Origin of the sequence: Bradyrhizobium sp. STM 3566 (assembly GCF_045571445.1) — a bacterium.
Taxonomy (GTDB): domain Bacteria; phylum Pseudomonadota; class Alphaproteobacteria; order Rhizobiales; family Xanthobacteraceae; genus Bradyrhizobium; species Bradyrhizobium vignae.
Genome location: NZ_CP120692.1, coordinates 1817101 through 1874771 on the forward strand (window position 1 = coordinate 1817101; position 57671 = coordinate 1874771).

The 57671-nt window shown below is 65.0% G+C and carries 43 protein-coding genes and 3 pseudogenes (2 of these 46 only partly in view); 20 read left to right on the top strand and 26 right to left on the bottom strand.

Features of this window, described 5'->3' with window-relative positions:
- Window positions 1-584 (top strand): annotated as a pseudogene (locus tag P6U27_RS08700) (SDR family NAD(P)-dependent oxidoreductase) (its annotated part extends 14 nt beyond the left edge of the window); the annotation flags it as partial.
- Window positions 585-597: 13 nt separating this feature from the next.
- Here the strand turns inward: P6U27_RS08700 and P6U27_RS08705 are convergent.
- From P6U27_RS08705 to P6U27_RS08715, 3 genes and pseudogenes are all read right to left on the bottom strand, one after another.
- Window positions 598-1392, bottom strand: coding sequence for an IclR family transcriptional regulator (locus tag P6U27_RS08705; protein WP_407193859.1), 795 nt, complete (start codon window positions 1390-1392; stop codon window positions 598-600).
- Window positions 1393-1412: 20 nt separating this feature from the next.
- Entirely contained in the window at window positions 1413-3146 is a 1734-nt protein-coding gene (locus tag P6U27_RS08710) for an FAD-dependent oxidoreductase (RefSeq protein ID WP_407193860.1), read from the bottom strand.
- Between the two features lie 8 nt (window positions 3147-3154).
- Window positions 3155-4373 (bottom strand): annotated as a pseudogene (locus P6U27_RS08715) (ABC transporter substrate-binding protein).
- A 525-nt stretch (window positions 4374-4898) separates the two neighbouring features.
- Between P6U27_RS08715 and P6U27_RS08720 the strand changes: the two are divergent.
- Entirely contained in the window at window positions 4899-6200 is a 1302-nt protein-coding gene (locus P6U27_RS08720) for an MFS transporter (RefSeq protein WP_407193861.1), read from the top strand.
- Here P6U27_RS08720 and P6U27_RS08725 read toward each other — a convergent pair.
- On the bottom strand, window positions 6189-7688 hold the full coding sequence (locus P6U27_RS08725; RefSeq protein WP_407193862.1) for a hypothetical protein: 1500 nt from the start codon (window positions 7686-7688) through the stop codon (window positions 6189-6191). The genes P6U27_RS08720 and P6U27_RS08725 overlap by 12 nt on opposite strands.
- A gap of 365 nt (window positions 7689-8053) precedes the next feature.
- Here P6U27_RS08725 and P6U27_RS08730 point away from each other — a divergent pair, with 365 nt between their 5' ends.
- From P6U27_RS08730 to P6U27_RS08745, 4 genes are all read left to right on the top strand, one after another.
- Complete coding sequence (locus P6U27_RS08730; protein WP_122401819.1) at window positions 8054-8515, top strand: Hsp20 family protein; 462 nt, start codon at window positions 8054-8056, stop codon at window positions 8513-8515.
- Between the two features lie 74 nt (window positions 8516-8589).
- Complete coding sequence (locus tag P6U27_RS08735; RefSeq protein ID WP_122401820.1) at window positions 8590-9081, top strand: Hsp20/alpha crystallin family protein; 492 nt, start codon at window positions 8590-8592, stop codon at window positions 9079-9081.
- Window positions 9082-9170: 89 nt separating this feature from the next.
- Window positions 9171-9512, top strand: a complete 342-nt coding sequence (locus tag P6U27_RS08740; protein ID WP_407193863.1) for a hypothetical protein — start codon at window positions 9171-9173, stop codon at window positions 9510-9512.
- Between the two features lie 161 nt (window positions 9513-9673).
- Window positions 9674-10783 (top strand): trypsin-like peptidase domain-containing protein, encoded by a 1110-nt coding sequence (locus tag P6U27_RS08745; RefSeq protein ID WP_407193864.1) that lies wholly within the window; start codon window positions 9674-9676, stop codon window positions 10781-10783.
- A gap of 80 nt (window positions 10784-10863) precedes the next feature.
- On the opposite strand, the gene P6U27_RS08750 is transcribed toward P6U27_RS08745, so the two are convergent.
- Window positions 10864-11040 carry a hypothetical protein gene (locus tag P6U27_RS08750; RefSeq protein WP_164936970.1) on the bottom strand — a complete coding sequence of 59 codons (177 nt, stop codon included), beginning with the start codon at window positions 11038-11040 and terminating at the stop codon, window positions 10864-10866.
- On the bottom strand, window positions 11037-11258 hold the full coding sequence (locus P6U27_RS08755) for a hypothetical protein (RefSeq protein ID WP_376707291.1): 222 nt from the start codon (window positions 11256-11258) through the stop codon (window positions 11037-11039). The genes P6U27_RS08750 and P6U27_RS08755 overlap by 4 nt, the downstream gene beginning before the upstream one ends.
- Before the next feature lie 196 nt (window positions 11259-11454).
- Between P6U27_RS08755 and P6U27_RS08760 the strand changes: the two genes are divergently transcribed.
- Together P6U27_RS08760 and P6U27_RS08765 are read left to right on the top strand one after the other, a co-directional pair.
- Window positions 11455-12252 (top strand): fumarylacetoacetate hydrolase family protein, encoded by a 798-nt coding sequence (locus P6U27_RS08760; protein ID WP_122401822.1) that lies wholly within the window; start codon window positions 11455-11457, stop codon window positions 12250-12252.
- A 146-nt stretch (window positions 12253-12398) separates the two neighbouring features.
- Complete coding sequence (locus tag P6U27_RS08765; protein ID WP_162500155.1) at window positions 12399-12782, top strand: hypothetical protein; 384 nt, start codon at window positions 12399-12401, stop codon at window positions 12780-12782.
- 48 nt (window positions 12783-12830) lie between these two features.
- Here the strand turns inward: P6U27_RS08765 and P6U27_RS08770 are convergent, their stop codons facing one another.
- Together P6U27_RS08770 and P6U27_RS08775 are read right to left on the bottom strand one after the other, a co-directional pair.
- Window positions 12831-13682 (bottom strand): CoA ester lyase, encoded by an 852-nt coding sequence (locus P6U27_RS08770; protein WP_164936971.1) that lies wholly within the window; start codon window positions 13680-13682, stop codon window positions 12831-12833.
- On the bottom strand, window positions 13682-14134 hold the full coding sequence (locus P6U27_RS08775; RefSeq protein WP_122406490.1) for a MaoC family dehydratase: 453 nt from the start codon (window positions 14132-14134) through the stop codon (window positions 13682-13684). The genes P6U27_RS08770 and P6U27_RS08775 overlap by 1 nt, the downstream gene beginning before the upstream one ends.
- Window positions 14135-14365: 231 nt before the next feature.
- Between P6U27_RS08775 and P6U27_RS08780 the strand changes: the two genes are divergently transcribed.
- Window positions 14366-15532 carry an acyl-CoA dehydrogenase family protein gene (locus P6U27_RS08780; RefSeq protein ID WP_092297474.1) on the top strand — a complete coding sequence of 389 codons (1167 nt, stop codon included), beginning with the start codon at window positions 14366-14368 and terminating at the stop codon, window positions 15530-15532.
- 31 nt (window positions 15533-15563) lie between these two features.
- Here the strand turns inward: P6U27_RS08780 and P6U27_RS08785 are convergent, their stop codons facing one another.
- The 4 genes from P6U27_RS08785 to P6U27_RS08800 all read right to left on the bottom strand — a co-directional run bounded on the left by P6U27_RS08785 (window position 15564) and on the right by P6U27_RS08800 (window position 18379).
- The gene (locus tag P6U27_RS08785; RefSeq protein ID WP_407193865.1) at window positions 15564-16943 is read right to left on the bottom strand and encodes an AMP-binding protein; all 1380 of its coding nucleotides are present in this window, start codon (window positions 16941-16943) and stop codon (window positions 15564-15566) included.
- 33 nt (window positions 16944-16976) lie between these two features.
- Window positions 16977-17612, bottom strand: coding sequence for a uracil phosphoribosyltransferase (gene upp, locus P6U27_RS08790; RefSeq protein ID WP_122401826.1), 636 nt, complete (start codon window positions 17610-17612; stop codon window positions 16977-16979).
- A gap of 166 nt (window positions 17613-17778) precedes the next feature.
- A complete protein-coding gene (locus P6U27_RS08795) occupies window positions 17779-17922 on the bottom strand; it encodes a hypothetical protein (RefSeq protein WP_407193866.1) in 144 nt (47 codons plus the stop codon).
- Window positions 17912-18379 carry a hypothetical protein gene (locus P6U27_RS08800; protein WP_407193867.1) on the bottom strand — a complete coding sequence of 156 codons (468 nt, stop codon included), beginning with the start codon at window positions 18377-18379 and terminating at the stop codon, window positions 17912-17914. Before P6U27_RS08800 ends, P6U27_RS08795 begins: the two co-directional genes overlap by 11 nt.
- Window positions 18380-18764: 385 nt before the next feature.
- Between P6U27_RS08800 and P6U27_RS08805 the strand changes: the two genes are divergently transcribed.
- The 6 genes from P6U27_RS08805 to P6U27_RS08830 all read left to right on the top strand — a co-directional run bounded on the left by P6U27_RS08805 (window position 18765) and on the right by P6U27_RS08830 (window position 26903).
- Window positions 18765-18854, top strand: coding sequence for a K(+)-transporting ATPase subunit F (locus tag P6U27_RS08805; RefSeq protein ID WP_091879689.1), 90 nt, complete (start codon window positions 18765-18767; stop codon window positions 18852-18854).
- A gap of 40 nt (window positions 18855-18894) precedes the next feature.
- A complete protein-coding gene (gene kdpA / locus P6U27_RS08810; protein WP_407193868.1) occupies window positions 18895-20598 on the top strand; it encodes a potassium-transporting ATPase subunit KdpA in 1704 nt (567 codons plus the stop codon).
- Window positions 20599-20622: 24 nt separating this feature from the next.
- Window positions 20623-22740 carry a potassium-transporting ATPase subunit KdpB gene (gene kdpB, locus P6U27_RS08815; protein WP_407193869.1) on the top strand — a complete coding sequence of 706 codons (2118 nt, stop codon included), beginning with the start codon at window positions 20623-20625 and terminating at the stop codon, window positions 22738-22740.
- Between the two features lie 107 nt (window positions 22741-22847).
- Window positions 22848-23453, top strand: a complete 606-nt coding sequence (locus P6U27_RS08820) for a K(+)-transporting ATPase subunit C (RefSeq protein WP_407120011.1) — start codon at window positions 22848-22850, stop codon at window positions 23451-23453.
- 40 nt (window positions 23454-23493) lie between these two features.
- Window positions 23494-26217 carry a DUF4118 domain-containing protein gene (locus tag P6U27_RS08825; protein ID WP_407193870.1) on the top strand — a complete coding sequence of 908 codons (2724 nt, stop codon included), beginning with the start codon at window positions 23494-23496 and terminating at the stop codon, window positions 26215-26217.
- Window positions 26214-26903 (top strand): response regulator, encoded by a 690-nt coding sequence (locus P6U27_RS08830; RefSeq protein WP_122401832.1) that lies wholly within the window; start codon window positions 26214-26216, stop codon window positions 26901-26903. Before P6U27_RS08825 ends, P6U27_RS08830 begins: the two co-directional genes overlap by 4 nt.
- Window positions 26904-27075: 172 nt before the next feature.
- Here P6U27_RS08830 and P6U27_RS08835 read toward each other — a convergent pair whose 3' ends face one another.
- Window positions 27076-27960 (bottom strand): Ku protein, encoded by an 885-nt coding sequence (locus P6U27_RS08835; RefSeq protein ID WP_407193871.1) that lies wholly within the window; start codon window positions 27958-27960, stop codon window positions 27076-27078.
- Between the two features lie 117 nt (window positions 27961-28077).
- Here P6U27_RS08835 and ligD point away from each other — a divergent pair, with 117 nt between their 5' ends.
- On the top strand, window positions 28078-30753 hold the full coding sequence (ligD, locus tag P6U27_RS08840; RefSeq protein ID WP_407194425.1) for a DNA ligase D: 2676 nt from the start codon (window positions 28078-28080) through the stop codon (window positions 30751-30753).
- 112 nt (window positions 30754-30865) lie between these two features.
- Here ligD and P6U27_RS08845 read toward each other — a convergent pair whose 3' ends face one another.
- Window positions 30866-31030, bottom strand: coding sequence for a DUF3309 family protein (locus P6U27_RS08845; protein WP_084298933.1), 165 nt, complete (start codon window positions 31028-31030; stop codon window positions 30866-30868).
- A gap of 181 nt (window positions 31031-31211) precedes the next feature.
- On the opposite strand from P6U27_RS08845, the gene P6U27_RS08850 reads away from it, so the two are divergent.
- Window positions 31212-31529: a polyhydroxyalkanoic acid system family protein gene (locus tag P6U27_RS08850; RefSeq protein ID WP_122401835.1), complete on the top strand. Its 318-nt coding sequence runs from the start codon at window positions 31212-31214 to the stop codon at window positions 31527-31529.
- Between the two features lie 2 nt (window positions 31530-31531).
- On the opposite strand, the gene treY is transcribed toward P6U27_RS08850, so the two are convergent.
- Genes treY through P6U27_RS08880 form a run of 6 tightly spaced genes read right to left on the bottom strand, consistent with a single transcriptional unit; the run spans window position 31532 to window position 45541 of the window.
- Complete coding sequence (treY, locus tag P6U27_RS08855) at window positions 31532-34318, bottom strand: malto-oligosyltrehalose synthase (RefSeq protein ID WP_407193872.1); 2787 nt, start codon at window positions 34316-34318, stop codon at window positions 31532-31534.
- Between the two features lies 1 nt (window position 34319).
- Window positions 34320-36071, bottom strand: coding sequence for a malto-oligosyltrehalose trehalohydrolase (gene treZ, locus P6U27_RS08860; protein WP_407193873.1), 1752 nt, complete (start codon window positions 36069-36071; stop codon window positions 34320-34322).
- The gene (glgX, locus tag P6U27_RS08865) at window positions 36068-38146 is read right to left on the bottom strand and encodes a glycogen debranching protein GlgX (protein WP_407193874.1); all 2079 of its coding nucleotides are present in this window, start codon (window positions 38144-38146) and stop codon (window positions 36068-36070) included. The genes treZ and glgX overlap by 4 nt, the downstream gene beginning before the upstream one ends.
- A gap of 3 nt (window positions 38147-38149) precedes the next feature.
- Window positions 38150-40297 carry a 1,4-alpha-glucan branching protein GlgB gene (glgB, locus tag P6U27_RS08870; protein WP_407193875.1) on the bottom strand — a complete coding sequence of 716 codons (2148 nt, stop codon included), beginning with the start codon at window positions 40295-40297 and terminating at the stop codon, window positions 38150-38152.
- The gene (gene treS, locus P6U27_RS08875; protein ID WP_209295303.1) at window positions 40290-43583 is read right to left on the bottom strand and encodes a maltose alpha-D-glucosyltransferase; all 3294 of its coding nucleotides are present in this window, start codon (window positions 43581-43583) and stop codon (window positions 40290-40292) included. Before treS ends, glgB begins: the two co-directional genes overlap by 8 nt.
- Window positions 43584-43594: 11 nt before the next feature.
- Complete coding sequence (locus tag P6U27_RS08880) at window positions 43595-45541, bottom strand: maltotransferase domain-containing protein (RefSeq protein WP_407193876.1); 1947 nt, start codon at window positions 45539-45541, stop codon at window positions 43595-43597.
- 203 nt (window positions 45542-45744) lie between these two features.
- On the opposite strand from P6U27_RS08880, the gene malQ reads away from it, so the two are divergent.
- Window positions 45745-47706, top strand: a complete 1962-nt coding sequence (malQ, locus tag P6U27_RS08885; RefSeq protein WP_407193877.1) for a 4-alpha-glucanotransferase — start codon at window positions 45745-45747, stop codon at window positions 47704-47706.
- Window positions 47707-47734: 28 nt separating this feature from the next.
- On the top strand, window positions 47735-49537 hold the full coding sequence (locus tag P6U27_RS08890; protein WP_407193878.1) for a glycoside hydrolase family 15 protein: 1803 nt from the start codon (window positions 47735-47737) through the stop codon (window positions 49535-49537).
- Between the two features lie 9 nt (window positions 49538-49546).
- On the opposite strand, the gene P6U27_RS08895 is transcribed toward P6U27_RS08890, so the two are convergent.
- The 6 genes from P6U27_RS08895 to P6U27_RS08920 are packed head-to-tail and all read right to left on the bottom strand — an operon-like array spanning window position 49547 to window position 57058.
- Entirely contained in the window at window positions 49547-50359 is an 813-nt protein-coding gene (locus tag P6U27_RS08895) for an HAD family hydrolase (RefSeq protein WP_209295299.1), read from the bottom strand.
- A 19-nt stretch (window positions 50360-50378) separates the two neighbouring features.
- Window positions 50379-50924, bottom strand: a complete 546-nt coding sequence (locus P6U27_RS08900; protein ID WP_122401845.1) for a gluconokinase — start codon at window positions 50922-50924, stop codon at window positions 50379-50381.
- Window positions 50911-51660, bottom strand: a complete 750-nt coding sequence (pgl, locus tag P6U27_RS08905; RefSeq protein ID WP_407193879.1) for a 6-phosphogluconolactonase — start codon at window positions 51658-51660, stop codon at window positions 50911-50913. The genes P6U27_RS08900 and pgl overlap by 14 nt, the downstream gene beginning before the upstream one ends.
- The gene (zwf, locus tag P6U27_RS08910; protein WP_122401847.1) at window positions 51657-53168 is read right to left on the bottom strand and encodes a glucose-6-phosphate dehydrogenase; all 1512 of its coding nucleotides are present in this window, start codon (window positions 53166-53168) and stop codon (window positions 51657-51659) included. The genes pgl and zwf overlap by 4 nt, the downstream gene beginning before the upstream one ends.
- A gap of 28 nt (window positions 53169-53196) precedes the next feature.
- On the bottom strand, window positions 53197-54195 hold the full coding sequence (gene gnd, locus P6U27_RS08915; protein ID WP_407194426.1) for a phosphogluconate dehydrogenase (NAD(+)-dependent, decarboxylating): 999 nt from the start codon (window positions 54193-54195) through the stop codon (window positions 53197-53199).
- 13 nt (window positions 54196-54208) lie between these two features.
- On the bottom strand, window positions 54209-57058 hold the full coding sequence (locus tag P6U27_RS08920) for a bifunctional transaldolase/phosoglucose isomerase (RefSeq protein ID WP_407193880.1): 2850 nt from the start codon (window positions 57056-57058) through the stop codon (window positions 54209-54211).
- A 202-nt stretch (window positions 57059-57260) separates the two neighbouring features.
- Here P6U27_RS08920 and P6U27_RS08925 point away from each other — a divergent pair.
- Window positions 57261-57671 (top strand): annotated as a pseudogene (locus P6U27_RS08925) (hypothetical protein) (it continues 254 nt past the right edge of the window).

Genomic DNA, 57671 nt, shown 5'->3' on the forward strand with positions numbered 1-57671 from the left:
GGACGTCGATCGCGCGGTCGCCACCGCGGTCCGGGAGTTCGGCCGGCTCGACATCATGGTCAACAACGCCGGCGTCGCCCGCAATCAGGACATTCTCGATATCACCGAGCAGGATTTCGACGAGATCATCGGCATCAATTTGAAAGGCGCGTTCTTCGGCGTGCAGGCCGCGGCGAAGCAGATGATTGCGCAAGGTGGCGGCGGGGTCATCATCAACATGTCCTCGGTGAATGCGCTGCTGGCGAACCCGACGCTTGCGACCTATGCCATCTCCAAGGGCGCCATGAAGCAGCTCACCTCCGTCGCGGCCGTCGCACTGGCCCCGCACAACATCCGCGTCATCGCGGTCGGGCCGGGCACGATCCTGACCGACATGGTGGCGTCGTCCATCTACACTTCCGAGGAGGCCCGCAAGACCGTGATGTCGCGTACGCCGGCGGGCCCGTGGCGGCGAGCCGAGCGAGGTGGCTTCCGCGGTGGCGTTCCTTGCCAGCGACGATGCGTCCTACATCACCGGACAGACGATCTATCCGGATGGCGGCCGGCTGGTTTTGAACTACACGGTGCCTGTGAAGGAGAAGTAGGGCTCACTGCCTCTCACTCCGCCGCGACCGTCATGCCGTGGCCGAGCCGCCTCGAGATGCCGCCGGCGCAATCGCGCAGCGCATTTGCGATCGGGCTGTCCCAGCGCGCGTCGAACGTTCCTTCCGGCCCCATCGCGGTGATGACCAGCGCGACGTGGCCGGAATGGTCGAACACCGGCGCCGAGAATGCGTTGACGCCGGGCAGGGGATCGCCGAGCGCGCGGGCGAGCCCGTGCGTGCGGACCTCAGCGAGCATCTCGGCAACCTTCGCGCCTTTCACGGCGCGCTTGGGATTGTAGCCGACGCCGTGACGGTCGAGACCGCTTTCGAGCGCGGCATTGATCGTCTTCTCCGGCAGGAACGCCGCGAAGGCGCGGCCGGTCGCAGTCTCCAGCAGCGCCATCACGGAGCCGACGCGCATCACGATGTGCACCGGCTGGGCCGGCTCCTCGAGCTGAACCACGGTCGGGCCGTGCGTGCCCCAGACCGCGAGCGAGACTGCGTGGCCGATCTGGCTCGCGAGGCCCGCGATCTTGGGACGTGCGATGCGGACGCCGGAGAGCCGGCGCAGGCTGATCAGGCCGAGCTCCAGCGCCAGCGCGCCGATCTCGTAGCGGCCGGTGGTCTCGTCCTGCTCGATCAGGCCGATACGCGAAAAACTGGCGAGATAGGGATGCGCCTTGGCCGGCGTCATGCCGGCCTCGCGCGCGAGATCGCGCAGCATCATCGGCTCGCCGCTTCTTGCGAGCGCGCGAAGCAATTCTCCGCCGACCTCGATCGACTGGATGCCGCGGCTCTCTCTGTTCATGTGCCTCCCGGCGTTTTCGCTCACGCCGCGTTGCGCTTGGCGGCGCTGTCGGCAAGATGACGGCCGGCAATGTAGCCGAAGGTCAGCGCCGGCCCAAGGGTGATGCCGGCCCCGGGATAATTGCCGCCCATGATGCTTGCCATGTCGTTGCCGGCGGCATAGAGGCCGGGAATGACGCGGCCTTCGGCATCCAACGCCCGCGCGTTCTCGTCGGTGACGATGCCGGCATAGGTGCCGAGATCGCCGATCACCATCTTGATGGCGTAGAACGGGCCGTTCTCGATCGGCGCGACGCAAGGGTTGGGCCCGTGCAGCGCGTCGCCCTGGTAACGGTTATAGGCTTTCGAGCCCTTGCCGAAGGCGGTGTCGTGTCCCAGCGGCGCCGTCGTATTGAACTGCCTGACGGTTTCGACGAACGCCTTCGCATCGATGCCGGCTTTCGCCGCGAGCGCCTCCAGCGTATCGGCGCGCATGAGGTAGCCGGTATTCAAATGATGACCCAGCGGCATCGGGAAAGGCGGCACGCAGCCGAGGCCATACTTCCGCAGCGTCTTGTGATCGCAGACCAGGAAGGCGGCGATCTCCTCGCCGGGTTTGGCCGCCTTGACCATGGCCTGGACGAAGTCGTGATAGGAATTGCCTTCATTGGCAAAACGCTTGCCGTCGCGCATCACCGCGATCACGCCGGGCTTGGCGCGGTCGATGAAATGCGGCATCACGCCCTTCGAGCCATCCTTGCGCGTAGTCAGCGAGACCGGCACCCAGGCTGCCGCGTTCGGCAGGCGATCCTCGATGCGCCCACCGGCGCTTTCCGCAAGGCGCAGGCCATCGCCGGTATTGCCCGCGGGCCCGGGCGAATAGTGCTCATTGCCGGTCGGCGCGTGCGGAAACATTTTTCTGCGGCGTGCCACGTCGTGCGGGAAACCGCCGCAGGCGAGCACGACGCCTTGCCTTGCACGAACGCGCACCTCGCGTCCCTCGCGCGAAACGATCGCGCCAGTCACGGCGCCGTTCTCGACCGTCAGCTCGCGCACCGGTGAGGACAGCCACACCGGAATCTTCAGATCGAGCGCGGATTTCGCGAGGCGGCCTGCGAGCGCATTGCCATTGGTCAGCGTCATGCCGCGGCCGTGGCGCAGCACGTCCATGAAATGCCGCGACAGCCGCTTGGCGACATAAACGGCCGAGGTCAGCGACTTCGTCACGCGCATGAAGTGGATGATCTCCTTGCCGGAGCCCAGCATCATGCCGAACACGGTGAGCTCGGGCAGCGGCGTGCCGAGGGTCTTGATGAGGTCGCCGAGCTCGCGGCCGTCGAATGGACGCGTCACCATGGAGCGGCCGCCCTGCGCGCCGCCGGGCGCTTCGGCGTGATAATCGGGAAACACCAGCGGCATATCGAAACGCAGCGCCGTCTTGGTGGTGAAGAACTCGACCGCCTCGGGGCCGGCCGATAAAAATGCATCGACGCGTGCCGCATCGTAATTGTTGCCGGCCTCGTGGCGTAAGTATGTGCGGGCCTGCTCCGGCGTCTCCTCGATGCCATAGGCCTTCGCCAGCGAGGTGCCGGGAATCCAGAGCCAGCCACCGGAACGCGCGGTGGTGCCGCCGAAGCGCGGCTCCTTCTCGACGATCAGCACATCGAGCCCACGATAGCGCGCGGTGATCGCGGCCGACATGCCGGAGCAACCCGATCCGGCCACGAGCACGTCGCACTCGTAAGTCTCAATGGCGCTATGCTCGTTGCCGGTCATCGCTCACCTCACTTCTTCAGGAGCGGACATTTGGATTCGGAGACCGGGCGGAAGGCGTCTTCGCCCTTCACGGTCTTGACGATGTCCAGATAATCCCACGGCTCCTTGGACTGCTCGGGCTTTTTTACCTTGGCGAGATACATGTCGCGGATGACGCGGCCGTCCTCGCGCAATTTGCCGCCGTGAACGAAGATATCCTCGATCGGCAGTTCGCGCATCTTGGCCATCACCTTGGCCGGATCATCGGTGCCTGCGGCCTTGATGCCTTTCAGGTAATGCAGCACCGAGCCGTAGACTCCGGTCTGGATCATGGTCGGCATCACTCACCTTGGTGCGCTCGTAGAACTTCTTCGACCAGGCGCGGGTGGCCTCGTCCATGTTCCAATACGATGCCGTTGTCATGTAGGTGCCCTGCGCGGCCTTCAGCCCGATCGCGTGCACGTCGGTGTCGAACATCAAGAGGCCGACGAGCTTCTGGCCGCCCTGGACCAGGCCGAACTCGCCGGACTGCTTGATGGCGTTGTCGGTGTCCTGGCCGGCATTGGCGAAAGCGACCACGTCGGATTTCGAGCTCTGCGCCTGCAGCGCGAAGGAGGAGAAGTCCGCCGTGTTGGTTGGGTGCTTGACGCCACCGAGCACTTTGCCGCCCATCTCGTTGATGAAGCGCGTGGCATCCTTCTCGAGCTGCTGGCCGAAGGCATAGTCTGCCGTGATGAAGTACCAGGACTTGCCGCCTTCCTTGATGACGGCCGAAGCCGTCACCTTCGACAGCGCATAGGTGTCGTAGGTGAAATGCACTGTGTTGGGACTGCACAGCTCGTCTGTCAGCGAGCTCGCGCCGGGACCGGAGAGCAGGGCGATCTTATTGCGCTCGCGCACCATGTTGTGCACGGCGATGGCGATGCCGGAATTGGGGATGTCGACGACGGCGTCGACCTTGCCGTTGTCGAACCAGCCGCGCACGATCTGGACGCCGACGTCGGTCTTCATCTGATGGTCGGCACTGATGATCTCGATCGGCTTGCCGAGCACGGTTGGCCCGAATTCCTCCACGGCCATCTTGGCCGCCTCGACCGAGCCCGGCCCGCTATTGTCGCGGCCCCAGCTCGACAGATCCGTCAGCACGCCGATCCGCACCGCGTCGTCGGAGACTTGCGCGATCGCAACATTGGTCATGGCAGTCGAAGTCATGGCCGCGAGCACAGCACAGGCCAAAAACCCTCTCATCGTCGTTTCCTCGCTCTTTCGGGCCGCTTGGCGCGGCTGGTCGTTCTGGTGGTTAATTAGATATAGGCGAATGAATTTGTCAATGACGAATAAAAAGTGGCAGTTCCGCACTGGCGAACGCCACGACGACGATCGTGAGGCAGGGGATGCACACTTGCCTCACCACCGTCATTGCGAGCGCAGCGAAGCATCCAGAGTCTTCCGTTGAGGGATTCTGGATTTGCTTCGTCGCAAGGGCTCCTTGCAATGACGGCTGGACGAGCAGTTGCTCCGAACGCTCTCGTGTCCCGGACGCGCCGCGGCGCTCTTGCGCTGCTGCGCAGAGCCCGGACCCATGCCGCGCGGGGCTGCTTGAGGAAGCGCAGGCCCCGGCTCTACAGCGCATCACCATAGTGCGTCGAAGACGCGCGTCATCGCGCCTTCAGTGCTGCGCAGCGTCTGGGCGAGCGCAGTCAAATGCGCGGGCAGGTTGCAACCCTACCTACGATTGGCCATTATGCCGTGTGGAACCTTTTGGGGCAGGCCATGACGACGGCAACGGGGGTCTCCGCGGCGGCGGAGAGATCGACGACGGCGCATGTGGTCTGGGCGAGCGCGCTCGGCACCGCCATCGAATGGTACGATTTCCTGATCTACGGCACGGCGGCCGCGCTGGTCTTCAACAAGCTCTTCTTCCCGAGCTTCAATCCCTTCGTCGGCACGCTGGCGGCGTTCTCGACCTACGCGGTCGGCTTCGTCGCGCGGCCGATCGGCGGCGCGATCATCGGGCATTACGGCGACCGGCTCGGCCGCAAGACCATGTTGGTTGCGACCATGATCGCGATGGGACTCGGCACCTTCCTGATCGGCTGCCTGCCGACCTACGGTCAGATCGGGGTCTGGGCGCCGATCCTGCTCGTGATCCTTCGTTTCGTTCAGGGCATCGGGCTCGGGGGCGAGTGGAGCGGCGCGGTCGTGATGGTGATCGAGCACGCCGGCAATCGCCGCGGCTTCTACGGCAGCCTGGTGCAGGTCGGCTTTCCCGTCGGCGTCGCTGCCTCCACCGGCATCTTCGCCTTGATGACGAAGCTGCCCGAGGCGGACTTCCTCGGCTGGGGCTGGCGCGTGCCGTTCCTGATCAGCATTTTGCTCGTCGGCGTCGGCTTCATCGTGCGGCTCAAGCTCGCGGAGACGCCTCACTTCAAGGAGATCGTCGAGCGCAAAGAGGTGCTGGCGCAACCGGCCCTCGAAGTGCTGCGCCGCGACTGGCGCAGCTTTCTGCTCGCCATCGGCATCACGGTGTCGGAGGTCGGGCTCGCTTATCTCCTCACCGTGTTCACGGTGGTCTACGCGACGACCAAGCTCGGTCTGCCACGGCAGGTGATCCTGGATGCCGTGGTCTATGCCGCGATCGTCGAGTTCGCGACCTTGCCGCTCGCGGGTTGGCTGTCCGACATCTTCGGACGCAAGGCGCTGTATCTCGCCGGCGGCGTCTTCTCGGTCGCGCTGGCCTTTCCGCTGTTCTGGTTCCTCGACAGCAAGGAGCCGGCGCTGATCACGCTCGCGCTCGTCGTCACGATGACTCTCACCCATGCGCTGCTGTTCGGGCCGAAGGCCGCGTTCATGCCGGAGCTGTTCCGCACCCAGGTGCGCTACAGCGGGGCCTCGCTCGGCGCCAACGTCGCGGCGGCGCTGAGCGGCGGCTTCTCGCCGCTGATCGCGGCTGCGCTGTTGGCGTGGGCCGGCTCGTACTGGGCGGTATCGGTCTACATCGTCGCGCTGTCGATCGTCACGATCATCGCGACGCTGATGGCGCCGGAGACGGCGCGGGATTCGCTAAGATCCTGAGCGCCCGGACGAGCAAGCGGGATTTGCAGCGTTCGGAAACACCAGGAAGGTGATGGTCGCCGGCGCAAACTTGACTGCTCCCGGCGGCGTTGCGCGTGCCTCGAGCCGGGGCAGCTGGCCATCCGTCGTCAGCGCGAGCCTCTTGCCGTTCAACTGCACAGCCGTGCCCTGCAACCGCGCCGCATGCAGCGTGTACCGTTCGGCGGAATCCGAAAGCGTCAGCGCGTGTGACATGCGACGCGAGGTGTTGATTGCGAGCAGCGACACCGCACCTGCCACGGCCGGGTGGCACTGCGCATAGAGATGGAGACCGCGCGGAGCAGCCTTTCCTGCGTCGAGCACAATCGTTCCCATCAGCCGGCGCCAGAGCAGCGCGGCCCAGTAGCTCGGCCGCGGCCGGAACGTCGTTTCGTCGAGCAGGCCGTAATCGCTGGCGGCCAGCGTGTTGTGCATCACCACCTGGACGCCGGCCCTCGCCAGGCGTCCGAGCTGGTCGACATAGCGGAAGGTGTCGAGAAAGGTCCGATCCCATCGGTTGCCGCCGCAGGCCGCATCGGCCGTCTCGGTCAGCCAGATCGGCTTGCCCGGCTCGAATGCGTCGCGCAGGGCCTGATAAGTGCCGAGCGTCGCATCCGTGCGCGCCAGCCAGTCCTCCGAGAGGGCCTGCGCCGGATCATCGTGCCCGCCGCAGCGCGGCGAGATCGTGTTGTAATGGTGATAGGAGAAACGATCGACGCCGGAACCGGATGCGGCAAGCAGGTCGTGTGTGGTGATGCCCGACCCGGATGGCGACGGTGCATCGCCGACCGAGCCGGGGCCGAGGATCAGCGTCTCAGGCGTGGCGCGCCGCATCCAGTCGCGGAAGATCTTGAAGTCGCGGCCATAGGCGGTCGCGTCATAGCCCGCCGGTGCGCCGCCCGTCGCTGCGAGCGTCGGCTCGTTCATGAATTCGGCCGCGGCGATGCGGCCACCCTGCGCGCGCGTGGTGTCGATCAGCTGCTGCGCCTGGTCCGGCTTCCATACGCCATTGGCATCGCGGCTGCCGGGACTGATCGCAAAGGACGTGACGATCTCCGCATCGACAGCGCGCGCGAACTCCACGACGCCGCGCCACTGCGCGCGGCTGAGCACCGAGCCATATCCCGGCGGCGGCTTTCCCGGCGCCTCGGCAAAGAACGTTGCATTGGCCCAAGTGCCGCTCACGCGCAGATAAGCCGGCGACAACGCCGCGGCGAGCAGGCGCAGTCGCGCATTGGCGAGATCGATCGGCGGTCGCCCGCTGTAATGATCCCGCCCATCGAAAGCACGTCCCATTGGCGGATAAGGCCGCCAGAACCGTCCGCCGGTCACCTCCACCATCTCGATGTTGTAGGATTGAAAGCGCTCGTCGATCGTTCCGATCGCATTCAGATTGGAGGGCGAGATGGCAACGCCGCCGGCGTGCGCCGCGCACATCGTTACGGTCGCGAGCAGCGCGATCGTCGTCATGCGCCGGTCCAGATGCATGAGAGGCAACCCTGGCCTTTATCCAGATCGACAATTTACCTGTATTTTACTTATCTGAATTTTACCGCATCATCGACGCCGAGTGCCCGCGGCCGGCGCCTCGGGAGCCGGCCGCCGCGGCGGAAAGGGATGGCCCCCGGCGCCATTGACCAGGGTGGGCACAAAAAAATCTTCCGGCCCCCTCTTGAAACCGATGTCCGGTTTTCTAAGTCGTTTTTCGCCGCGAGAGCGGTGTGCCGGATGCCAAAATCGGGTCCGGCACGGGCGCCGGGCTGGTCTTTTCGGACCCGTCTGAATCCCCGCCTTGCGCTCCTTCGTATCCATCTTGCTCTTTGGAGGACTTGGTTATGAGGACCAGTTTCGACTTCGCGCCCCTGTGGCGCTCCACCATCGGCTTCGATCACCTGGCCGACCTCGTCGACAGCACGCTGCGCCAGGCGACCGAGGACAACTATCCCCCCTACAACATCGAGCGCTCCGGCGAAGACCACTACCGGATCAGCCTTGCGGTGGCAGGTTTCGGCGCCAGCGATATCACCGTGACGGCCGAGCAGAACGCGCTCACCATCGAGGGCAAGAAGCCCGAGACCGCTGCGCGCGAATACCTGTACCAGGGCATCGCCGCGCGTCCGTTCCGGCGTGTGTTCAATCTCGCCGATTACGTCCAGGTCAAGCAGGCCTCGTTCCAGGACGGGCTCCTGATCATCGACCTCGTCCGCGAGGTTCCGGAAGCGATGAAGCCGCGCCGGATTCCGATCGCGGGCGGCGCTCCTGCGGCATCGCAGATCGAGCAGAAGAAAGCAGCCTGAGCGCTCGATCGGTCCACGGCGGACGCGGCGCGCGGCTGCGCGGGCCGCGCTCCCGATGCATGAAGGAGAGAACCATGGCTTTTCGTGATCTCATTCCCTGGTCGAGAAACCAGGAGCTCGCGCCGGCGCGCGACAATTTCGATCCGTTCCTGACGCTTCACCGCGAGATGAACCGTCTGTTCGACGACGTCTTCCGTGGCTTCGGCGGGACCGGCCTGTCGCCGCTGATGGAAGGTCGCTTCGGCTGGCCGAAGCTCGAGCTCAGCGAGACCGACAAGACGATGACGATCTCGGCCGAGCTTCCCGGCCTGACTGAGAAGGACGTCCAGGTCGAGATCGCCAATGGCGTCCTGACAGTCCGCGGCGAGAGGAAGGCGGAGCGCAACGGCGAAGGCAGGTACTTCACCGAGCGCTATTACGGCGCCTTCGAGCGGCAGATCCCGCTGGAGGGCGTCGAGGAGGACAAGGCCGAGGCGTCGTTCAAGGACGGCGTCCTGACCGTGTCGCTGCCGAAATCGGAGAAGGCGCGCGAAGGCGTCAAGCGCATCGCGATCAATACGCATTAGTGTCAAGCGGGGCGGCGGCGATTGGCCCCGCCGTCCCGCAGTCAACAACCCCGTCCCCTATGGAAAGGAGTTTGAGGGAGGCACCGCCAATGACCAACGTGAATACCAATATCGGCACTCTCAATCCGCTGTTTCACCCTGCGGCCCATTACAGCTCGCCTGCCGAAGTCCTGAATGCCGAGGAGCTCTCCACGCCTGAGAAGCGCATCATCCTGTCGTCCTGGGCATCCGACATGTACGCGGTCGAATCCTGTCCGGCCTTGCGCGAGATTCCCGGCATGAGCCACACGGTCCGGCTCGCCGACATTCTGGCCGCCCTGCGCAAGCTCGACGGTGACGGTGACAACGACAACGACGACCCACCGCGCGGCGGCGGCGTGCCGATGCGGCTGCGGCGGCCATGGGCCGCCGCGGAGAGGCAGGCCGCATGATGTTTACGCCCGCCGTTCTCGGACTCGTGCTGCTCGGCCAATCCTCGGCAGCCTGGGTCGTTCCGCTTCTGGCTCTGCAGGGCTGGATCGTCGCGCCACGCGACGAAGGCTGAAGCCACCAAGGTCTCGAATATCCACACAATACCAAGCGGCAGGTGAAGATGATGAATGCTGTGCGTCTGCTTTTCCTGGCCTTGCTGGTGCTGACGCTCACAGCGTCGCAGCCTGCCGCCGGCCAGATTCCGGATCTGAAGACCGGCGGCTCGGTGCCGACCCTGGCTCCGCTGGTGCGTCAGGTCACGCCCGCCGTGGTCAACATTTCCGTGCACGGGCGCGTGCGCGAGGACAACCCGCTCTATCGCGATCCGCTCTTCCGCGAGTTCTTCGACGTTCCCCGGCAAATCGAGAAGGAGGTCAATGCGACCGGCTCCGGCGTGATCGTCGATGCCCAGCGCGGCTATGTGCTGACCAACAATCACGTGGTCGAAGGCACCTCCGCGGTTCAGATCACGACCAAGGACGGCCGGCAGTTTTCCGCCAAGGTCATCGGCCGTGATCCGCCCACGGATGTCGCGGTGCTCCAGGTCCAGAGTCCGGCCGGGCTCAAGGCGCTTCCCTTCGGGGATAGCGACGGGCTCGAGGTCGGTGATTTCGTCCTTGCGATCGGCAATCCCTTCGGCCTCGGCCAGACCGTGACATCGGGGCTCGTCAGCGCGCTGGGGCGCACCGGCCTCGGCAAGCAGGGCTATGAGGATTTCATCCAGACCGATGCAGCTATCAATCCCGGCAATTCCGGCGGAGCGCTGGTCAGCTTGCGCGGCGAACTCGTAGGCATCAACTCGGCGATCATCTCACCCGCGGGCGGCAATGTCGGCATCGGCTTTGCCATTCCGGTCAACATGGCGCGCAAGGTGATGGAGCAGATCATCGCCAAGGGGCGGGTCGAGCGCGGCCGCATCGGCGTTTCGCTGAAGGACCTGCATCCGTCACTCAACAAGGGACTGAATCAAGGCGCCGTCGTCGCCGAGATCGCCGCGGATTCGCCGGCAGAGAGGGCCGGCTTGCGCAAGGGAGATATCGTCACCGGCGCCGACGACCGCCCGATACGCACCGCCGCCCAGCTCCGCAACACGATCGGCCTTGCGCGCGTCGGCGAGGATGTGAAGCTCACTCTGCTGCGCGACGGTACGCCGCTCACCGCCACGGTGAGGGTGGCGCCAGCGGCCGAACCGAGCAGTGCGCTCGCGGGCCCCAACCGCCTCGTTCGCTGAACCGGATGCAGCGGCAATCCGCGAACGGAAGCGCGGTTTGCTTGTCCCCTGCAATGGTCGCAGACGTATGATCTCCCAGCTCAGGCCGCGCGGTGATCCAGCCCGTCTTGCAGGTCCCGGATAAGCCGCCGCTCGCGTTCGATGCGCTGGCGATAGAGCTCGCGCTCATGCTCGCTCTTCGCGCTGGCAAGAAGCAGCTCGTAATGGCCAATGACCTTCTCGCTGCCTCGAATGAGCAGGTCTCGCTGACTGTTCATTGCGCCATCCCCGTCGCATTGGCCGGCGCTCCCGGGGCGCGGAAGCTGACAGGAAAGATCGCTGCGGTCAGGGCATCGAGCGCCGATTGCTCTTCTGCGAGGCGCCTCTCGATGAAATGGCGCTCCAGCTCCGACAGCCTGGTCTTCAGCAGGCGCCGGTAGCGGTGGATGTTGTTGCGGTGCGCACGAATGCGGGCCAGATTCTCATCGAGCATCATCGTCTCTCCAGACGGTCGCGTTAAGTCCTTTGATTTCGAGGGTGAGAAACTTCTCGGCGAAAAAATATGCGGCGGGTGAACGGTGTCAAGATGCTCGAAGCCCGTGCCAGTCCTTGTTGCTGGCAGGCTGAAGATCGACTATCAGCCGGATCGGAGCGCTTGACGCTGCCCAAGGACAAGGAAGGAAGCACCTGACATGAGAAGGATCTCACCGACGCGACGCGACCTGATTGCAACCGCGGCGGCGGCCACCGCAGCTTCGCTGGCCGAGATCGCACCGGCCGCGGCGCAGGCCGGACCGAAGCCGATCTTCCCGGTGCCGATGGTCACGATCCCGATCGTCGGCGAGAGCCAGGTGTTTCAGGTCCGCCGCATCTACTGCATCGGGCGCAACTATGCGGCACATGCGATCGAGCGCGGCTCGGATCCGAACCGCGAGCCGCCGTTCTTCTTCCAGAAGCCGACGGACGCGATCCAGAACGTCGCGATCGGTGAGGTCGCCGAACATCCCTATCCGTCGCTGACCAAGAATTATCATCACGAGGTCGAGCTGGTCGCCGCGCTGAAGTCCGGCGGCACCAATATCCCGGTCGATAAGGCGCTCGACCACGTCTATGGTTATGCCCTGGGCCTCGACATGACCCGGCGCGATCTCCAGAACGGCATGGCCGCGGAGAAGAAGCCTTGGGAAATCGGCAAGAGCTTTGACCACGCCGCGGTGCTTGGTCCGATTCACCCGGCGAGCAAGACCGGTCATTTCGAGAAGGGCGCGATCTCGCTGGCCGTCAATGGTACGGTGCGGCAGAACTCGGATCTCAGCAAGATGATCTGGAGCGTGGCCGAGCAGATCGCGAAGCTGTCGGAAGCGTTCGAGCTGAAGGCCGGCGACATCATCTATTCCGGCACGCCCGAGAATGTCGGCCCCGTCGTGAAGGGCGACGTGCTGCTCTGCAAGCTCGAGGGCCTGCCCGACATGTCGATCAAGATCGTGTAGTTGCCATGCCGCCGCAACCACCAGTTGGCGGCGGAAGGCTCAGGAATCGCTGAGTTCCGCGGGTCGATTGCCTTTTGTTGGCCGGCAAGTGAACCTCGTGCGGCCATATTTGAGAACGAGTGAATTCCCGTGAGGGAGGCGCTCCGATGAACAAAGCTCTGATCACTGCTATCGCGATGCTGGCCTGCGTGCCCGCGAGCGCGGTTGCGCAGGAGCGTGCGGGCGATGCGGCGCTGGGCGCGGTATCGGGCGCGGTCGTGCTGGGCCCGGTCGGTGCGGTCGCCGGAGCCTTGATCGGCTACACGGCCGGACCTTCGATCGCCCGCTCCTGGGGCACGAGAGGTTCGCACTCGGCAAGGCACCGGCAGCCGCCGCGCCGCGCCGCCGCGACCGGGGGTCCGTCGCGCACGCGCGAGGCGATGGCAGCCAACGGCCAGATGCGCGCTGCCGGCAATCCGGCCCCGCCGGTTCAAGCCGCACCTGCCGTCCCGGCGCAGACCTCGACGCCGCCCGTTCAGGGATTCGATTGAGGCCGGCAGCTTCAAGCCCTCGCCTGTCTGGCGAGGCTTCGTCCCGATCTAGGACTGGCCGAGGATCTTCTTGGCGGCGCGAAGGTGCGGCTTGTCGATCATCTGGCCGTCGAGCCGCAGCGTGCCGGAATCGGGATTGCTCGCGAACGCCGCGATGACCTTCTCCGCCCATGTGCGTTCGGCGTCCGTCGGCTCGAAGGCCGCGTTGACGATGTCGACATGCTTAGGGTGAATCAGCGCCTTTGCCGAAAAACCATCGCGCCGCGCGGCGCGCGTTTCCTGCTCGAGGCCAGTGAGGTTGTCGATATCGGTGTAGACCGTGTCGATGGCCGCGACCTCGGCCGCGGCCGCGGCCATCAGGCAGAGATCGCGCGCGAGGCGATAGGGGCTGTGGAACACGCCGCCGCTCGCTTTCTCGGTGGCACCAAGCGAGGCGGAGAGATCCTCAGCGCCCCACATCAGCCCGGCAAGGCGAGGGGAGCAGCCCTTGTAGCTGCCGAGCCCGAAGATGGAACTGGCCGTTTCCGTCGCCACGCAAACGATGCGGGTCGCGCCGACCTCGATGCCGGCTGCCGCCTCGAGCGCTTCGAGCCAGGTCGCGACCTGCCGCACGTCGTCGCCGCCTTGCGATTTCGGCAGCACGATGCCATCGGGTCTGCCCGGCATCACCGCCGCGAGGTCGGCCAGCGTCATGCCGGTATCCAGCGCATTGACGCGGACGTAGAGCTGGTGTGGGCCGGGACGGCTCTTCAGCATCGCAACTGTCAACTCGCGCGCCTCCGCCTTTTTCTCTGTGACGACGGAGTCCTCGAGATCGATGATCAACGCGTCGGCCTTGCCTTCGCTCGCCTTCTCGAACTTGCGCGGGGAATCGCCCGGCACGAACAGCATCGAACGCATCAGACCGGCCTCTTGTGCATCATCGCCATGCGGCGGCATTTTCCGACGATCTCGTCGTTCTGGTTCAGGGCGTGGTGCTCGAACTCGACGATCCCGGCCGTGGGCCGCGATTTGGATTCTCGCACCGAGAGCACCTTCGTCGTCGCCCGCAAGGTGTCGCCATGGAAGACCGGCTTTGGAAAGGTGACGTCGGTCATGCCGAGATTGGCGACGGTGGTCCCGAGGGTCGTATCATAGACCGTCATGCCGATCATGATGCCGAGGGTGTAAAGGCTGTTGAAAATGCGCTGGCCGAACTCGGTCTTCTCGGCGAAATGGGCGTCGATGTGCAGCGGTTGCGGATTGAGCGTCAGCAGACTGAACATGGTGTTGTCCATCTCCGTAACGGTCCGGGTCAGCGGGTGCCTGAACTCCTGGCCTACGGAAAAGTCTTCGAAATAAAGTCCGGCCATCGCGGTTTCCTCCCTGCGAAATAACGGCGCGCTCGCACCGTCGCGCCGCATGACCCTATGCATGGTACACACAGTCTACGGATAAATTCACGTATCTGTGCCCAGTTTTTCGAGCTAAGAACGCGAGCAAAGGCGCGACCGAGGCACAGCAATCGGTCGTGGCCTTGGTGTGGGGAACGCGAAGGCAAGGGAGATGGCGGGGTCGCGGCTCCCAGGGAGGAGATCAAGAACATGGATTTCGCGCTCACCGATCAGCAGGAAGCCATTCGCGACGCGATCGCCAAGATCTGCGAGGGCTTTCCCGATGCCTACTGGCTGAAGAAGGATCACGACGGCGGCTTCCCGCACGACTTCCACAAGGCGCTGGCGGACGCCGGCTGGCTCGGCATCTGCGTGCCGGAGGAATACGGCGGCTCCGGGCTCGGCATCACGGAAGCCGCGATCATGATGCGTACCATCGCGGAGTCCGGCGCCGGCATGTCCGGTGCCTCGGCCGTGCATATCAACGTATTCGGGCTCAATCCGGTGGTCGTGTTCGGCACCGAGGAGCAGCGCAGGCGCATGCTGCCGCCGATGGTCGAAGGCCGCGAGAAGGCGTGCTTCGCCGTCACCGAGCCCAACACGGGACTCAACACCACGCAGCTCAAGACCCGCGCGGTCGCCAAGAACGACCGCTACATCGTCAACGGCCAGAAAGTGTGGATCTCGACCGCACAGGTCGCGCACAAGATACTGCTGCTGGCGCGCACCACCCCGCTGGAGGAGGTGCGCTCGCCCACCCACGGCCTCAGCCTGTTCTATACTGATTTCGACCGCAACAGGATCAAGGTCCACGAAATCGAGAAGATGGGCCGCAAGATCGTCGATTCCAACGAGCTGTTCTTCGAGGACTTTGAAATCCCGATGGAGGATCGGATCGGCGAGGAAGGCAAAGGCTTCCAGTACATTCTCGAAGGGATGAACCCCGAGCGCATCCTGATTGCGGCCGAAGCCGTGGGTCTCGGTAAGCTCGCGCTGTCGCGCGCGACGGAGTACGCCAAGACGCGCACCGTGTTCAACCGCCCGATCGGCAAGAACCAGGGTATCCAGCATCCGCTCGCGGTGAACTGGGTCGAGCTCGAAGCGGCCTGGCTGATGGTGATGTCGGCGGCGTGGCAATACGACAAGGGCATGCCGTGCGGCGCTGCGGCCAATGCCGCGAAATATCTGGCGGGCGAGGCGGGCTTCTCGGCCTGTGAGCAGGCGGTGATGACCCATGGCGGCTTCGGTTATGCCAAGGAATTCCATGTCGAACGCTATTTGCGCGAGGTGCTGATCCCGCGCATTGCGCCAGTCAGCCCGCAGCTCGCACTCAGCTTCATCGCGGAAAAGGTGCTGGGGCTCGCGAAGTCCTACTGAACGAGTCTCGCGGCGCAACAAACAGGCCGGCTTATTCGGCGGCGATGCGTTCCATCGCCATGGCACGAAGCCTGGCGCGTTGGATCTTGACGCCGTTGGCGCTGTCGGTGACGGGGAAGGCGTCCACGACATAGATCCGCGCCGGCACCTTGTAGCCGGCGAGCCGTTCGCGCAGATGAGCGGTCAGCGCCTCCTGTCGCGGTGGATCTCCAGCCGGGATCACGAAGGCGACGCAACGTGCCTGACCCCTGAGATCGACCGCGACGACCTGGGCGTCGGCGACGCCGGTGCAGGATTTGAGCTCGTCCTCGATTTCGCCGGGCGCGACCAGGAAGCCGCCGAGCCGCATCGCATCGCCGGCGCGCGTCTCGTAGACAAAGGAGCCGTCGCCGCGCAGCCGGCCGATGTCCCCGGTGCGGAAGAACCCGTCGGCGGTGATCGCTTCATGCGTTGCCGCGGGATTGTTGAAGTAGCCGAGGAAGCGTGACGGCGCGCTGATCTCGATCTCGCCGGACACGCCTTGGGGTGCAAGCTCGCCGGTCTCGACATCGCGTACGCGGACTTGCGCGTCAGGCGACATCGGCCAGCCGCCGCCCTCGATGCGGTCGGCGAAGGCATCACCGGTGCGGCCGATCGAGAACAGCGCCTGCACCTCGCTCGAGCCGTAGAGGCCGAACAGCTTCATGCCGCGCGCCTCTGCTTCGACTGCCAGCTCGCGCCAGCCGGGCTGGAACGCGGCGAAGCCAATGCCGAACGTGCCGCAGAACGGCAGCATCGCCAGCAGCGAATGACGCCGGTGATCGAGTTGGAGCGCGCGGGCGACGGAGGCGGCGTGCGTCGCCAACGTCCGCTGCGAATGCGCGACCAGCTTCGGGCCCTTGGTGGTGCCTGACGTCGTGTAGAGCAGCACGGGCAGGTCGGCGTCGTCCTGGGCCGGTGGATAGGATTTCTCAAACGCGTCGAACCGCACGCAGGGCCAGTGTGCCGGGATCGCATCCGCGCCAACCACCGCGAGCCTTTGCAGCGCCGGCACCTCGTCTTTGGTGATGCCTGCGAGGATGGCGGCAAAATCGATCGAGCGGAATGCGGCCTCGACCACCATGAGCTTCGCACCGGACACGCGAAGCAGATGCGCGACTTCCGCGCTGCGGTAGCGCGTGTTGACGGCGGCGACGACCGCGCCGAGCCGTGCGGCGGCGAACAGCAGTGCGAGCCATTCGACCCGGTTGACCAGCCAGACCGCGACGACGTCGCCCTTGCCGATGCCCTGCGCGGCGAGCCAGGCGGCGGTCTGCTCGACCTTTGCTGAGAATTCCACGCGGGAGAAGAGTGTGCCGTCGAATACGAAGGCAGGATCGGCGGCGGTCTCGATCCGGATCAGCGATTGCAGCGAAAAAGCGTCGGCGCTCATGCCGACTGGAGTAACGCGCCCGCGCAAACCTGTCTACTTGGTGCCGAACATCCGGTCGCCGGCATCGCCCAGACCCGGCACGATGTAGCCGTGGTCGTTGAGCCGCTCGTCGATTGCGGCGGTCCAGATCGGCACGTCGGGATGCTCGCTCTGGAACTGGGCGATGCCCTCGGGCGCGGCCAGAAGGCAGACGAAGCGGATGTCGCGGGCGCCGCGGGCCTTGAGCAGTGAGGCGCCGGCGCAGGCCGAATTGCCGGTCGCCAGCATCGGGTCCATCAGGATCACGGTGCGGTCGGACAGGTCCTGCGGCGCCTTGAAGTAATATTCCACGGCCTGCAACGTCTCGGGGTCGCGGTAGAGCCCGATATGGGCGATGCGCGCCGAAGGCATCAAGGCGAGCATGCCGTCGAGGAAGCCGACGCCGGCGCGCAGGATCGGCGCCAGCGTGAGCTTCTTGCCGGCGATCTTCGGCGCCTGCATTGGCGCGATCGGCGTCTCTATCTCGACCAGCTCCAGCGGCAGGTCACGCGTCACCTCGTAGCAGAGCAGCATCCCGATCTCGTTCAGGATCTCGCGAAAGCTCTTGGTCGAGCGATCCTTCTCCCGCATCAGGGAGAGCTTGTGCTGGACCAGGGGGTGGGCGACGACGTTGACGCTGCTTGTGCTCATGAAACCGATCTACACGGTTCCGTGAAATTGCGCCAGATCGGGCAGGCCTTTTCCGCGGGACAGCTTGCCTCAACCCGGCATTGCGACTGCGCTGCGCGCGCGGTTGCTCGCTTCAAAGGCAGCCATGGTCAGCTCGCGTGCCGTTGCCGCGCGCGGCGGCGCGACCCTAAACGCCCAGGCCGCGTGCTGCCAGCGCGATCACGAGCGTCAGCACGGCGCCCCAGATCATGCTCAGCGTCATCGTCAAGACGATAACGGTGACCACCCGCTCCAGATTTCGCGTGCCGGTCTGCACGCGTTTAACCGACATTGTCGCAGCCGATCGGCTCGTAGAGCGGATCGCGGGCCGGACGAACAGAGGGAACGCTCGGCCGGGCTGCCTCCGCGGTCAGCACCTGCACCTCGGCAAAGGCCGACATCAGAGAGAGCGCAAGGTCGGCATGGCGGCCCTCGACCGCGGAGTCCAGCCAGTCCGGCAGTTCGCGTTGGCGCGACAGGGCGCAATGCCACTCCCCATCGTCATAGGCGATACGGCGGACCTGCCAAAGCGGCAGCTCGAGCTCCATCAATGCGAGCGCGGCATCGGCCCAAGCCTCGACGTCGATCAGGCTCATGACGCGCGCGGTGCCTGCGCTTTGCCTGAGCCAGGGGAAGCGTCGGCACGCCCTATCGATGATCTCGATCATCAACGGCCGAGTCGCTGCGCTCGCGGCGCGAATGCGTTCACCCAGCAAGAGCAGATCACGGCGTTCGAGAGCGGCGGTCACTTGGGCCTCGTGGACATCTGCGTCGGTCAGTCGGCCGGCGTGTCCAAGATGGCTGGAACGGCATTTGAAAACGAGGTGAGAAAGGGGCGGAAGATATAAGGATTTCATAAAGGCGCGGATGCACTTGCCCGACCGACCACGGCAAGCCGGCTCGCCGGCCTTTATGAGATTCCTATAACTTCGCCGCGGCCTCCGTCTCGAAAACCTATGTCCGCGGTGGCACGTCAGCGTCGTGCCGCCGGTAGGCCGAGAATAATTGCCGGACATAGGGACAGACGAGGATCATCTCCATGATGGACATTCTGATGCTGGCGCTGGGCTTTGTCTTCTTCGCGCTCGCGGTCGGCTATACCTACGCCTGCGAACGGCTTTGAGGGAGCGGACCATGATCTTCGATTATGCGCTCGCCGGCGCCGTCTCGTTCGGCCTCCTGATGTATCTCACCTACGCGCTGCTGCGGCCCGAACGGTTCTGAGCGGGCGCCGCTCTAACGCGATTCCACAAAGGCTCTCTCCATGACCGTGATCGGTTGGCTCCAGATCATTCTCTATTGTGCCATCATCGTCGCGCTGACCAAGCCGCTCGGCTGGTACATGACGCGCGTCTTCAGCGGCGAGCGGACGTTCCTGTCGCCGGTGCTGCGCCCGATCGAGGCCGGCATCTACCGGATCTCCGGCGTCGACGAGAAGCGCGAGCAGCACTGGCTGACCTACACGGTCGCCATGCTGCTGTTCCATGTCGGCGGCTTCCTCATCATCTACGGCCTCATGCGGCTCCAGGCCGTGCTGCCGTTCAATCCGGCCGGGCAGTCCGCGGTTGCCGAGGATCTGTCCTTCAACACCGCGATCTCCTTCATCACCAACACCAACTGGCAGAACTACGCCGGCGAGAGCACGCTCTCCTATCTGACCCAGATGGTCGGCCTCACGCACCAGAATTTCCTGTCGGCGGCGACCGGCATCGTGCTCGCGGTGGCGCTGATCCGCGGCTTTGCCCGCGCATCCATGCGCACCGTCGGCAATTTCTGGGTCGATGTGACCCGCTGCACGCTCTACATACTGCTGCCGATCTGCGTCGTGTTCGCGCTGTTCCTGGTCTGGCAGGGCATGCCGCAGACGCTGGGCAACTACGTCGAAGCGACCACGCTCGAAGGCACCAAGCAGACCATTGCGGTCGGTCCGGTCGCCTCGCAGGTCGCGATCAAGATGCTGGGGACCAATGGCGGCGGCTTCTTCAACGCCAATGCCGCGCACCCGTTCGAAAATCCGACCGCGCTGTCGAATTTCGTGCAGATGCTGTCGACCTTCGTGCTCGGTGCGGCGCTGACCAACGCGTTCGGCCGCATGGTCGGCAACCAGCGCCAGGGCTGGGCGATCCTCGCCGTAATGGGCGTGCTTTTCGTCGCGGGCGTCGCCGTCGCCTACTGGGCGGAGGCTCAGGGCACCTCGACGCTCCAGGCGCTGGGCCTGACCGGGGGCAACATGGAGGGCAAGGAAGTCCGCTTCGGCATCGTTGCGTCCGCGCTGTTCGCGGTCATCACCACCGCCGCTTCGTGCGGCGCGGTGAACGCCATGCACGACAGTTTCACCGCGCTCGGCGGCATGATCCCGCTGATCAACATGGAGCTCGGCGAAATCATCGTCGGCGGCGTCGGCGCCGGTATGTACGGCATGCTGCTGTTCGTCATCCTCGCGATCTTCGTCGCAGGCCTGATGGTCGGCCGCACGCCGGAATATGTCGGCAAGAAGATCGAGGCGCGTGAGGTCAAGATGGCGATGCTCGCCATTCTCGTTCTGCCCCTGATGATTCTCGGCTGGACCGCCGTCGCCGTGGTGCTGCCGCCGGCCGTGGCGTCGATGGCCAATGGCGGCCCACACGGTTTCGCCGAAGTGCTCTATGCCTATACCTCCCAGACCGCCAATAACGGCTCCGCCTTTGCGGGCCTCACCGGTAATACGCCGTTCTACAATCTGACCGGTGGCGTTGCCATGTTCGTCGGCCGCTTCTTCATGATCGTGCCGGCGATGGCGATCGCGGGATCGCTGGCGGAGAAGAAATCCATTCCGCCGTCGATGGGGACCTTTCCGACCACCGGCGGCCTGTTCGTCGGCCTCGTCGTCGGCGTCATCCTGATCATGGGCGGCCTGACCTTCTTCCCGGCGCTCGCGCTCGGCCCCATTGTCGAGCACCTCGCGATGAACGCCGGCAACGTCTTCTGATCCAGCTCTTTCGGAGTGACCTCCATGGAACCCGTCCATAAGCCCAACAAGCGCATGCCGGTCTCGGCGATGCTGGATTCCAAGATCGTGATGCCCGCCATCGGTGCAGCCTTCACCAAGCTCGATCCGCGGTCCATGATCAAGAACCCCGTGATGTTCGTGGTCGAGATCGTGGCCGCGCTCACCACCGTGATCTTCGTCCGCGACCTCGTCATCGGCGGGGAAAATCTCGCCTTCACCTTCCAGATCATCCTCTGGCTGTGGTTCACCGTGCTGTTCGCAAACCTTGCCGAAGCAGTGGCCGAGGGCCGGGGCAAGGCGCAGGCCGAGACGCTGCGCAAGACCCGCACCGAGAGCCAGGCCAAGCTCCTGAGCGGCGCGGGCCGCGACTACAAGCTCGTATCAGGCACGAGCCTGAAGGTCGGCGATCTCGTGCTGGTCGAGGCGGGCGACACGATCCCATCGGACGGTGAAGTGATCGAGGGCGTCGCCTCCGTCAACGAGGCCGCCATCACCGGCGAGTCCGCGCCCGTGATCCGCGAATCCGGCGGCGACCGCTCGGCCGTGACCGGCGGCACGCAGGTGCTGTCGGACTGGATCCGCGTCCGCATCACCGCCGCGCAGGGCTCGACCTTCATCGACCGCATGATCAAGCTGGTCGAGGGCGCCGAGCGGCAGAAGACGCCGAACGAGATCGCGCTCAACATCCTGCTCGCCGGCCTCACCATCATCTTCGTGTTCGCCACCGTGACCATTCCGAGCTACGCGGCCTATGCCGGCGGCTCGATCTCCGTGATCGTGCTGGTCGCGCTGTTCGTGACGCTGATCCCGACCACGATCGGCGCGCTGTTGTCGGCGATCGGCATCGCCGGCATGGACCGCCTGGTGCGCTTCAACGTGCTCGCCATGTCCGGCCGCGCGGTCGAAGCTGCCGGTGATGTCGACACGCTGCTGCTCGACAAGACCGGCACCATCACGCTCGGCAATCGGCAGGCGACCGCCTTTCGTCCCGTGCGCGGTGTCACCGAGCAGGAGTTGGCCGATGCCGCCCAGCTCGCCTCGCTCGCGGACGAGACGCCAGAAGGCCGCTCCATCGTCGTGCTCGCCAAGGAGAAGTACGGGATCCGTGGCCGCGACATGGCCGAGCTGGGAGCGACCTTCGTTCCGTTCACGGCGCAGACCCGCATGAGCGGCGTCAACGCCGGCGGCTCGTCGGTGCGCAAGGATGCGGTCGATGCCATCCTCAACCATATCGGCGGCGGCGCGCCGATCGCGATCGCCTCGGGCAACGCGGCACGGGCCTTGCAGCCCGCGGCTTTGTCCGAGGCCGGCCGCGAGATCAGCGCCATTGCCGACGAAGTCGCCAAATCGGGCGGCACGCCGCTGGCTGTCGCCAAGGACGGCAAGCTGCTCGGAATCGTCCAGCTCAAGGATATCGTCAAGGGTGGCATTCGCGAGCGCTTCGCCGAACTGCGCCGCATGGGCATCCGCACCATCATGATCACCGGCGACAATCCGATGACGGCCGCTGCCATCGCCGCAGAAGCCGGCGTCGACGATTTCCTGGCGCAGGCAACGCCCGAGGACAAGCTCAAGCTGATCCGCGACGAGCAGGCCAAGGGCAAGCTGGTGGCGATGTGCGGCGACGGCACCAACGACGCCCCGGCGCTCGCCCAGGCCGATGTCGGTGTCGCCATGAACACCGGCACCCAGGCCGCGCGCGAAGCCGGCAACATGGTCGATCTCGACTCCAACCCGACCAAGCTGATCGAGGTGGTCGAGATCGGCAAGCAGCTCTTGATGACGCGCGGCGCGCTGACAACGTTCTCGATCGCCAACGACGTCGCAAAATATTTTGCGATCATCCCGGCGATGTTCCTGGCGTTCTATCCCCAGCTTGGCGTGATCAACGTCATGAACCTGTCGAGCCCGCAGAGCGCCATCCTGTCGGCGATCATCTTCAATGCGCTCGTCATCATTGCGCTGATCCCGCTGGCGCTGAAAGGCGTTGCCTATCGCGCGGTCGGTGCCGGTGCGCTGCTCCGGCGTAACCTCTTGATCTACGGGCTTGGCGGCATCGTCGTGCCCTTCATCGGTATCAAGGCGATCGACCTTGTCGTCGTCGCCTTGCATTTGGCCTAACGCGTCATTGCGAGGAGCGAAGCGACGAAACTATCCAGACTGCCTCAGTGGAAGGACGCTGGATTGCTTCGCTTCGCTCGCAATGACGAAAGAAATAGGAGAAGCACATGCTCAGAGAAATCCGCCCGGCCATCGTGCTCTTGCTGGTGCTCACCGCCATCACGGGCCTCGCCTATCCGCTCGCGATGACGGCCATCGCCGGTGCGCTCTTCCCGGCGCAGGCGCAAGGCAGCCTGATCGAGAAGGACGGCAAGGTGATCGGGTCCGCCCTGATCGGGCAGGAGTTCAAGGACGACAAGTACTTCCACGGCCGCCCTTCGGCAACGCTGGCGCCGGACCCGAATGATTCGACCAAGACGGTTGCGGCGCCCTACAACGCCGCCAATTCGGGCGGCTCCAACCTCGGCCCGACCAGCAAGGCGCTGGCCGACCGGCTGAAGGAGGATGTGGACAAGCTCAAGACCGAGAATCCGAATGCGCAGGTGCCGGTCGACCTGGTCACCACCTCCGCCAGCGGTCTCGACCCTGACATCTCGCCGGAAGCAGCGGAATTCCAGGTGCCGCGCGTTGCCAAGGCCCGGAATATGCCGCAGGACGCTGTGAAGCAGATCGTGGCGGCCAACGTTCAGGGCCGCTTGCTAGGCCTGATGGGCGAACCTCGCGTTAACGTACTGGCGCTGAACCTCGCGCTGGATCGCGCTGCAGCCAAGTAGCGGTCTAGGCTCGCGGTGCGCAGATGATTATATTGATAGCATGGTCCGAGAGCGCCGCGATCCCGAACAACGTCCCTCTCCCGAGGCGCTGCTGGAAGCTGCGCGTCGGGAGGAGAGCGCGAGCGGCAGGCTGAAGATCTTCGTCGGCGCTGCGCCCGGCGTCGGCAAGACCTATGAGATGCTGCAAAGCGCCCATGCCAAGCGCAAGGCCGGCATCGACGTGGTGGTCGGCTTCGTCGAGACCCATGGCCGCGCCGAGACCGAGGCGCTGGTGCGCGATCTCGAAGTGGTCCCGCGCAAGAGGCTGGACTACCGAGGCCAGGTTGTCGAGGAGATGGATCTCGATGCGGTGATCGCGCGTCGGCCGCAGATTGCGCTGGTCGACGAGCTCGCCCACACCAACGCGGCCGGCAGCCGCCATCCCAAGCGCTATCTCGACGTCGAGGAGCTGCTCTCGCACGGCATCGACGTCTACACCGCCGTCAACATCCAGCATATCGAGAGCCTGAACGACGTCGTTGCGCAGATCACCCATGTCAGGGTGCGCGAGACCGTGCCGGATTCGGTGTTCGACCGCGCCGACGCGATCGAGCTGATCGACCTCACGCCCGACGATCTGATCCAGCGGCTGAAGGAGGGCAAGGTCTATGTGCCCAAGCAGGCCGAGCGGGCACTGGAGCATTATTTCTCGCCGGGCAATCTCACGGCGCTCCGCGAACTCGCACTGCGGCGCACCGCCGAGCGGGTCGACGAGCAGCTCCTCAACCACATGCAGGCGAACGCGATTCCCGGTCCCTGGGCCGCGGGTGAGCGCATTCTCGTCTGCGTCAGCGAGGATCCGCGCGCGGCCGGCCTCGTGCGCTACACCAAGCGGCTGGCCGATCGGCTGCATGCGCCGTTCACCGCGATCTCGATCGAGACGCGGCGATCCCTGCAATTGTCCGACGAGGAGCGGGATCGGCTGGCCGATACGTTGCGGCTTGCGGAATCGCTCGGCGGAGAGGCGCTGACCATTCCCGCCGTCGGCCGCCGCATCGCCGACGACGTCGTCAATTTCGCGCAAGGCAACAACGTCACCCAGATCGTGATCGGCAAATCGACGCGCTCGCGCTGGTTCGAGATGACGCGCGGCTCCGTCGTGCACGACCTGGTGCGCCGCGCCGGCAACATCACCGTCCACGTCATCGCCGGTGACGAGCTGCCCGGCGAGGTCGCGCCCAAGACCGCGGTGCAGACCGCTGCGCGCTCGGAGCCGTTCGATCCGCTGCCCTATCTGAAGGCGCTCGGGATCGTGCTGATCGGCCTCGGCGCCGCCGAGCTGATCCAGCCCCGGTTCGGGCTCGAGAACGTCGACCTCGTGCTGCTGACCTCGGTCGTCGCGGTTGCCGTGCGCTATGGCTTATGGCCGTCGCTGCTGGCGACGGTGGCGGCTTCACTGTGCTACAATTTCTTCTTCATTCCGCCGATCTACACGTTCACGATCACGGATCCGACCAACGTCGCCGCCTTCGTGCTGTTCATGGTGGTGGCGATGCTCGTCTCCAATGTCGCAGCGCGCGTGCGTACGCAGGCCGATGCGGCGATTGGCCGGATCAGGATGACCGAGCAGCTGTATGCCTTCAGCCGCAAGCTCGCCGGCACCGCCACGCTCGACGACGTCTTGTGGGCGACCGCCTACCAGATCGCGCTGATGCTGAAGGTGCGCGTCGTTCTGCTGTTGCCCGACGAGGGTCTGCTCACGGTGAAATCGGGCTATCCGCCGGAGGATGAGCTCGATCAGGCCGACCTCGCTGCGGCCAACTGGGCCTGGAGCAACGATCGCGCCGCCGGCCGCGGCTCGGACACCTTGCCGGGCGCAAAACGACTGTTTCTGCCGATGCGCACCGGCCGGCGTCCGATCGGTGTGATCGGCATCGACAACGACCGCACCGGCCCGCTGCTGACGCCGGACCAGCGCCGGCTGCTCGATGCGCTGGTCGACCAGGGCGCGCTCGCGATCGAGCGCGTGCTGCTGGTCGAGGACATGGACCGCGTCAAGCGCACTGTCGAATCCGAGCGCCTGCGGTCGGCGCTGTTGACCTCGATCTCGCATGATCTGAAAACGCCGCTCGCCTCCGTGCTCGGCGCAGCCTCGACCATGCGCGATCTTGCCGGCGCTCTCTCCGACACCGAAAAGCGCGACCTGCTCGCGACCGTCATCGACGAATCCGAGCGGCTCAACCGCTTCATTGCCAATCTGCTCGACATGACCAAGCTCGAATCCGGCGCCATCGTGCCCAACACGGCGCTGCACGATCTCGACGAAATCGTGGGCAGCGCGCTCCGGCGCGCCAGCAAGATCCTTGGCGGCCACAAGGTCGAGCTGGTGCTGGCCGCGGATCTGCCGATGCTCCAGCTCGATGCCGTGCTGTTCGAGCAGGTGCTATTCAATCTGCTCGACAATGCCGCCAAATACGCGCCACCCGGAACCACGATCTCGATCCGGGGCCGGCGCGACAGCAGTCACGTCGTGCTCGAGATCGCCGATGAGGGCGCCGGCATTCCCCCTGACGAGCTGGAGAGCGTGTTCGACAAGTTCTATCGCGTGCAGAAGGGCGATCACGTCCGCCCGGGGACCGGGCTCGGGCTCGCCATCTCCCGGGGCTTCGTCGAGGCGATGCGCGGCACGATCTCCGCTGCCAATCGCAGCGAGCGCAGCGGCGCGGTCCTCACCATCCGCCTGCCCGTTCCGGCAGAGAGTCACGCATTGGATACCGCCGCATGAGCGCTGCTCCGATCAAGGTCCTGGTCATCGACGACGAGCCGCCGATCCGCAAATTGCTGCGGATGGGGCTGACGACGCAAGGCTACGAAATCCTGGAAGCGTCGAACGGCAAGACCGCGCTGGAAAAGCTCGGCGAAGAGCCGGCGCTGATCATTCTCGATCTGGGCCTGCCCGACGTTCAGGGGCACGAGCTGCTCCGCACCATCCGCACCCGCAACGAAGGCGTGCCGATCGTGGTGCTGTCCAGCCGCGGTGACGAAGCCGGCAAGGTCCAGGCGCTCGATCTCGGTGCCGACGATTATCTGACCAAGCCGTTCGGCATGGAGGAGCTCCTGGCGCGCCTGCGCGCCGCGTTGCGCCACCAGCTTCAGATCAAGGGCGAGCGCCCTTTGTTCCGCACCGGCGATCTCTCCGTCGATCTCGTCCGCCGCATCGTCAAGGTCGGGGACCGTGACGTGAAGCTCTCGCCGAAGGAATATGACCTGTTGCGCGTGCTGGTGCAGCATGCCGGCAAGGTGCTCACCCACCGCTTCCTGCTGAGGGAGCTCTGGGACGAATTGACCGACGCGCAGTACTTGCGCGTCTATGTCCGCCAGCTCCGCCAGAAGATCGAAGCCGATCCCGAACGGCCGCAATATGTGCTCACGGAAACGGGCATCGGGTACCGGCTGAAGGCGGGGGATTGAGCGTTCGACTTGGCGGCATGGTGTGCTGGCTTGAGGCACAGTCGTCATGGCCGGGCTTGACCCGGCCATCCACGTCTATCGGCGTGTGAGGACAGGCGTGGATGCCCGGGTCGAGCCGGGCATGACGACAGAGGTTGTGGCGCAAGCCTGTTTCCGCAATGACGGTGCAAGGTCAACCCGCCTTCCTGTGCCTCGCAGCTGTCCGGTGCGTCTTCTTCGCGGCTCGGTGCCGTCCCGTCGCACGCCGCGCATGTGACTTCGCCGCCGTCTTCTTGCCGCCGCGCCCCTTCAGGCTCTGCTTCAGCGCGTCCATCAGGCTGATGACGTTGCTCGGTCGCTCCTCGGGCTCCGGCAGTTCGATCTTCTTGCCGCTGGCCTTGCGCTTCACCAGTGCCTTCAGCGCGTCCTCGTATTCGTCCTTGAATTTGCTGGGATCGAAATGTGCCGCCTTGGTCTGCAGGATGTGGCCGGCGAGCTCGACCATGTCCTTGGTGATCTTCGGGCTCTTGATGTCGTCGAAGAACTGGTCCTCGTCGCGCAGCTCGTAAGGGAATCGCAGCGTGGTGCCGAGCAGGCCCTTACCGAGCGGCTCGATCGCCATGACGTGCTCGCGATTGGTGAGAACGATCTTGGCCAGCGCCACGCGCTCCTCATCCTTCATGGCGTCGCGGATCACCGCGAAGGCGTCGACGGCGGCCTTGCCGTCGGGCGCGATGTAATAGGGATGGTTGAGATAGCGCTTGTCGATTTCCTCGCGCGGCACGAAGCTTTCGATGTCGATGGTGTGGTTGCTTTCGATCTGGACTGCCTCGAGCTCCTCCGGCTCGATCTCGACATATCTGCCCTTTCTCAGCTCGTAACCGCGCCCCTTCTGATCGCTCTCGACGACGTCGCCGGTCTCGGAATCGATCATCTGCTGCTTGAGCCGGTTCCCGGTCTCGCGGTTGATGAGATGAAACCGCGTCTTCTCCGCGGCGGTTGCCGCCGGATAGAGCACCACCGGGCAGCTCACCAGCGAGAGCTTCAACGTTCCCTTCCAATAGGCGCGCGGGGCCATTCCATTCTCCAGCGTTTTCAAGGCGTTTTGGAACCCCAACCGTCGCACAGGGTTTTGGTTCCGGACGGGACTTTGACCGTGATAGGCTTGAACGCCGAAAGAGAAGCGGGACCGGTCGTGCTGCAAAAACTCTCCACTTACCGACAGAAGCGTGACTTCGAGAAGACGCCCGAACCATCGGGCAGGACCGCAGTGGCCCCCTCGAAACAGCGGCGGTTCGTGATCCAGAAGCACGATGCAACGCGCCTGCATTACGATCTCCGGCTCGAACTCGACGGCGTGTTCAAGTCCTGGGCGGTGACGAAAGGGCCCTCGCTCGATCCGCACGACAAGCGCCTCGCGGTCGAGGTCGAGGACCACCCGCTCGACTATGGCGATTTCGAAGGCACGATTCCCGAAGGCCAATATGGCGGCGGCACCGTGATGCTGTGGGATCGAGGCTATTGGGAATCGGAAGATCCGGAAGCCGGCTTCAAGAAGGGTGATCTCAAGTTCACGCTCCACGGCGACAAGCTGCATGGCAGCTGGGTCCTGGTGCGCATGCGCAAGCGCGGCGGCGAGAAGCGGACCAACTGGCTGCTGATCAAGCATCGTGACGAATATGTCCGCGAAGGCGCGGACAACGACATTCTGGAGCAGGACAAGTCCGTCGCCTCCGGCCGCGCGATGGAGCAGATCGCCGAAGGCAAGGGCCGCGCGCCGAAGCCGTTCATGCTGGCCAAGGGTCCCAAGGGCAAGGCCGATGCAGTCTGGCAGTCCAACCGTGCCGAGGAGACGAAAGGGCGTACGGTGAAGCCGGCGCCGCGAACGGCGTTGAAAGCCGGCAAAGCAGGGAAGAAGAGCGCCACGACCGCGACGAACGCCAAGAAGGTCTCGGAGATGCCGGACTTCGTTGCGCCGCAGCTCTGTACGCTGGTCGAGCGGCCGCCGCCCGGCGAGGGCTGGTGCCATGAGATCAAGTTCGACGGCTACCGGGTGCAGCTCCGGGTCGAGGACGGCGAGGCGACGCTGAAGACGCGCAAGGGTCTCGACTGGACCGGCAAGTTCGCCTCGATTGCCAAGGAAGCGGCAGCGCTGCCGGACGTGATGATCGACGGAGAGATCGTCGCACTCGACCATACCGGTGCGCCGAACTTCTCCTCGCTGCAAGCTGCGCTGTCCGATGGCAAGACCGACGAGCTGATCTTCTTTGCCTTCGACCTGCTTTTCGCGGAGCACGAGGATTACCGTCGTCTGCCGCTCGGCGAACGCAAGGCCCGGCTGAAGGAGCTGCTGGGCCAGCGCAAGCGGAAATCGAGCCAGATCCGCTATGTCGAGCATTTCGAGAGCGGCGGTGATGCCGTGCTCAGATCGGCCTGCAAGCTCGAGCTCGAAGGCGTGGTGTCGAAGAAGCTGGATGCCCCGTATCGGTCCGGCCGCACCGAGAGCTGGGTCAAGTCGAAATGCCGGGCCGGCCACGAGGTGGTGATCGGCGGCTACAAGACCACCAGCGGTAAATTCCGCTCGCTGATGGCCGGCGTGCAGCGTGGCGATCATCTCGCCTTCGTCGGCATGGTCGGCACCGGCTTTGGCGCGGACAAGCTCAAGCGCATCATGCCTCTTCTGACGGCCATGGAGACCAAGCAAAACCCCTTCGGCGGCAAGAACGCACCGAAGAAGACCCGCGACGTGCACTGGCTGAAGCCGGAGCTCGTCGCCGAGATCGAGTTTGCCGGCTTCACCGCCGACGGCAATGTTCGCCAGGCGGCATTCAAGGGATTGCGGCAGGACAAGCCGGCCGAGGAGGTCGAGGCCGAGGCGCCCGTCGATACCGAGCTCGCCGAACCCTCGGCCAGGAAGCCGGCGCGCACGAAGACGGGCGGACAATCGAAGCAGGCCGCTCAAAATGCCGAGGTCATGGGTGTCGTCATCTCCAAACCGGACAAGGAGCTCTGGCCTGATGACGGCAATGGTGAGCCCGTCACCAAGCTGGATCTTGCCCGCTATCTCGAAGCCGTCGGCGAATGGATGATCGTGCACCTCAAGGGCCGGCCTTGTTCGCTGATCCGCGCCCCCGACGGTATCAAGGACGAATGCTTCTTCCAGCGCCACGCCATGCAGGGGCAGTCGAACCTTCTGGAGCTCGCGCGGGTCTCCGGCGACCGCAAGCCCTATCTCGAGATCGATCGGGTCGAGGGGCTTGCCGCCGTGGCGCAGATCGGCGGCGTCGAGTTGCATCCCTGGAACTGCGCGCCTTATGCCTACGACACGCCGGGCCGGCTGGTGTTCGATCTCGATCCCGCGCCCGACGTGGACTTCGCCGAGGTCGTCGAAGCGGCCAAGGAGATGCGGCAGCGGCTGGGTGATGTCGGCATGGACAGCTTCTGCAAGACCACGGGCGGCAAGGGCCTCCACGTGGTGGTGCCGCTGCTCCACGGCGCGCGCGAGAAGGTGAGCTGGAAGGAAGCCAAGGCATTTGCACAAGGCGTCTGCCAGTGGATGGCCAATGACGATCCCGAACGCTATCTGCTCAACATGTCGAAGAAGCTGCGCAAGCGAAAGATCTTCCTGGATTATCTCCGCAACGACCGCATGTCGACCGCGGTTGCCCCGCTGTCGCCGCGGGCGCGCGTCGGCGCCACGGTATCGATGCCGCTGACTTGGGCGCAGGTGAAGAGCGATCTCGATCCGAAGAAGTATACGCTGCGCACCGTGCCGGGCCTGTTGCCGAGATCGAAAGCATGGGAGGGTTATGACGATGCCGCCGCGTCGATCAAAGCGGCGATGAAGAAGCTGGCGGCGAAGGCGAGGTAGGTGCTTTCCAAACGTGATTCCGGGCTGCGCGAAGCGCAGACCCGGAATCCAGAGATTTGTGGCGCGAGGTTCCGGGTTCGTGCGTGCGCGCGCCCCGGAATGACCGCCCTAACTAGATCCGCCCCATTAGCAGTAGGATCAGCAGGATGATGATGACGAGCCCAAGGCCGCCGCCGCCATAATAGCCGGTGCCGTAGAACGGCCCGCCGCCGATGCCGCTGAAGCCGCCCAGCAGGGCGATGACCAGAATGATCAGAATGATCGTGCCGATTGACATACGAATCTCCTCACCCCTTTGATGAAAGGGTCGTTTGCACCTGTCCCGTCGTGTGGGAGCAACTTGCCGTATGTTTTAAAGTTCCGGCTCCGCAACGTGGGCGCCGGCCCCAGCTCGCATGGAACCTTTGCCCTTCCGTCGGCCATGTCTAGGTGGGGATCAGTCAGAAGGGGTCAGGACCATGTCAGCGCCGCTTGTCGTCTCAATTCCGCATCGTCTCGGCCGCGAGGAGGCGGTGCGCCGGCTCAAGGCAGGGCTTGGCCGCGCCGCAGCAAGCATTCCCGTGATGCAGGTGGAGGAGGAACGCTGGAGCGGAGACAGCATGAACTTCCGCATCCGTGCGCTGGGGCAGGTCGCGACCGGTCAGATCGACGTGGCCGACGATCAGGTCCGGGTCGAGGTGGTGCTGCCCTGGCTGTTGCAGCGCTTTGCCGAGATGGCGCAGGCGACGATCAGGAAGCGCGGCCAATTGCTGTTGACCAAAGACGGGGGAAAGTAACTTCAGGCGTGCACGCGCTGCCGCGAGGTCCTGATGGCGTTCGCCGTTCGGGCCGCGATGGCCGAGGCGGGAAAGTCGCGGAAAGCCTGGGCGAGCGGCAGGTCGTTCCCCGCAAGGCCGGGCACGGTATAGCCTGTGATGTCGATCGTCGCGTCAAGCCCCTCCAGTGCGGGCCATTCCCGGCCTGCTTGGGTGAACGGCGCGAACTGACGCCCGACCACGACAATCGCAGCCGTGCGGCCGTGGCGACGCGCGAAGGCGATGACATGGTCGGCATGTGCGCCCTGTACTTCCAGCGGCTGGTAGTCGCCTTGCGCGAACACGTCGGCAAGCTCGTTGCGCAGCTTGACCAGATGCCGCGTCCAGGCCAGCTTGAGCCGGCCGTCCGGCCAGCTCTTGATCAGGCCGTTCCAGTCCGGCGCTTCCAATGACGTCAGCGCCGCGCGGCGCGCGGCGAAGTCGACGGGGCGGCGGTTGTCGGGATCGACCAGCGACAGGTCCCAGAATTCGCTGCCTTGATAGAAGTCCGGCACGCCCGGCAGCGTCGCCTTGAGCGTGAGCTGGCTCAGCGAGTTCAACGTGCCGAGCAGCGCGACGCGGCGAGCCAGGGTTTGCAACGCCTCCAGGAATTCGGCGGATTGAGCGGAGTCGAGGATCTTCTCGATGAAGTCGCGTATGCCGTTCTCGTAGGCTTCATGCGGATTGAGCCAGCTCGTCTCCTCCTTGCCTTCGCGCGCAGCCTTGAGCGCATAGGCCTGGATGCGCTCGACGAAGGCGGCATCGATCGACTCTTGCAGCGGCCAGGTGCCGAGCAGGGTCTGGTAGAGCATGTATTCGAACGTCGCCGACGGGGCGCGGAAATTGCCGTGGAGTGTGAGATGCGGCGCGTTCAACACCTTCCATCGCGCCACCGCGCTGGTCCATTCGCCGGGAACCTCGCTCAGCGCCGCGATACGCATGCGGGCATCCTCGCCGCGCTTGGTATCGTGGGTGGCCGTCGCGGTCATGCCTTGCGGCCATTCCCTGGCGCGGGCCTGCATGGCCTGGTGGAAGGCGGGAATGGTGAGGCCGGTGCTCGCGGGATCGCCGCCGACCTCGTTCAGCGCAAGCAGCCGGTGGAATTGATAGAACGCCGTGTCCTCCAGCGACTTCGCCATCATCGGCCCGGTGAACTGCTGCACCTTCAGCGCGAACCGGCGCACGCGCGGCGTGCTGTGCGGAGGACGGCCGGGCTTGAGCAAGTCCATGGTCAGCGCGTCGCGCAGGAAGTCGAAAATGCCTTCGTCGGCGGCAAACCACTCCCGGCGGGCGCGCGCGATGGTGTCCTCGATCAGCTTGCGGTCGTGCGCGGTGGGGCCGCTGTGCGTCAGGTAGGTGCGATAGACCGGGAAATGCAGCACATAAAGTTCGAGCGCCTGCCGCAAACTGTCGGCTGAGAAGTCGCGTGTCGAATAATGCCCGTTGGCGATGCGCGCGAGCAGGCGCGTCAGCACGGTGAACTCGCTGGTAAGCAAGGTCTCGAGCACCCGCCGCTTCGCCTCCTTGACGTAAGGCGCAAGCCGCGGCGGGCGGTTGCTGATCTGCCGCCAGGTCTCGTCGAGCGCTTCCAGGCCTTTGGGATCGACCAGCACATGGGTAATGACGTTCATCCACTCGTAGCCGGTGGTGCCCTGGACGCCGGCGAAATGCGGCAGGCGCTCGTGCTCGCACAGGATCTTCTCGATCACCGTATAGAACGGCTTTGTGTTGCCCTGGGCGTCGCGCACCAGCCGGCGCAGCCGCTGGCAGTATTGTGCGGGGTCACGCAGTCCGTCGATGTGATCGAGCCGGATTCCCTGTAGTTTGCCCTCGGCGATGAGTTGCTTCACCAGCCGATGCGTGGCGGCAAATGTGCTCGCGTCCTCGACGCGCAGGCCGGCGAGGCCGTTGACGTCGAAGAAGCGGCGATAATTGATGTCGCTGGAGGCAAGCCGCCAGTGCCCGAGCTTGTAGTGCTGGCGCTCCAGGAGATGATGCAGCGTCAGCGTCTGTGCCGGGCGGTCCTTGCCGGCGCGATAGGCGGCAAGGCCGCGACTGATGATGTCGGCGGCGCCTGCGATCTCCTTGAGCTCGGACTTGAAGGCGGGAGCTTCCTTGCGATTGGGGCGGCGCAGCCCGGTGTAGTGCGCCGCGAGCGCGAGCAGGCACTTGCCGGGCTCCGTCTCGGCGGCGTCCGCCTCCTTGACGATCACGCGCAGTATCTCGCCGTAGCGCTCCGGCGCGATGGGTAGGCGGTGCTCGAAATACCAGGCGGAGAGACTTCCCTCGTCCGGATCGTAGCGCAGCTCGATGTCGCCGCGCTCCAGCGCCTCGCCGTAGGACGTGCCGAGGATCGGCAGCAGCACGCCGCCGCGGGCGCGGTAGGCCAATTGATCCCAGTCGATGTCGAAGGAGGCCGCGTGCGGCGAGGCCTGGCCCCATTCCAGCACGTCGAGCCACCAGGGATTGTCGGAGAAGTGCACGCCGACATGGTTGGGCACGAAGTCGATGATGAGGCCGAGATCGTGCTGCTGAAGCGCCTCGCTCAGCCGCGCAAAACCGGCCTCGCCGCCCAGCTCCGGATTGAGCTGGCTGTGGTCGACCGTGTCGTAGCCATGGCTCGAGCCCTTTCGCGCCTTCATCACCGGCGAGGCGTAGAGATGCGTGATCCCCAACGCTTTCAGGTAAGGTACGACCGCGGCAGCCTTGTCGAAGTCGAAATCCGCCGTGAGCTGGAGCCGGTAGGTCGCGAGCGGAATGGCAGGAGGCATCTCAACCTCCGAGACGCCAGACCACCGACCAGGGCGGAATCCGATCGCCGGCCGCGCCGCCCCAGATCGGCGCGCCCGCACTGACGGTGGAGGTGATCTCGTGATCCGAGAGATTGGCGACGAGGCGCAACGTCGTGCCGTCGCCCATCCGCCAATGCGCGGTGAGCAGGCCGTTGTCGGCCGCCTCGGCGTCACCGAAGCTCGCGCCCTTCAGCCGCGGCACGATCTCCTTGTGACGGAGCGCGAGCAGGTCCTTCACCAGCGCAAGGCGCTCGTCCTGCTGCGGCGTGCGGCCGGCCCAGTCGAGCACGGCCGATTGCAGCGTTGCGGGATCGAGTGGGTCGGGCACTTCGTCGCCGTATTTTTCGTACGCCCAGGCATATTCCTGCTTGCGCCCCTTGCGCACCGCATCGGCGAGTCCACCTTGGAAGTCGCAGAAAAACGGGAAGGGGACCGTCGAGCCCCATTCCTCGCCCTGAAACAGCATCGGCACCATCGGGGTGAGCAGGGTAACCGCGAGCGCGGCCTCGATCTGTTTTGGCGATGCCAGGCTTTCCAGCCGCTCGCCAAGCGGACGATTACCGATCTGATCGTGGTTCTGCAGGAAGTTGACGAAGGTCGCCGGCGGCAGCTTGCCGCTCGGCTCGCCGCGCGGCTTCTTGCCCCAGAATTCCGAGATCTCGCCCTGATAGACGAAGCCGGAGGCGAGCGCGCGCGCAAGATCCATGCGCGGCGTCTGGTAATCGCCATAATAGCCGGCATGCTCGCCGGTCAGCATCACGTGCCAGACGTGATGATAATCGTCGTTCCACTGGCCACGATATTTGCCGTTCGGCGGGTCCTGCGCAGCATCGAGCAGGCTGGCGCGATTGTCGCCGTTCTCCAGCACGAGGTGGATGTGGCGTCCCGTGGCCTTGGCGAGCTCGCCGGCGGCAACGCTGAGGTCCTGCAGCATGGACTGCTCGCCCGGGACAGCCATGATGTGGTTGGCGGCGTCGAGCCTGAGGCCGTCGAAGCGGTAGTCGCAGAGCCAGGACAGCGCGTTCTCGACGGCAAACGCGCGCACCTGCGGCAGGCGGTAGTCGATCGCGCTGCCCCATGGCGTGTGCGCATCGGTGAAGAAGGTCGGCGCATAGCGGCCGAGATAATTCCCCTCCGGGCCGAAATGATTGTAGACCACGTCGAGGAACACCATCAGCCCGCGCAGATGGGCCTCGTCGATCAGCGTCTTCAGGTCTTCTGGCCGGCCATAGGCGCTGTCGGGCGCATACCACAGCACGCCGTCATAGCCCCAGCCGCGGCGTCCTGCGAAATCGGCCAGCGGCATCAATTCCAGCGCGGTGATGCCGGTTGTCGTGAGATGATCGAGCTTGTCGATCATGGCGCGGTAGGTGCCTTCGGTCGTGAAGGTGCCGACATGGGTCTCGATCAGCACCGTCTCTTCCCACGGACGGCCCCGCCATTCGCGCGCGCGCCATACGAAGGCGTCATGATCGATCACCTCGCTCGGGCCGAACACGTCCTCGGGCTGGAAAGCCGAAGCAGGATCCGGCACGTCGATCTCGTCGTCGATCCTGAACTTGTAGGGGCTGCCGGCGGTGAGGCCGGCAATGTCGGCGACGTACCAGCCATCCTGCCGGCGCTGCATCGCGTGCCTGCGGTCGAGCAAGAGGTCGACACGGCGCGCGGCGGGCGCCCATAGCCGGAACGACACGCCGTCCTTCGTCGGCCTCGCCCCGAAGGATGCCCTCATGGTGCCCCCGCAAAGGCGAGCACGGAGCGCGGCGGCGCCTTGCTGTCGCTCCCGGGCAGGAAGTCGATCGTATTCAGCTTGGCATCGGTCGTGTTCAGGATCTGCTGCCAGCTCTTATATTCGGCCATTCTGGGCAATTTGAATGCGATCTCTTCGGGGGCGGCGTTCAGGACGATAAAGATCGCAGCCCCGCCCGGTTCCATCGGGCCCATCACATAGGAGAGGAATCTGCCTTCCGGAAATTTCCAGTCGCTCTCCGACATCTCGTCGCCGGCGGGCGTCAGCCACAACGCACCGTAGGAGGCGCCGTCCTTGGGCCGGCCATCAAGCCAGCGATGGCTGCGCAGCTGCGAGAACCGGCGGCGGATGTCGGCGAGATGGGCGACGAAATCGACCATGTCGTCGCCCTCCTTGCCGAGATTGTCCCAGCCGACCCAGCCGACTTCGTTGTCCTGGCAATAGGCGTTGTTGTTGCCGGATTGCGAGTTGCCGACCTCGTCGCCGGCGAGGATCAACGGAACGCCCTGCGCCAGCATCAGGCAGGCCAGCACGTTCTTGCGCAGCTGCCGGCGCAGGCTGATGATGTTGGGATCGTCGGTCGGCCCCTCGACACCACAATTGTTGCTGTGATTGTCGTTGGAGCCGTCGCGATTGTCCTCGCCATTGGCCTCGTTGTGCTTCTCGTTGTAGCTGAAGAGGTCGGCGAGGGTGAAGCCGTCGTGGACGGTGATGTGATTGATGCTGGCGCGCGGCCGGCGTCCGTCGTGGTTGAACAGGTCGGACGACGCGGTCATGCGGCTGGAAATGTCGCCGATCAGGCTGCCTTCGCCGCTCCAGTAGCGGCGCATGGCGCTGCGATAGCGATCGTTCCATTCCGACCATTGCGATGGGAAGGCGCCGACCTGGTAGCCGCCGAGCCCGAGGTCCCAGGGCTCCGCGACGAGCTTGACGGCCGCCAGCACCGGGTCCTGCCGGACCGCGGTCAAGAACGAGCTGCCGCGATCAAAGCCGTGCGGTCCCCGCGCCAGCGTGGTGGCGAGGTCGAAACGGAAGCCATCGACATGGCAGACCTCGACCCAGTAGCGCAGGGAATCCATCACCATCTGCAGCACGCGCGGGTGGGTGAGGTTCACCGACGAGCCGCAACCGGTGAAATCGTCGTAGTAGCGCGGGTTCTCGCGGTTCAGCCAGTAATAGGAGGCGTTGTCGATACCGCGATAGCACAGCGTCGGGCCGAGGTGGTTGCCCTCGGCGGTGTGGTTGTAGACGACGTCGAGCATCACCTCGATTCCGGCATCGTGCAGCCGTGCCACCGTGGTGCGGAAGGAATCGAGCGCGTTGTCCTGAGCGTAGCGCGGCTCGGGCGCGAAGAAGGACAGCGTGTTGTAGCCCCAGTAATTGGCGAGCTTCTTTTCCACGAGGATGCGGTCGTCGACGAAGCTGTGGATCGGCAACAGCTCGACCGTAGTGACTCCGAGCTTCTTCAGGTGCTCGATCATCGCCGGCGAGGACAGGCCGCCATAGGTGCCGCGCAAGTTCGGCGGCACGTCGTCGCGCTTCTGAGTGAGGCCCTTGACGTGGGCCTCGTAGATGATGGTGTCTTCCCAGGAGATGTTGGGACGGATCTCGCGGCGGCCCCAGTTGAAGGTCTCGTCGACCACGACGGCCTTCGGCATGCCGCGCGCATTGTCGCGCCGGTCGAAGGACAGGTCTTCGCGCGGTGAGCCGGTGCGATAGGCAAAATGGGCATCGCTCCAGACCAGCCGCCCGGCAAGCCGCTTGGCATAGGGGTCGAGCAGCAGCTTGTTGGCGTTGAAGCGATGGCCGTGCTCGGGCTCGTAGGGCCCGTGCACGCGATAGCCGTAGAGCTGGCCGGGCGAGACGTCATTGAGATAGCCGTGCCAGACATCCTCGGTCTTCTCAGGCAGCTCGATACGCTCGAGCTCGCGGCGGCCTTGCGCGTCGAACAGGCAGAGCTCGACCCTCTGCGCGTTGGCGGAGAACAGCGCGAAATTGGTGCCGCGTCCGTCCCAGCTTGCGCCGAGCCGTGCGGGCGATCCGGCGGTCAGGCGCATCGATCAGCTTTCCGGAACGAGGAAGATCGCGGCGAGCGGCGGAATGGTGAGGCGGAGCTCGGGCGCCTTGCCGTCAACGGTCTGAACCTCGCCGATGTTCCCGACATTGCTGCCGCCGTAATGGTCGGAGTCGGAATTGAACGCCTCTTTCCACTTGCCGGCCAAAGGCACGCGAACGCGATAGTTGCGATAGACATTGGGAGAGAAATTGACGACCACCAGGCATCGCGCCTGCTCGTCAAAGCCCTTGCGCAGCCAGGCGAACACGTTGCGGTTGGCATCGTCGGTGATCAGCCATTCGAAGCCGGCCTGGTCGCAATCCATCTGGTGCAGCGCCGGCACGGCCCGGTAGAGCCGGTTGAGGTCGCGGATCAGCGCCTGGATGCCGGAATGGTACTTGTATTCGAGCAGGTGCCAGTCGAGCGATTGATCGTGATTCCATTCGCTGCTCTGCGCGATTTCCGCGCCCATGAACAGCAGCTTCTTGCCGGGATGTCCGAACATGAAGCTGTAATAGGCGCGCAAATTGGCGAAGCGCTGCCACTCGTCGCCGGGCATGCGGCCGAGGATCGAACGTTTGCCGTGCACGACCTCGTCATGCGACAGCGGCAGGATGAAGTTCTCCGAGAACGCGTAGTGCAGGCCGAACAGGATCTCGCCGTGGTGGTGCTTGCGGTAGATCGGATCCTTGCTGATGTAGCTCAGCGTGTCGTGCATCCAGCCCATGTTCCACTTGTAGCCGAAGCCGAGCCCGCCGAATTCGACCGGGCGTGAGACCTGAGGCCAGGCAGTGGACTCCTCAGCCGCCGTGGTCGCCTGCGGGAAGCGGGCGAACACTTCCGTGTTGAAACGGCGCAGGAAGTTGATCGCCTCGATGTTCTCCCGCCCGCCATACTGGTTCGGAACCCATGCGCCGGGCGGCCGGCTGTAGTCGAGATACAGCATGGAGGCCACCGCGTCGACGCGCAGGCCGTCGATCGCGTAACGCTCCAGCCAGAACAGTGCATTCGACACTAGGAAGTTCGTCACTTCGGTGCGGCCGTAATTGTAGATCAGCGTGCCCCAGTCGAGGTGGCGACCCTGGAGCGGGTTGGCGTGCTCGTAGAGCGAGGTGCCGTCGAAATGGCCGAGCCCGTGCGGATCATCCGGGAAATGGCCGGGCACCCAGTCGAGCAGCACGCCGATGCCCTCGCGGTGGCAGGCATCGACCAGTGTCGCAAAGTCATCGGGTGTGCCGAAGCGGCTGGTCGGCGCGTAGAGGCCGGTCGGCTGGTAGCCCCAGGAGCCGTCGAACGGATGCTCGCTGACGGGCAGGAATTCGAGATGGGTGAATCCCATGTCGCGGGCGTAGGCCGGCAGCTGCTCGGCCAGTTCGCGATAGGTCAGCCATTCATTGTTGCCCTTGCGTCGCCACGAGCCGAGATGGACCTCGTAGATCGACATCGGCGCCGACAGGGCATTGATGCCGTCGGGCGCCGGGCGCGGCCGCGGCAGACGCGCCTCGTCGAACACGATCGAAGCCGTCTTCGGCCGCAGCTCGCTGGCAAATGCCAGCGGATCGGATTTCAGCGGCAGCAGGTGGCCGTGCGGGCCGATGATCTCGAATTTGTAGTGATCGCCGGCCTTCGCATGCGGAATGAACAATTCCCAGTAACCGCTGCCGCGCACCCGCATCGGGTGACGCCGCCCGTCCCAGAAGTTGAAGTCGCCGACCACGGATACGCGCCGCGCATTTGGCGCCAGCACCACGAAGCCGATGCCGTCCACGCCCTCGAGCCGCATCGGATGCGCGCCGAGCTTGTCGTAGAGGCGCTGATGGGTGCCTTCGCCGAGCAGGTAGAGATCGAAATCGGTCAGGATCGGCGGAAAGCGGTAGGCATCCTCGAACTCGACGACGTCGTTGCCGAAGGTCGCGCGCAGCTGGTAGTGCTTCGAGCCATTGGGCAGGGCGCCGATGAACAGGCCGGAATCGTGCACGCGGTCGAGCGGAGCGATCTCGCCATGCTCGCCGACCGCCTCGACATTGGTGGCCTCGGGCAGAAACGCGCGCACCACGCTTTTGCCGCCCTCGGGATGCAGCCCGAGATAGTGGAAGGGATCGGAGTGGCGGCCCTCGATGATCGCATAGGCCTCGGCAGGCAATTTAGGCATGGGCTTCGCTCTCGGCACTGGACAGAATGCGAAGCAGTTCGGTCAGCGGCGCATGGAGCCCCTCAGGCCGGTGGGACAGCTCGTGCTCTACTTCGTCGAACGCTTGATCAAGCAGGAAAAACCTTAACAGGCCTCGCGTTGATGGCCGATCTTCCGGCCACAGCCTCCGGTCGGTCATGGCTTCGCGGTAGGCGGATAGGAAGGTCGCGGTGGCGCGTTCGCGCCATTCGTCGAGCGCGGCGACGAGCCGGCCCTGCTCGTCGGAGGCGCCCGTGAGCGCGCGACTGAGGGCCGCGTTAACCGAAACGTCGATCGAGTGGATCAGGCCCGCGACGTCGCGGGCGGCCGGAGCCTTGCGCCGCTTGTCGACCAGTGGCACGCGCGGATCGCCGTCGAAATCGATGATGAAGATGTCGTCCTTCACGATCAGAGTTTGCCCGAGGCGGAAGTCGCCATGATGACGGATGTTCAACCCACGGGTCCCGGAAGGCAATAGCGCATTCAGCCGGTCGGACAGGCCCGCACGCGTCTCCGTAAGCCGATCGATCAGCGGCCGGTGCGCCTCCGGCAGGCCGTGGCGGCTGTCGGCCAGCCGTTCGAAAACCTGCTCGGCGCGAGCCTTGAGGTCGGATACGAGGCGCGCGATGCATGCGGAATCGATCGGCTCCGGAGCGAGCTCGTCCGGTTTTGCCGCGGCGAGGGCGACATGTAGCTCGGCGAGCCGCCGGCCGATCTGCGCGATGAAATGCAGATACGGCGCCTGCTCCTGGGTTTCGCGTGGCATCTTATCGGCCGGCGCCACGCGCTGCTCGTCGATATAACGATCGAGATAGCCCGTGGTCACCGTCCAGCCGTCGCCCTGGTTCTCGACATAGGCATGCAGCACGCCGAGCGCGCTGCGCTGGTCGCCGTCGACCAGCTCGACGCTGCCGAGCAGCGCCGGTGTGTTGGCGAAGCGCGCGACCTCGGTGAGATAGTGGCCGATCTCGATCTCGGGGCTGATGCCGCTTTCGAGCCGGCGATAGATCTTGGCGACGTACTGGTTGTCGACCAGCGCGGTGCTGTTCGACTGCTCGATCGCACGGATGCGCCCGGGCTCCTTGATCGTGTAATCGGCGAAGCGGCTGGTGGCCTTGAACTCCAGCCGCAGATTGTTCTCTTCCACCACGAGATTCTGCGACAGATTGCGCAGGAACAGGCCGATGAAGATCTGCTCGGTCGCGACATCGAGCAGCGTGCCTTCGCGCGCGCCCTGGCGCACGGCGGCCAGCGCTTTCGGGTTGAAGCGCTCGCGGTCGAAGCGCACCCACTCGATCTGGAGCGGCAGTACATAGCGTGTGGTCGCGTCCCCCTGCCTGGTCTCGAAGAACGCGATCCAGGGGCGGTTGTCGCCGATGTCGCAGAACGGCACCGCAGAGGTCAACGCGGTCTTGATCTGCTTGGGATTGTGCTCGGGGAACCAACGCGTCCGTGACAGAAATCCCGGCAGCACGTCGCGCTCGAACACGCCGCGCTCGCGGGCAAGCGACACCCAGTTCGAGTTCACCGGGACCACCAGCGTCTCGAACTCCGGCACCGCGCTCGGCGTCACCGGCTCGGACTTGTCGCGCTCCAGGAGCTGGAACCAGTAGAAGCCATAGGGCCCCAGCGTGATCATGTAAGGCAGTTCGCCGATCGCGGGGAAGCGGGTGCGGCCGAGCATCTCCTGCGGGATGCGGTCCTTCCACGGCGACAGGTCGAGCTCGGTCGCTTGCGCGGCACGGGAGAGATTGGCGACGCAGAGGATCACCTCGTCGCGATACTGCCGGACATAGGCCAGCACGGCGCGGTTGGCCGGGCGGATGAAGGTCATGGTGCCGCGGCCGAAGGCGAGCGTCGACTTGCGCACCGAGATCAGCCGCTTGGTGGCGCTGAGCAGCGACGACAGGCTGCGCGACTGTGCCTCCACGTTCACCGACTCGTAGCCATAGACCGGGTCCATGATCAGCGGCGCGTAGAGGCGGGCCGGATCGCAGCGCGAGAAACCGCCGTTGCGGTCCGGGCTCCATTGCATCGGCGTGCGCACGCCGTTGCGGTCGCCGAGATAGATGTTGTCGCCCATCCCGATCTCGTCGCCGTAATAGATGATCGGCGTGCCGGGGAACGACAGCAGCAGCGAGTTCATCAGCTCGATCTTGCGGCGGTCGTTGTCCATCAGCGGCGCAAGGCGCCGGCGAATGCCGACATTGATGCGCGCGCGGGGATCGTTGGCGTAGGTGGTCCAGAGATAGTCGCGCTCGACGTCGGTGACCATCTCCAGCGTCAGTTCGTCGTGGTTGCGCAGGAACAGCGCCCATTGGCAGCTCGCCGGGATGTCCGGCGTCTGGCGCAGGATGTCGGTGATCGGGAAGCGGTCCTCCTGTGCGATCGCCATGTAGATGCGCGGCATCAGCGGGAAGTGATAGGCCATGTGGCACTCGTCGCCACGGCCGAAATATTCCTGCACGTCCTCCGGCCATTGATTGGCCTCGGCCAGCAGCAGCTTGCCTTTGGAATACGCATCGAGCTCCTGGCGCAGGCGCTTGATGATCGCATGCGTCTCGGGGAGGTTCTCGTTAGAGGTGCCCTCGCGCTCGCAGAGATAGGGAATGGCATCGAGGCGGAATCCGTCGACGCCGGCATCGAGCCAGCGCTTCATCACCTGGATGATGGCGCTGACCACGCGCGGATTGTCGAAATTGAGGTCCGGCTGGTGCGAGAAGAAACGGTGCCAGTAGAACGCGCCGGCCTCGGGATCCCAGGTCCAGTTCGACTTCTCCGTGTCGGTGAAGATGATGCGCGTGCCCTGGTATTTCTGGTCGGTGTCGCTCCAGACGTACCAGTTGCGCGCGCTGGAGCCTGGATGGCTGCGCCGCGCGCGCTTGAACCACTTGTGCTGGTCCGAAGTGTGGTTGACGACGAGCTCGGTGATGACGCGCAGGCCGCGCTTCTGCGCCTCCTGGATGAAGCGCTTGAAATCCTTCATCGTCCCGAAATCGGGATTGACCGACCCGTAGTCGGCGATGTCGTAGCCGTCGTCGCGGCCGGGCGAGGGATAGAACGGCAGCAGCCACAGCGCGGTGACGCCGAGCTCCTGGAGGTAAGGCAGCTTCTCGGTCAGTCCGGCGAAGTCGCCGATGCCGTCATTGTTGCTGTCGGCAAAAGCCTTGACGTGGAGCTGATAGATGATGGCATCCTTGTACCAGAGCTCATCCACGACCTCGGCAGCCTCGGCTTTTTTGGCATCGACGGAAGACAGGACATTCATGGCGTGAACCCTTACGCCAGGCCGCGGAATAGAAGCGCCGGATCGCGCTCTGGATCGATACGCAATCTGATTCCGCCCCATTCGATGCAGGACCGTTCGCCGGTGACGAGGTTTTCGAGTGTCGTCACATGGTGTCGCTGCCCGCCGGCGTCAATGGTGACGTCGCCGAGCGGCAGCCAGAATTCGCGCACGTGGCGCGACAGCGCGATCACGACAATGACGGCATTGTCCGGCTCGGTCGTCTGCTTCACGAAGGCAATGGTTTCGCCATCCTCGACGCCGAGGAAGCGCAGATTGACCGTCTGCCGGAGCGCCGCGTTCTCGGTGCGGATGCGATTGAGCGCGGCGATGTAGGGCTTGATGTTGCCGGGCTTGTCCCAGTCGCGCGGCTTGAGCCGATATTTCTCGGAATCCAGATATTCTTCGCGGCCGGGAATGGCCTCATGCTCGAGGAGCTCGAATCCGCCAAAGATGCCGTAATTGCCCGAGAGCGTCGCCGCCAGTGCGATGCGCGACTTGAATGCCCAGGCCTCTCCGCTCTGGAGATGATAAGGCAGCAGGTCGGCCGTGTTGACGAACAGGTTCGGACGATAGAACTCGCGCTCGGGATAGCGCGTCAGCTCGCCGAGATATTGCTCCAGCTCCCACCTTTCCGTGCGCCAGGGGAAATAGGTGAACGACTGCGCAAAGCCGAGCTTGGCGAGGCCCTTCATCAGCTTCGGCCGTGCATAGGTCTTGGAGAACAGGATCACCTCCGGATGCCGGCGGCGGATGTCGTGGATCAGCCACTCCCAGAATGGAAGCGGTGCGGTGTCGTGATTGTCGATGGCGAAGATGGTGACGCCATGGTCGATCCAGAACAGCATGGCGTCGCGAAACGCATTCCACAGGCCGGCGCGATCCACCGAGGCGAAATCGGGAATGACGATGTCGGAATAAGGGCCGTCGGCCGTCCGCACCGAGCGGTCCGGCCGCCATTTGAACCATTCCGGATGCTGTGTCAGCCAGGGATGGTCCGGCGAGCACTGCACCGCGAAGTCCAGCGCGAGCTCGAGCCCGTACTCGAGGCATGTGGCGACCAGCGCGCGAAAATCCTCGATCGTGCCGAGTTCGGGATGCAGCGCATCGTGGCCGCCCTCGGCCGAGCCGATCGCATAGGGCGAGCCCGGATCGCCCTCATTTGCCACCGGCGCGTCGTTGCGGCCCTTGCGGCTTGTTTGACCGATCGGGTGGATCGGCGTGAAGTAGAGCACGTCAAAGCCCATGGCAGCGATGTCGGGCACGCGCGCGATGCAGTCGCGCAGCGTGCCATGCCGGCCCAGCAACGCGCTCTGGCTGCGCGGCATCATCTGATACCAGGCGCTAAAGCGCGCCTTGTCGCGGTCTATGCTCAGCGGGAAGAGTGGTGAGCGGGTGAGGTCGGGCCGCGACTGGCTCTCGGCCATCGCTGTGCCGAGCTCGGCTGCGAGCAGCGAGGCGACGTCGCCGTTCCTCAGATAGTCCTCGCATTGCCTGATGATGACCGCTGCCGCGTCCTGCCGCGCGCCATGCGCCTTGGTCAAAAGGCCGGCGCCCTCGATGGCATCGAGGCTGACATCGGCCCCGGTGCGCCGCTTGCGCGCGACCGCGTGCGACCAGGTGGCGAACTCGTCGGTCCAGGCTTCGATCGCGTAGACATATTGGCCGGGCTCAACGGGCGTGAACGCGCCGCACCAGCGGTCATTGCCGTGATGGGTCATCGGCTCGCTCCGCCATTCGCGGTCCTGCTCTCCTCGCCAGATCAGCGCGGCGGCGATCACGGCCTCGCCGTCGCGGTAGATGTCGGCCCAGACCTCGACCGGTTCGCCGGCGATCCGCTTCACGGCGAAGCGGCCGCCGTCGATCGAGGGATAGACGTCCTCGATCAGGAAAGCGCTGCCGGCTGCGGCACTTTCGACAGTTTGAATTGTCTTGTTCACGGTGATGCCATTGACAAGAAAGCAGGAGCCCGTTTCCCTTGTCGGGAACCCACGCTTGGTACCATTATAGAAAGCCGCTTATGTGTCATTGGTTCCCCCGGAACGGCAAGCGCAGTGTGCGAGTTACCCCTGACTAACCTCTTCCGCGACCTCGTTAAAATCGATGCCCCTGGCCAAACAATGGCCTGCAAGCTGCGTGCCGAATGGATCTTTTAGCTCAAGCCCGGATCAAGGGCGTTCAGTCCGAATTCATCGACGCTCTCGGCAAGCTGCGGGTCACCGCGCCCGAGGCTCTCAAATCCATCCTCGAGGCGCTGCCGCAGAAGCGGGTTTACCGCTTCGCCAGCGGGCCGGTCGTGGTGCGTGCGCTGGGACATCCGCGCACGGAATTGGCTTCTATCGGCACGCCGCCGCTGCAATGGAAAATCCTCGGCAACGGCAATGTGATCGCCCAGGGCGAGACGCGCGAGCCCGTGATCGCCTGGCCCGCCGGCCTGCCACTCGGCTATCACCGCCTGACGCTGACGGATGCCGCGGGCGTGACCGAAGAGGTACCGATGATCGTGGCGCCGGAGCGCGCCTTCGGCGGCGATTTCGATCGCGGCTGGCTGCTTGCCGTGCAGCTCTACAGCGTCCGTTCGGACCGCAACTGGGGCATCGGCGACTTCACCGATCTCGCCGGGCTGGTCCGGCTTGCCAAGCAGCTCGGGGCCGACGGCGTCGGCCTCAATCCGCTGCATGTCCTGTTCGACGACCGCCCCGCCGATTGCAGCCCCTATTCGCCGAACAGCCGGCTCTTCCTCAACCCGCTCTACATCGACGTCGAGGCGATTCCCGAATTCTCGGCAGACCTCGTGCCCGACGCGGCCGCGACGGCGGCCCGTCTGCGCGAAGGTGATCGCGTCCCTTATGCCGACATGGCGGCGTTGAAATGGCTGGGTCTGCGCGCCGCCTTTGACAGCTTCGTGACGAGCGCGAGCCAGGCGCGCCGCAAGGCATTTGACGGCTTCCGCGCCGCTCGCGCGCCGCTGTTGTCCCGCTTTGCCTGCTTCGAGGTGTTGCGGCATCGCTTCAACGCACCCTGGTGGGAGTGGCCATCCGAATGGCAACGGCCGGACGAGGCCAAATGCACCGAGCTGCGCAATGGCCCGGGCAAGCGCGAGATCGAGTTCGTCGAATTCGTGCAATGGACGGCCGACAGCCAATTGCATGCCGCCAAGGAGCTCGCCAGCCAGCTCGGCATGCGGGTCGGGCTCTATCTCGACGTCGCCGTCGGCGTGCAGTCCAACGGCTTCGATGCCTGGAACGAGCAGAAGGCGATTTCCCGCCATCTCGCCGTCGGCGCGCCGCCCGACGTGCTCAACACCATCGGCCAGGACTGGGGTCTCGCCGGTTTCAACGCCGGTGGGCTCGAGGCGCAGTCCTTCGTTCCGTTCGCCGACATGCTCGCAGCGTCGATGCGCCATGCCGGCGCCATCAGGCTCGATCACGTGCTGGGTCTGAAGCGGCTTTATCTGGTGCCGCGCGGCTTCAAGCCCGATAACGGTGCCTATGTGCAGATGCCGTTCGAGGCGCTGCTGGCGGCCGTCGCGTGCGAGAGCGCGGCCCACAAATGCATCGTGATCGGCGAGGACCTCGGCACCGTGCCTGAAGGTTTCCGCGAGATGATGCAGGATTTCGGCATCTGGTCCTACCTCGTCATGATGTTCGAGCGCGACGATGCCGGCCATTTCCGCAACGTCGACCACTACCGGCCCAACGCGCTTGTGACGCTGAACACGCATGACCTGTGCACCTATGCCGGCTGGCGCTCCTTCAGCGACCTCAAGATGAAGCGCTCGCTCGGGCTCGATCCCGGCGAGAACGACCAGGCGCGCTGGGATGCGCTCGGCAGGCTCGACGAGATCCTGCGCCAGAACGGCATCGGCGCCAACGACCTCTATTCGGTGCTCGCCTTCCTGTCGCGCACGCCCTCGCGCCTGCTCGCGGTGTCCATGGAGGACCTGCTCGGTGTGATCGACCAGCCCAACATTCCCGGCACGATCGACGAGCATCCGAACTGGCGCCAGCGCCTTCCTGTTGCGCTCGACAAGATCGCGTCCAAGATCGATCTCGCGGCTTTGAAGGCCGCCACGCGGGAACGTTCCTTGCCCGGCGGGAGTTGACAGTCGGGATTCCCAGGCTCGCACCACATTGGCTCAGAGGATCGAGGACTATGCGCTGATCGGCGATTGCGAGACCGCGGCGCTGGTCGGGCGCAACGGCTCGATCGACTGGCTGTGCTGGCCTGCCTTCGATTCCGATGCCTGCTTTGCCGCCATCCTCGGCACGCACAAGAACGGGCGCTGGCTGATCGCGCCGAGTGAGCACGCGACCCGCATCTCGCGGCGCTATCTCGGCAATACCCTCATCCTCGAAACGTGTTTTGAGACGAGTAGCGGCACCGTCGCGCTGATCGACTTCATGCCGCCGCGCGGCAAGGCCTCGGACATCGTGCGGCTGGTCCGAGGCGTCAGCGGCACCGTGAAGATGCGGATGGAGCTCGTCATCCGCTTCGGATTCGGCGCCGACATTCCCTGGGTGCGGCGAATGGATCATGCGCTGCTCGCGATCTGCGGCCAGGACATGACGGTGCTGCGAACACCCGTCGAGACCCGCGGCGAGGACCTGACGACGGTTGCCGAGTTCGACGTCCGGGCGGGCGAGACCGTCCCGTTCGTCCTGACCTACGGCCCCTCGCATCTCGAGCCGCCGGCATCAATCGATCCGGAGCTCGCCTTCCAGGAGACCGAGAAATTCTGGCAGGACTGGTGCGGCCATTGTGCCCGCGACGGCGGCTACCAGGACCTCGTCTTGCGCTCGCTGATCACACTGAAGGCGCTGACCTTTGCTCCGACCGGCGGCATCGTCGCGGCCCCCACCACCTCCTTGCCGGAAAGGCTCGGCGGAAGCAGGAATTGGGACTACCGCTTCTGCTGGCTGCGCGACGCCACGTTCACGTTGCTGGCGCTGATGAACTCGGGCTACACCGAGGAAGCCTCGGCCTGGCACAGTTGGCTGCTGCGCGCCGCCGCCGGATCGCCGGCGAACATGCAGATCATGTACGGCATCTGGGGCCAGCGGCGGCTGCTGGAATGGGAGGCGGGCTGGCTCGGCGGCTACGAGGGCGCGCAGCCCGTGCGCGTCGGCAACGCCGCGCATGCGCAGCTCCAGCTCGACGTCTATGGCGAGCTGATCGATGCCTTCCACCAGTCGCGCATGGCCAAGCTCAAGCTCGACGAGCAGACCTGGGCGCTGGAATGCGCCGTGCTCAATCATCTGGCCGAGGTCTGGGACCGGCCCGACCACGGTATCTGGGAGCGGCGCGGACAGCCCAAGCATTATGTCTTCTCCAAGGTCATGACCTGGGTCGCGTTCGACCGCGGCATCAAGAGTGCCGAGACCTTCGGCTTCAAGGCGCCGCTGCTGCATTGGCGCACTCTGCGTGAGGCGATCCATCGCGACGTCTGCAACAACGGCTTCGATGCAGAGGAAAACGCCTTCGTCGAATCCTACGGCTCGAAACTGCTCGATGCCAGCGTGCTGCTGCTGCCGGCCGTCGGCTTCCTGCCGCCATCGGATCCGCGCATCCGCGGCACCATTGCTTCCGTCGAAAAATGCCTGATGCGCGACGGCTTCGTGCTACGGCACGATCCACGCGAGCTGCCAGCGGGGCAGCCACCGCTCGAAGGCGCGTTCCTGGCCTGCAGCCTGTGGCTCGCCGATGCCTATGTGCTGTCGGGCGATCTCGACAAGGCGCAAGCCTTGTTCGATCGCGTCGTGGGCATTGCGAACGATGTCGGGCTGCTGGCGGAGGAATACGACTCCGTGGCCCGCCGGCAGACCGGCAATTTTCCGCAGGCGCTGACCCACATCGCCCTGATCAACACCGCGCATAACCTCTCGGCGGCAAGACGGAAGAGCGAGAAGCCGGCGATGCAGCGGTCGAAGAAGTGACCGCTGCGGCTACCCAACCCCATTCCGCTTCAAGATCATCTCCATCGCCTCGGCAAAACCGTCCTGCTCATTGCTCGCAGTGACGTGCGTCGCCTCGTCCTTCACGTTGTCGGCGGCATTGCCCATGGCGATCGAGACGCCGCTGACGCGGAACATCGCGAGGTCGTTCTGCATGTCGCCGATGGTGGCAACGGCATCGGTCGAGATGCCGACGCGCTTGGCCATGGCCTCGACGAAGGTGCCCTTGTTGAATCCGGGCGGGGTGATGTCGAGATAATAGGTCTGCGAGCGCACCGCGGTGGCTTCGCGGCCGAGCGCCTCCTGCATCGCTTTCTCGCAAGCCGCGAGCCTCGCCGCATCGGCACTGGCGCCGACGATCTTGCAGGCGCTCGATAGGTATGGCGAGAAATCGGACACGATGGTGGGGTCGGCGCGGATCGTGTGCTGCTCGTGGGCGACGTAGCTGCCGCGGGGGTTGTCGATCAGCCATTTGTCGGTGGTGAACAGCCAGATGTCGGCGCCGTAGTCGCGGAGGATCTGCAAGGACCGCTCGGCCGCGCTCGCGGGAATCAGGTGCTGCTCGACCGGCCTCATCTCGGGATCGATGATCGAGGAGCCGTTGAAGGGACCGACCGGCAGCCACAGCGCCAGCGGTTTGATCAGGAAGCGCATGCCGATCGCGGGGCGGCTGGAGGTGATGGTGAAGCCGATGCCGGCCCGGTGCAGCCGCTGCACTGCGCTCCGCGCGCGCTCGGTCAGCGTCTTGTCCTTGGTCAGCAGCGTGCCGTCGACGTCGGAGACCACGAGTGAGATGGGGGTCATGGCAGGACCTTGGAATTCATCAGGTTTCTTGCCTCAGCGTTTTCGCGCCGCCCAGCTTCAGCTGCCGCACGATGCCGTCCACGATCGCCTCGACGGTCTCATCGATCGAGACCGTGACCACGTGCTCGCCCGGCTCCGGCGGCTCCAGCGTATTGAACTGGCTCGTCAGCAGCTCGGGCGGCATGAAATGGCCCTTGCGGCGCGCGAGCCGCTCGGCGATCAGCTCCTTTGTGCCCTTCAGGAACACGAATCGGACGTCGTCGCGACCACGCAGCAGCACCTCGCGATAGGCGTGCTTCAGCGCCGAGCACGCAATGATGACGTGCTCGCCGCGTCCGCAGACAAGCGCGATCTCGTCGGCGATCGCGTTGAGCCAGGGCCAGCGGTCTTCGTCGGTGAGCGGATGGCCGGCCCGCATTTTCTCGACATTGCTGGCGGGATGGAAGCTGTCGCCGTCCTCGAAACGCCAGCCGAGTCGCCCGCCCAGTGCTTTTGCAACCGTGCTCTTGCCCGAACCCGACACGCCCATCACGATCAATGCACAAGGTGCTTCAGCGCCGCCCACGAATTTCCTCCGGAAGCGCGGCCCTATCGACCAGCCAGACGGTCTCACCATTCGAGCGCGCGCGTAAGGCCGGCAGATTCTCGCCATTGAGGAGGCGCGTCAAGATCGGCCGCTTGTCGTGCCCGGCAATCTCGAACAGCATCTCGCGGCAGGAAGCCAGAATGGGCAGGGTGAGCGAGACTCGCGGCACGAACGGCGCGACATTGGCTTTGGCGACACCGACGACCCAGCGTCGGGTCTCCTCGATCTCGGCATAACCGGGAAACAGCGATGCGGTGTGGCCGTCCGGGCCTGCACCCATCAAGACCACGTCGAACAGCGGCCGCGCCGGATCGAGCCGGTCTGCGCCGTAGAAGGCCTGCAGCTCGCGCGCGTAGGCTGCGGCACTGGCATCGGGGTCCTCGGCCGTGGTCGGAATCGGGTGGACGTGACCAGGAGGCGCATTGGAATCGAGAAATGTCGCCCGCGCAACCGCCATGTTGTTGAGAGGATCGCTTTCAGGCACGAACCGTTCGTCGCCGATGAACCAGTGCACGCGGTCCCATGGAATCCTTCCGCGCCACGCCTCGCTGCCGAGCAATTGATAGAGCTTCTTCGGGCTGGAGCCGCCGGTGAGGCAGATGGCGCTCCGTCCGGGATTGGCCGCGATCCGCGCCATCACCCGTTCGGCCGCGGTGCGGGCAAGCGCTTCGGCGTCGGCTTCGACGATCAGCTTCGGCTGGCCGGCCGCAGTCACGAGTATTTCCGCCAGCTTCGCCCGTCGCGCCGCAGCAACTCGTCGGCGCATTTCGGGCCGTCGCTGCCGGCTTCATAGGTCTCGATGCCGTTGGTGCCGGCCTGTTTCCAGGCGTCCAGGAACGGCTGCACCGCCTGCCAGCCGGCCTCGACGCCGTCGGCGCGCTGGAACAGGATGTTGTCGCCGATCATGCAGTCGTGGATCAGCGTCTCGTAGCCGGTCGAGGGATCGGCGCGGAAATAGTCGCCGTAGCGAAACTTCATCTCGACGCCGTCGATGGTGACGCTCGGACCCGGGACCTTGGCGTTGAACTGAAGCTCGATGGTTTCGGTCGGCGCGATGCCGATGGTGAGGAAGTTCTGCGACAGGCGATCGACCGCCGTGCCCGAGAACATCGACAGCGGCGCCTGCTTGAACTTGATCGCCACCTCCGTGCGCTTGTGCGCCAGCGCCTTGCCGGTGCGCAAATAGAACGGCACGCCGGCCCAGCGCCAATTGTCGATCATCAGCTTCAGCGCGACATAGGTCTCGGTGGTACTGCCGGGCTTGACGTCCGCGGTCTTGCGATAGTCCGGGATCTCCTCGTCGCCGATGCGGCCCGCGAGATATTGCGCGCGCACCGAGCTCTTCAGCGCTTCCTCCAGGCTCGGCCGCTGGATCGCAGTGAGCACCTCGGCCTTCTCGGAGCGGACCGAATGGGCGTCGAAACGGCTCGGCGGCTCCATGGCGACCAGCGACATCAGCTGGAACAGATGGTTGGGTACCATGTCGCGCAATGCGCCGGTCGCGTCATAGAAGCCGCCGCGATGGCCGACGCCGAGCTTCTCCTCGACGGTGATCTGGATGTGGTCGATGTGGTTGCGATTCCAGATCGGCTCGAACATGCCGTTGGCAAAGCGCAGCACCAGAATGTTCTGCACCGTCTCCTTGCCGAGATAGTGGTCGATCCGGTAGATCTGGTGCTCCTCCATGATCTTCAGCAGCTCGGCGTTCAGCGCACGCGCCGAGGCGAGGTCGGTGCCGAACGGTTTTTCGACCACCAGCCGCCGCCACGCGCCGTTCTCCTTCATCATGCCGGTGCGGCCGAGCTCGCGCGTGGTCGGCGCGAAGGCGGCGGGCGGCGTGGCCAGATAGAACAGCCGGTTGCCGCCGGTCTCGTGCGCGCATTCCAGCGAATCCAGATGCTCGCGCAGGCGATCGAAGGAGGGCGGATCCTTCGCGTCGGCCTCGACGAAGGTCAGGCATTCCAGCAGCTTCTTGGCGATGTCGTCGTCCACGGGCCGCGTCGCGAATTGCCGCAGGCCCTTCAGCAGGCTGTCGCGCAGCTCGTCATCCGACTGGCCCCTGCGGGCCACCCCGACGACACAGAATTTTTCCGGTAACAGGTGCTCGGCGGCCAGATTGTAGAGCGATGGCATCACCAGGCGATGGGTAAGGTCGCCGGTGACACCAAAGATGACGAAGGCGCAATTTTCCGGCTTGCGCTTGGCTTGCGGGTCTTTTGTCACGAATTGTCGGCCTTCGTTTCGTTACTTGCTACTTTGGTCTCGAAGCGTCCGGTTGCTTCGGCTCCTTGTGGCCGCCGAAACCGGCGCGCATTGCAGAGAGAATTTTTTCGGCGAAGGTGTGTTCCTTGCGGGAACGGAAACGCGTGTAGAGCGCCGCGGTCAAGACTTCGGCCGGCACCGCCTCGTCGATCGCCGCATTCACGGTCCAGCGTCCTTCGCCGGAATCCTCGACGAAGCCGGAATATTCCGACAGAAGCGGGCTGTCGGCGAGTGCGGTCGAGGTGAGGTCGAGCAGCCAGGACGGGATCACGCTGCCGCGCCGCCACACTTCGGCGATATCGGCGAGATCGAAATCGTAGCGGTGATCTGCCGGCAAAGCCTCAATGTTGGCATTCTTGAGAATGTCGAAACCCTCGGCATAGGCCTGCATCAGGCCGTATTCGATGCCGTTGTGGATCATCTTGACGAAATGGCCGGCGCCCACCGGACCGGCATGGATGTAGCCCTGCTCGATCCGGGGATCGCGGCCCTCGCGGCCGGGCGTTCGCGGAATGTCGCCGGCGCCGGGCGCGAGCGCAGCGAAGATCGGATCGAGCCGGTCGACCACCTGCTTCTCGCCGCCGATCATCATGCAATAGCCGCGGTCGAGGCCCCAGACGCCGCCGGAGGTGCCGACGTCGACATAATGGATGCCGCGCTCCTTCAGCGCCTTGCCGCGGCGGACGTCGTCCTGCCAGAAGGTGTTGCCGCCGTCGATGATGACGTCGCCCGCCTGCATTACGCCGGCGATCGTCTCGATCGTGGTCTCGGTGATGCGCCCGGCCGGCAGCATCACCCAGGCCGTGCGTGGCCGCTCCAGCTTCGCGACGAACTCTTCCAGCGTCGCCGAGCCGACCGCGCCGTCTGCGATAAGGCCGGCGACGGCCTTGGCGTCCTTGTCGTAGACCACGGTCGAATGTCCGTGGCGCATCAGGCGGCGAACGATGTTGCCGCCCATTCGGCCGAGGCCGATCATGCCGAGTTGCATCTGCATCATTCCCTTAGTTCAGCGCCTCGTTCAGCGCCGTGTTGAGGGCCGCGAGACCCTTCTTGAGCCCGCCCTTCAGATGCACGCGCAGCGCACGCCGACCACGCTCGGTGAGCACGTCGAAGTCGCCCCGCGCCTGCGCCGCCTTTATGACGCCAAAGCTGGCTTTCTGGCCCGGCACCGGCAGATCCTTGGCATCGTCGGCCGTGATCTGGAGGAACACGCCGCTGTCGGGTCCGCCCTTGTAAGCCTGTCCCGTCGAGTGCAGGAAGCGCGGTCCGAACTCGGCGCAGGTCGCGACGTGCCGCTTCTCGCGCACCTCTAACCGCATGGCCTGCAGCGCCTCGATCGTCGCCTTGTCACGCGCGATGTAGCCGAGCAGGGCGACATAGTCGCCATGGTTCGAGCGGGAGAGATGCGCCTTCAGCCAGGAGCTGAGATCGCCGTTGGCGCCGGCCGCGCGCAGCGCCGCGGCGTTGGCCTCGTCGGTGTAGAGATCGGCCTCATCCGTGCTGACCACCGGCTGCTCTTCCGGCAACGCGCCGGTCTTCTCGAATGCGGCAGTGAACTCGCGGGTTTTGATCTTGGCCGCCTCCACGTCCGGCTGGTCGAACGGGTTGATGCCGAGGATCGAGCCTGCAACCGCCGTCGCCATCTCGAAGCGGAAGAACTCCTGGCCGAGATGCTCGATCGACTTCATGACGATGCGCACCACGGGATGGCCGGCCGCTTCGATCGCGGCGAGCTTGGAGTCGTGGGCAGCGTCCGCTTCGCCCTCGATGCGGATGTCGATGAAGAAGCGATCATTGCCGTAGACCAAGGGATCGCCCAGCGGCTCGCCCTCGATCGGGATCAGGCCCTTGCCTTCCTTGCCCGTCGATTCCGCGATGAGCTGCTCGGCCCAGGCGCCGAAATCGGCGATCTTCTTCGATGCCAGGATCGTCACCTTGTCGCGGCCTTCGAGTCCGGCGAGGCCCATGGCAAGGCCGAGCTGCACGCCCGGGTTCTCGGATGGGGGCACGTCCGGTCCGCAGGAGCGGGCCATCGCGAGCGCATGCTTGACGAAGGTCTTGACGTCGATGCCCGCGGTCGCCGCCGGCACCAGACCGAAGGGCGACAGCACCGAATAGCGTCCGCCGATCGAGGGCTCGCCGTGGAAGATGCGGGCATAGTTCAGCTTCTTTGCCGCCTTCTCCAGCGACGAGCCGGGATCGGTCACCGCGATGAAGCGATGGCCGGTCTTCACCTGGGTTCCGACCGCCTTGGCGACCTGCTCATGGAAATAGTCCTTCATCGCGTTCGGCTCGGTGGTCCCGCCGGACTTGCTGGAGACGATGAAGACCGTGTTGGCGATGTCGATCTTCGCCTCCATCGCCCGCACTTGCGCCGGGTCGGTGGAGTCGAGCACATGCAGCTTCGGGAAGCCGGGCTTCTTGCCAAAGGTCTCGGCCAACACTTCGGGGCCCAGGCTCGATCCGCCCATGCCGAGCACGACGGCGTCGGAGAAACTCTGGCCCTTCACGCGGCCTGCATAGTCCTCGTAGTCGGCAATGTCGGCCTTGGCCGGGCTGTCGAGCCAGCCCAGCCATTTGTCTTCGTCGGTGCCCGTCCAGACCGACTTGTCGCGCTGCCACAGCCTGCGGATTTTTGCGGAGGCTCGCCATTCCTCGGTGCTCTTGACCACGGCCTTGCCGAGCCCGTCGCCGAGCGAGAGCTGTTGGCGGTCGAGCGCGGGCCCGAGCACGGTGGTACGCTTGTGGGCGACGGCGCCGTAGAGCTTGTCGGCTGAGTCGGCGAACAGCTTGACGCCATCCTTGACCAGCTCCTCGGTGATCGCATCGAGCGAGATGCCGGAACGCTCCAGCTCCTCCAGCACGCGCCTGGCGTCATCGATATTCTCTTCCAGGCTGTCGCGCGGCTTGCCGTGGTCGCGGAACGCGTCCAGCGTCGCCGGCGGCATGGTGTTGATGGTGTCTGGGCCGATCAGCTCCTCGACATAGAGGACGTCGCTGTAGTCCTTGTTCTTGGTGCCGGTGGAGGCCCACAGCATGCGCTGCGGCTTGGCGCCCTTGGCGGCGAGCTTCTCCCAGCGCGGACCTGCGAACAGGCGCTTGTAATCCTGGTAGGCGAGCTTGGCGTTGGCGATCGCGACCTTGCCCTTCAGCGCGGCAAGCCGCTCCTTCTCCGATGGATCATTGGCGCGGGCGATCTTCTCGTCGAGCTGCTTGTCGACCATGGTGTCGATCCGGCTGACGAAGAAGCTCGCCACGCTCGCGACATGCGACGGATCGCCGCCGCCGGCGACGTATTTCTCGAGGCCGGCGATGTAGGCTTCGGCCACCTGGAGATAGACCGCCTTCGAGAAAAGCAGCGTGATGTTGATGCTGATGCCTTCGCTGATCAGCTGTTCGATCGCAGGGAGGCCCTCCGGCGTCGCCGGCACCTTCACCATCAGGTTCTTGCGGCCGACGTCCTTCCAGAGCCGCCGCGCCTCGGCGACTGTGCCGGCGGTGTCCATTGCGAGATAGGGCGAGACCTCCAGGCTGACATAGCCATCGCCACCTTTGAGGCGGTCATAGACCGGCCGCAGCACGTCGGCGGCGTTCTGGATGTCCTCGACCGCGACGGTCTCGAACAGGTCGGCCACGGTCCGGTCGCCGCGCTTCAGTGCCTTGCCGATCGAGGCGTCATATTCGTCGGAGCTGCCGATCGCCTTCTCGAAGATCGACGGATTGGAGGTGACGCCCTTGACGCCATCGGTGTCGATCAGCCGCTTCAGGTCGCCCTTGGCGACGAAGCCACGGGCCAGGAAGTCCAGCCAGACCGCTTGTCCGTGCTTTTCCAGCTCTTTGACGGGATTCATGATGCTTACTTCTCTCCAAGCCTGCGGACGAGGGTTTTCGCGCCGGTCCTGACGCGCTATCCTCTAGCTTACATGCTCCCGGGAGGGAACCAATTAAGGGTATGGGAGTCATACTCTCCAGTGTAACTCCGTCGCGATCATGGCGATCCAGGCGGGTAGTGTCTGTGTTGAGTAGACATCGTTGGCCGGAGGATGCGGCTGCATGCACGTCCATGATGAAGGTTCGGCGGTTGCCGACAGCCAGCAACCGGTTGCGTCGACGGCGAGCATCGATGCATCCCGCGATCTCGAAATCAATGCGTGACACAGCTGCGGCTGCTGGTTGCCGGGGCTTTGCCATGACCCTGCTCAATGCAAGCCTTGCCTTCGACCTATGGGCGGTCTTGGCGATGCGGTCTTGGCGATGCGGTCTTGGCGATGCGGTCTTGGCGATGCGGTCTTGGCGATTATGACACGCAGTCGGCTATGCCGGCGTCGTGGTGTTCAGCCTGGTGACCAACTGGCTGATCTGGATGCTTCTGGCCGAGCGAGGAGCGGTGGTGGTCGTCACACCCTACGGCATCCGCGATCTCCGCATCGGGAATGAATTTCTGCTGTGGGAGTCGATCGCGGA

Excerpts from the sequence above, each read along its gene's own strand:
- P6U27_RS08705 (WP_407193859.1), bottom strand. The coding sequence starts at position 1,392 with ATGAACAGAGAGAGCCGCGGCATCCAGTCGATCGAGGTCGGCGGAGAA.
- P6U27_RS08710 (WP_407193860.1), bottom strand. The coding sequence starts at position 3,146 with ATGACCGGCAACGAGCATAGCGCCATTGAGACTTACGAGTGCGACGTG.
- P6U27_RS08720 (WP_407193861.1), top strand. The coding sequence starts at position 4,899 with ATGACGACGGCAACGGGGGTCTCCGCGGCGGCGGAGAGATCGACGACG.
- P6U27_RS08725 (WP_407193862.1), bottom strand. The coding sequence starts at position 7,688 with ATGACGACGATCGCGCTGCTCGCGACCGTAACGATGTGCGCGGCGCAC.
- P6U27_RS08730 (WP_122401819.1), top strand. The coding sequence starts at position 8,054 with ATGAGGACCAGTTTCGACTTCGCGCCCCTGTGGCGCTCCACCATCGGC.
- P6U27_RS08735 (WP_122401820.1), top strand. The coding sequence starts at position 8,590 with ATGGCTTTTCGTGATCTCATTCCCTGGTCGAGAAACCAGGAGCTCGCG.
- P6U27_RS08740 (WP_407193863.1), top strand. The coding sequence starts at position 9,171 with ATGACCAACGTGAATACCAATATCGGCACTCTCAATCCGCTGTTTCAC.
- P6U27_RS08745 (WP_407193864.1), top strand. The coding sequence starts at position 9,674 with ATGATGAATGCTGTGCGTCTGCTTTTCCTGGCCTTGCTGGTGCTGACG.
- P6U27_RS08750 (WP_164936970.1), bottom strand. The coding sequence starts at position 11,040 with ATGAACAGTCAGCGAGACCTGCTCATTCGAGGCAGCGAGAAGGTCATT.
- P6U27_RS08755 (WP_376707291.1), bottom strand. The coding sequence starts at position 11,258 with ATGATGCTCGATGAGAATCTGGCCCGCATTCGTGCGCACCGCAACAAC.
- P6U27_RS08760 (WP_122401822.1), top strand. The coding sequence starts at position 11,455 with ATGAGAAGGATCTCACCGACGCGACGCGACCTGATTGCAACCGCGGCG.
- P6U27_RS08765 (WP_162500155.1), top strand. The coding sequence starts at position 12,399 with ATGAACAAAGCTCTGATCACTGCTATCGCGATGCTGGCCTGCGTGCCC.
- P6U27_RS08770 (WP_164936971.1), bottom strand. The coding sequence starts at position 13,682 with ATGCGTTCGATGCTGTTCGTGCCGGGCGATTCCCCGCGCAAGTTCGAG.
- P6U27_RS08775 (WP_122406490.1), bottom strand. The coding sequence starts at position 14,134 with ATGGCCGGACTTTATTTCGAAGACTTTTCCGTAGGCCAGGAGTTCAGG.
- P6U27_RS08780 (WP_092297474.1), top strand. The coding sequence starts at position 14,366 with ATGGATTTCGCGCTCACCGATCAGCAGGAAGCCATTCGCGACGCGATC.
- P6U27_RS08785 (WP_407193865.1), bottom strand. The coding sequence starts at position 16,943 with ATGAGCGCCGACGCTTTTTCGCTGCAATCGCTGATCCGGATCGAGACC.
- upp (WP_122401826.1), bottom strand. The coding sequence starts at position 17,612 with ATGAGCACAAGCAGCGTCAACGTCGTCGCCCACCCCCTGGTCCAGCAC.
- P6U27_RS08795 (WP_407193866.1), bottom strand. The coding sequence starts at position 17,922 with ATGTCGGTTAAACGCGTGCAGACCGGCACGCGAAATCTGGAGCGGGTG.
- P6U27_RS08805 (WP_091879689.1), top strand. The coding sequence starts at position 18,765 with ATGATCTTCGATTATGCGCTCGCCGGCGCCGTCTCGTTCGGCCTCCTG.
- kdpA (WP_407193868.1), top strand. The coding sequence starts at position 18,895 with ATGACCGTGATCGGTTGGCTCCAGATCATTCTCTATTGTGCCATCATC.
- kdpB (WP_407193869.1), top strand. The coding sequence starts at position 20,623 with ATGGAACCCGTCCATAAGCCCAACAAGCGCATGCCGGTCTCGGCGATG.
- P6U27_RS08820 (WP_407120011.1), top strand. The coding sequence starts at position 22,848 with ATGCTCAGAGAAATCCGCCCGGCCATCGTGCTCTTGCTGGTGCTCACC.
- P6U27_RS08825 (WP_407193870.1), top strand. The coding sequence starts at position 23,494 with ATGGTCCGAGAGCGCCGCGATCCCGAACAACGTCCCTCTCCCGAGGCG.
- P6U27_RS08830 (WP_122401832.1), top strand. The coding sequence starts at position 26,214 with ATGAGCGCTGCTCCGATCAAGGTCCTGGTCATCGACGACGAGCCGCCG.
- P6U27_RS08835 (WP_407193871.1), bottom strand. The coding sequence starts at position 27,960 with ATGGCCCCGCGCGCCTATTGGAAGGGAACGTTGAAGCTCTCGCTGGTG.
- P6U27_RS08845 (WP_084298933.1), bottom strand. The coding sequence starts at position 31,030 with ATGTCAATCGGCACGATCATTCTGATCATTCTGGTCATCGCCCTGCTG.
- P6U27_RS08850 (WP_122401835.1), top strand. The coding sequence starts at position 31,212 with ATGTCAGCGCCGCTTGTCGTCTCAATTCCGCATCGTCTCGGCCGCGAG.
- treY (WP_407193872.1), bottom strand. The coding sequence starts at position 34,318 with ATGCCTCCTGCCATTCCGCTCGCGACCTACCGGCTCCAGCTCACGGCG.
- treZ (WP_407193873.1), bottom strand. The coding sequence starts at position 36,071 with ATGAGGGCATCCTTCGGGGCGAGGCCGACGAAGGACGGCGTGTCGTTC.
- glgX (WP_407193874.1), bottom strand. The coding sequence starts at position 38,146 with ATGCGCCTGACCGCCGGATCGCCCGCACGGCTCGGCGCAAGCTGGGAC.
- glgB (WP_407193875.1), bottom strand. The coding sequence starts at position 40,297 with ATGCCTAAATTGCCTGCCGAGGCCTATGCGATCATCGAGGGCCGCCAC.
- treS (WP_209295303.1), bottom strand. The coding sequence starts at position 43,583 with ATGAATGTCCTGTCTTCCGTCGATGCCAAAAAAGCCGAGGCTGCCGAG.
- malQ (WP_407193877.1), top strand. The coding sequence starts at position 45,745 with ATGGATCTTTTAGCTCAAGCCCGGATCAAGGGCGTTCAGTCCGAATTC.
- P6U27_RS08895 (WP_209295299.1), bottom strand. The coding sequence starts at position 50,359 with ATGACCCCCATCTCACTCGTGGTCTCCGACGTCGACGGCACGCTGCTG.
- gnd (WP_407194426.1), bottom strand. The coding sequence starts at position 54,195 with ATGCAACTCGGCATGATCGGCCTCGGCCGAATGGGCGGCAACATCGTT.
- P6U27_RS08920 (WP_407193880.1), bottom strand. The coding sequence starts at position 57,058 with ATGAATCCCGTCAAAGAGCTGGAAAAGCACGGACAAGCGGTCTGGCTG.